Annotated in this window: 42 protein-coding genes and 2 pseudogenes; 38 read left to right on the top strand and 6 right to left on the bottom strand. The window is 42.1% G+C overall.

Annotation, left to right across the window (positions count from 1 at the left end):
• Positions 1 to 356 precede the first annotated feature (356 nt).
• The 7 genes from mecA (at position 357) to sufB (ending at position 8,126) form a co-directional block, all read left to right on the top strand.
• On the top strand, positions 357 to 1,079 hold the full coding sequence (gene mecA, locus ODU55_RS07030) for an adaptor protein MecA (protein WP_002938171.1): 723 nt from the start codon (positions 357 to 359) through the stop codon (positions 1,077 to 1,079).
• Entirely contained in the window at positions 1,076 to 2,248 is a 1,173-nt protein-coding gene (locus tag ODU55_RS07025; RefSeq protein ID WP_398582372.1) for a glycosyltransferase family 4 protein, read from the top strand. The genes mecA and ODU55_RS07025 overlap by 4 nt, the downstream gene beginning before the upstream one ends.
• A 470-nt stretch (positions 2,249 to 2,718) precedes the next feature.
• The gene (gene sufC, locus ODU55_RS07020; protein ID WP_172006950.1) at positions 2,719 to 3,492 is read left to right on the top strand and encodes a Fe-S cluster assembly ATPase SufC; all 774 of its coding nucleotides are present in this window, start codon (positions 2,719 to 2,721) and stop codon (positions 3,490 to 3,492) included.
• A gap of 16 nt (positions 3,493 to 3,508) precedes the next feature.
• Positions 3,509 to 4,771 (top strand): Fe-S cluster assembly protein SufD, encoded by a 1,263-nt coding sequence (gene sufD / locus ODU55_RS07015; protein ID WP_398582371.1) that lies wholly within the window; start codon positions 3,509 to 3,511, stop codon positions 4,769 to 4,771.
• 3 nt (positions 4,772 to 4,774) lie between these two features.
• The gene (locus ODU55_RS07010; protein ID WP_398582370.1) at positions 4,775 to 5,998 is read left to right on the top strand and encodes a cysteine desulfurase; all 1,224 of its coding nucleotides are present in this window, start codon (positions 4,775 to 4,777) and stop codon (positions 5,996 to 5,998) included.
• Entirely contained in the window at positions 5,985 to 6,425 is a 441-nt protein-coding gene (gene sufU / locus ODU55_RS07005; protein ID WP_398582369.1) for a Fe-S cluster assembly sulfur transfer protein SufU, read from the top strand. The genes ODU55_RS07010 and sufU overlap by 14 nt, the downstream gene beginning before the upstream one ends.
• A 285-nt stretch (positions 6,426 to 6,710) precedes the next feature.
• Positions 6,711 to 8,126, top strand: coding sequence for a Fe-S cluster assembly protein SufB (gene sufB / locus ODU55_RS07000; RefSeq protein WP_398582368.1), 1,416 nt, complete (start codon positions 6,711 to 6,713; stop codon positions 8,124 to 8,126).
• A gap of 568 nt (positions 8,127 to 8,694) precedes the next feature.
• On the opposite strand, the gene pbp3 is transcribed toward sufB, so the two are convergent.
• The gene (pbp3, locus tag ODU55_RS06995) at positions 8,695 to 9,936 is read right to left on the bottom strand and encodes a D-alanyl-D-alanine carboxypeptidase PBP3 (RefSeq protein WP_398582367.1); all 1,242 of its coding nucleotides are present in this window, start codon (positions 9,934 to 9,936) and stop codon (positions 8,695 to 8,697) included.
• 211 nt (positions 9,937 to 10,147) lie between these two features.
• Here pbp3 and ODU55_RS06990 point away from each other — a divergent pair, with 211 nt between their 5' ends.
• The 10 genes from ODU55_RS06990 (at position 10,148) to ODU55_RS06945 (ending at position 20,535) form a co-directional block, all read left to right on the top strand.
• Positions 10,148 to 11,938: an oligopeptide ABC transporter substrate-binding protein gene (locus ODU55_RS06990; protein ID WP_099833057.1), complete on the top strand. Its 1,791-nt coding sequence runs from the start codon at positions 10,148 to 10,150 to the stop codon at positions 11,936 to 11,938.
• A gap of 375 nt (positions 11,939 to 12,313) precedes the next feature.
• Positions 12,314 to 13,312: an ABC transporter ATP-binding protein gene (locus tag ODU55_RS06985; RefSeq protein ID WP_099833056.1), complete on the top strand. Its 999-nt coding sequence runs from the start codon at positions 12,314 to 12,316 to the stop codon at positions 13,310 to 13,312.
• A gap of 2 nt (positions 13,313 to 13,314) precedes the next feature.
• Positions 13,315 to 14,256 carry an ATP-binding cassette domain-containing protein gene (locus tag ODU55_RS06980; RefSeq protein WP_029694212.1) on the top strand — a complete coding sequence of 314 codons (942 nt, stop codon included), beginning with the start codon at positions 13,315 to 13,317 and terminating at the stop codon, positions 14,254 to 14,256.
• Position 14,257: 1 nt separating this feature from the next.
• On the top strand, positions 14,258 to 15,214 hold the full coding sequence (gene opp4B / locus ODU55_RS06975; protein ID WP_002942327.1) for an oligopeptide ABC transporter permease: 957 nt from the start codon (positions 14,258 to 14,260) through the stop codon (positions 15,212 to 15,214).
• 13 nt (positions 15,215 to 15,227) lie between these two features.
• A complete protein-coding gene (locus ODU55_RS06970) occupies positions 15,228 to 16,130 on the top strand; it encodes an ABC transporter permease (protein ID WP_002942329.1) in 903 nt (300 codons plus the stop codon).
• A 121-nt stretch (positions 16,131 to 16,251) separates the two neighbouring features.
• Positions 16,252 to 16,617: an Asp23/Gls24 family envelope stress response protein gene (locus tag ODU55_RS06965; protein ID WP_002939192.1), complete on the top strand. Its 366-nt coding sequence runs from the start codon at positions 16,252 to 16,254 to the stop codon at positions 16,615 to 16,617.
• Between the two features lie 2 nt (positions 16,618 to 16,619).
• Positions 16,620 to 18,284, top strand: coding sequence for a DAK2 domain-containing protein (locus ODU55_RS06960; protein WP_024376438.1), 1,665 nt, complete (start codon positions 16,620 to 16,622; stop codon positions 18,282 to 18,284).
• A 100-nt stretch (positions 18,285 to 18,384) separates the two neighbouring features.
• Positions 18,385 to 18,825: a tRNA (adenosine(37)-N6)-threonylcarbamoyltransferase complex ATPase subunit type 1 TsaE gene (tsaE, locus tag ODU55_RS06955; protein WP_024377879.1), complete on the top strand. Its 441-nt coding sequence runs from the start codon at positions 18,385 to 18,387 to the stop codon at positions 18,823 to 18,825.
• Positions 18,818 to 19,345: a GNAT family N-acetyltransferase gene (locus tag ODU55_RS06950; protein ID WP_398582366.1), complete on the top strand. Its 528-nt coding sequence runs from the start codon at positions 18,818 to 18,820 to the stop codon at positions 19,343 to 19,345. Before tsaE ends, ODU55_RS06950 begins: the two co-directional genes overlap by 8 nt.
• The gene (locus tag ODU55_RS06945) at positions 19,342 to 20,535 is read left to right on the top strand and encodes an LCP family protein (RefSeq protein WP_398582365.1); all 1,194 of its coding nucleotides are present in this window, start codon (positions 19,342 to 19,344) and stop codon (positions 20,533 to 20,535) included. The genes ODU55_RS06950 and ODU55_RS06945 overlap by 4 nt, the downstream gene beginning before the upstream one ends.
• 468 nt (positions 20,536 to 21,003) lie before the next feature.
• Here ODU55_RS06945 and ODU55_RS06940 read toward each other — a convergent pair whose 3' ends face one another.
• Together ODU55_RS06940 and ODU55_RS06935 are read right to left on the bottom strand one after the other, a co-directional pair.
• On the bottom strand, positions 21,004 to 21,306 hold the full coding sequence (locus ODU55_RS06940; protein ID WP_398582364.1) for a chemotaxis protein: 303 nt from the start codon (positions 21,304 to 21,306) through the stop codon (positions 21,004 to 21,006).
• Position 21,307: 1 nt separating this feature from the next.
• Positions 21,308 to 21,721 (bottom strand): HIT family protein, encoded by a 414-nt coding sequence (locus ODU55_RS06935; protein ID WP_024386232.1) that lies wholly within the window; start codon positions 21,719 to 21,721, stop codon positions 21,308 to 21,310.
• A 62-nt stretch (positions 21,722 to 21,783) separates the two neighbouring features.
• Here ODU55_RS06935 and ODU55_RS06930 point away from each other — a divergent pair, with 62 nt between their 5' ends.
• Genes ODU55_RS06930 through trmB form a run of 4 tightly spaced genes read left to right on the top strand, consistent with a single transcriptional unit; the run spans position 21,784 to position 25,031 of the window.
• Complete coding sequence (locus ODU55_RS06930; RefSeq protein ID WP_002942356.1) at positions 21,784 to 22,518, top strand: ABC transporter ATP-binding protein; 735 nt, start codon at positions 21,784 to 21,786, stop codon at positions 22,516 to 22,518.
• Entirely contained in the window at positions 22,515 to 23,555 is a 1,041-nt protein-coding gene (locus ODU55_RS06925) for an ABC transporter permease (protein ID WP_398582363.1), read from the top strand. Before ODU55_RS06930 ends, ODU55_RS06925 begins: the two co-directional genes overlap by 4 nt.
• Before the next feature lie 49 nt (positions 23,556 to 23,604).
• Positions 23,605 to 24,399 (top strand): cell cycle regulator CcrZ, encoded by a 795-nt coding sequence (gene ccrZ / locus ODU55_RS06920; RefSeq protein ID WP_398582362.1) that lies wholly within the window; start codon positions 23,605 to 23,607, stop codon positions 24,397 to 24,399.
• Positions 24,396 to 25,031, top strand: coding sequence for a tRNA (guanosine(46)-N7)-methyltransferase TrmB (trmB, locus tag ODU55_RS06915; protein ID WP_002942362.1), 636 nt, complete (start codon positions 24,396 to 24,398; stop codon positions 25,029 to 25,031). The genes ccrZ and trmB overlap by 4 nt, the downstream gene beginning before the upstream one ends.
• Before the next feature lie 34 nt (positions 25,032 to 25,065).
• Here trmB and ODU55_RS06910 read toward each other — a convergent pair whose 3' ends face one another.
• Positions 25,066 to 25,254 carry a hypothetical protein gene (locus ODU55_RS06910; protein ID WP_398582361.1) on the bottom strand — a complete coding sequence of 63 codons (189 nt, stop codon included), beginning with the start codon at positions 25,252 to 25,254 and terminating at the stop codon, positions 25,066 to 25,068.
• Positions 25,255 to 25,471: 217 nt separating this feature from the next.
• Between ODU55_RS06910 and rimP the strand changes: the two genes are divergently transcribed.
• The 9 genes and pseudogenes from rimP to ODU55_RS06865 all read left to right on the top strand — a co-directional run bounded on the left by rimP (position 25,472) and on the right by ODU55_RS06865 (position 33,337).
• The gene (gene rimP, locus ODU55_RS06905; protein WP_105106918.1) at positions 25,472 to 25,942 is read left to right on the top strand and encodes a ribosome maturation factor RimP; all 471 of its coding nucleotides are present in this window, start codon (positions 25,472 to 25,474) and stop codon (positions 25,940 to 25,942) included.
• Between the two features lie 39 nt (positions 25,943 to 25,981).
• Positions 25,982 to 27,124: a transcription termination factor NusA gene (gene nusA, locus ODU55_RS06900; protein WP_398582373.1), complete on the top strand. Its 1,143-nt coding sequence runs from the start codon at positions 25,982 to 25,984 to the stop codon at positions 27,122 to 27,124.
• Positions 27,125 to 27,140: 16 nt separating this feature from the next.
• Positions 27,141 to 27,437, top strand: coding sequence for an RNase P modulator RnpM (rnpM, locus tag ODU55_RS06895; RefSeq protein ID WP_002942375.1), 297 nt, complete (start codon positions 27,141 to 27,143; stop codon positions 27,435 to 27,437).
• The gene (locus tag ODU55_RS06890; protein ID WP_398582360.1) at positions 27,424 to 27,732 is read left to right on the top strand and encodes a YlxQ-related RNA-binding protein; all 309 of its coding nucleotides are present in this window, start codon (positions 27,424 to 27,426) and stop codon (positions 27,730 to 27,732) included. Before rnpM ends, ODU55_RS06890 begins: the two co-directional genes overlap by 14 nt.
• Before the next feature lie 17 nt (positions 27,733 to 27,749).
• A pseudogene (locus tag ODU55_RS06885) lies at positions 27,750 to 27,867 on the top strand (translation initiation factor IF-2 N-terminal domain-containing protein); the annotation flags it as partial.
• Between the two features lie 488 nt (positions 27,868 to 28,355).
• A pseudogene (infB, locus tag ODU55_RS06880) lies at positions 28,356 to 30,557 on the top strand (translation initiation factor IF-2); the annotation flags it as partial.
• Between the two features lie 155 nt (positions 30,558 to 30,712).
• Positions 30,713 to 31,066 (top strand): 30S ribosome-binding factor RbfA, encoded by a 354-nt coding sequence (rbfA, locus tag ODU55_RS06875; RefSeq protein WP_398579987.1) that lies wholly within the window; start codon positions 30,713 to 30,715, stop codon positions 31,064 to 31,066.
• 280 nt (positions 31,067 to 31,346) lie between these two features.
• Positions 31,347 to 32,018 (top strand): colicin lysis protein, encoded by a 672-nt coding sequence (locus ODU55_RS06870; RefSeq protein ID WP_398582359.1) that lies wholly within the window; start codon positions 31,347 to 31,349, stop codon positions 32,016 to 32,018.
• A gap of 164 nt (positions 32,019 to 32,182) precedes the next feature.
• The gene (locus tag ODU55_RS06865; RefSeq protein WP_398582358.1) at positions 32,183 to 33,337 is read left to right on the top strand and encodes a carbohydrate-binding domain-containing protein; all 1,155 of its coding nucleotides are present in this window, start codon (positions 32,183 to 32,185) and stop codon (positions 33,335 to 33,337) included.
• Between the two features lie 35 nt (positions 33,338 to 33,372).
• Here the strand turns inward: ODU55_RS06865 and ODU55_RS06860 are convergent, their stop codons facing one another.
• Positions 33,373 to 34,032, bottom strand: coding sequence for a trimeric intracellular cation channel family protein (locus ODU55_RS06860; protein ID WP_398582357.1), 660 nt, complete (start codon positions 34,030 to 34,032; stop codon positions 33,373 to 33,375).
• A gap of 231 nt (positions 34,033 to 34,263) precedes the next feature.
• On the opposite strand from ODU55_RS06860, the gene ODU55_RS06855 reads away from it, so the two are divergent.
• From ODU55_RS06855 to rpsR, 8 genes are all read left to right on the top strand, one after another.
• Positions 34,264 to 35,232, top strand: coding sequence for a thiamine pyrophosphate-dependent dehydrogenase E1 component subunit alpha (locus ODU55_RS06855; protein WP_024379494.1), 969 nt, complete (start codon positions 34,264 to 34,266; stop codon positions 35,230 to 35,232).
• A gap of 444 nt (positions 35,233 to 35,676) precedes the next feature.
• Positions 35,677 to 36,672 carry an alpha-ketoacid dehydrogenase subunit beta gene (locus ODU55_RS06850; RefSeq protein ID WP_002942393.1) on the top strand — a complete coding sequence of 332 codons (996 nt, stop codon included), beginning with the start codon at positions 35,677 to 35,679 and terminating at the stop codon, positions 36,670 to 36,672.
• A 340-nt stretch (positions 36,673 to 37,012) separates the two neighbouring features.
• A complete protein-coding gene (locus ODU55_RS06845; protein WP_398582356.1) occupies positions 37,013 to 38,398 on the top strand; it encodes a dihydrolipoamide acetyltransferase in 1,386 nt (461 codons plus the stop codon).
• 273 nt (positions 38,399 to 38,671) lie between these two features.
• Positions 38,672 to 40,432 carry a dihydrolipoyl dehydrogenase gene (lpdA, locus tag ODU55_RS06840; protein WP_395382871.1) on the top strand — a complete coding sequence of 587 codons (1,761 nt, stop codon included), beginning with the start codon at positions 38,672 to 38,674 and terminating at the stop codon, positions 40,430 to 40,432.
• A 100-nt stretch (positions 40,433 to 40,532) separates the two neighbouring features.
• Complete coding sequence (locus tag ODU55_RS06835; protein WP_105140666.1) at positions 40,533 to 41,522, top strand: lipoate--protein ligase; 990 nt, start codon at positions 40,533 to 40,535, stop codon at positions 41,520 to 41,522.
• Positions 41,523 to 41,693: 171 nt separating this feature from the next.
• Positions 41,694 to 41,984 (top strand): 30S ribosomal protein S6, encoded by a 291-nt coding sequence (gene rpsF / locus ODU55_RS06830; protein ID WP_002942403.1) that lies wholly within the window; start codon positions 41,694 to 41,696, stop codon positions 41,982 to 41,984.
• 11 nt (positions 41,985 to 41,995) lie between these two features.
• Positions 41,996 to 42,490: a single-stranded DNA-binding protein gene (locus tag ODU55_RS06825; protein WP_002942409.1), complete on the top strand. Its 495-nt coding sequence runs from the start codon at positions 41,996 to 41,998 to the stop codon at positions 42,488 to 42,490.
• A 32-nt stretch (positions 42,491 to 42,522) separates the two neighbouring features.
• Entirely contained in the window at positions 42,523 to 42,762 is a 240-nt protein-coding gene (gene rpsR, locus ODU55_RS06820) for a 30S ribosomal protein S18 (protein WP_002939250.1), read from the top strand.
• Between the two features lie 131 nt (positions 42,763 to 42,893).
• On the opposite strand, the gene ODU55_RS06815 is transcribed toward rpsR, so the two are convergent.
• On the bottom strand, positions 42,894 to 43,180 hold a 287-nt coding region (locus tag ODU55_RS06815), incomplete at its 5' end, for a transposase (RefSeq protein ID WP_398582203.1).

Here is a 43,180-nt window from a genome sequence, read left to right as displayed (position 1 = left end):
ACAATGGTAGAAGTTCTTTTATTTCCAACCTTAATATCTTTGATAATGGCATAATTGATTGTATTTTTAGATACTGATTTTTTAACTCTCATAGATTCGCACCTCACTCTATTATATCACAGTACGAAAAAAGTACGCAATAAATATGTGCAAGAATTTGACAAAAAAATAGCATCACATCAACGTTTGTGGCACTTTTGTGTCATTCAAACTGTCAAATTCCCGTTAAGAGCAGGGAGACCTGCTTTTCTTTTGTCTTTCGAGCTTGGTTTTAGTATAATGGTGGAAGATATGTATGAGTATTGAAAATGATCAATCAATTTTAAGAAATTGATGAATCAATGAATGAGGTAGTTATGAAAGTAAAGCAAATTAGTGATTCAACCTTGAAAATCACTATAAAATTAGATGATTTGGAAGAGAGAGGAATGGAACTTTCGGACTTTCTCATTCCGCAAGAGAAGACAGAGGAGTTCTTCTATACTGTTTTGGATGAATTGGATTTACCAATGACTTTCCGAGAAAGCGGTATGCTGAGTTTTCGTGTGACTCCGAAGCCAGATCGGGTGGACATCTTTGTTACCAAGTCTGATTTGGATCAGAGCTTGAATTTCGATGAATTTACAGATTTGTCGGAACTTGGTGATGTCGCAAGTATGACTCCAGATGAGTTTTTCAAGAGTTTGGAACAAACCGTTCGTGAGAAAAGTGCACCGGATGCAACAGCCGTTCGTCATTTGGAAGAGGTAGAGCAAGAGGAAGAAGCAGATGAAGAGGAGCAAGAGCGCTATATTTACTATATTTTGGAATTTCCAACGATAGAGGATCTGTTTACTTTTGTTGGTACGGTTGATTATCCAGTAGAAGAATCGGAATTATATAAAATGGATGGTCACTACTACTTGACCGTTCTTATCAATGTAGAAAATCGTTCCAAGCAGTATCCAGGCTACATTCTTTCACGAATGTTGGAATTTACCAATGATACTAAGTTGACCAGACCTGCTTTACAAGAACACGGAACTTTGATGCTTCCGCTTGCGGCAATCGAGGAGCTTAGGAAGGTTCCGACAGTATGATTCCTTTTGCTCTAAAATACATAATGGTCATTATTACAACCATGGTCATATCAGCCATTGCGACCCCCTTGGTTCGTTTTATGTCCCTGAGGGTTGGAGCAGTCGATAATCCGAATGCACGGCGGATAAATAAGGTGCCCATGCCTTCAGCGGGAGGTCTGGCCATCTTTGTGGCGTTTACCATTTCTGTCCTATGGTTTTTACCAGGAATTGTTACCCGTGTCAATTACCATGGTACTTACTTGCATTATATCTGGCCCCTGGTCCTAGCATCCAGCATTATCGTTCTTACGGGATTCATTGATGATGTCAAGGAGCTAAAGCCTGCTCCTAAAATGTTTGGTATTCTAGCGGCAGCGACGCTCATTTGGATTTTTACGGAATTTCGTTTTGATAGCTTTAAGATTCCTTTTGGAGGACCTTTCCTTCAATTTCCTGTCTGGCTCTCTTTTCTATTAACGGTCCTTTGGATTGTTTCCATTACGAATGCAGTCAACTTGATTGATGGTCTGGATGGTCTGGTTTCGGGAGTATCGATTATTTCCTTGACAACGATGGGAATTGTGTCTTATTTCTTTTTGCATGATAGCAATATTTTTTTGACCTTAACCATCTTTGTTTTGGTTGCGGCGATTGTAGGTTTTTTGCCTTATAACTATAATCCCGCCATCATTTATCTTGGCGATACAGGAGCCCTCTTCATCGGGTTTATGATTGGAGTCTTGTCGCTTCAAGGACTGAAAAATTCGACAGCTGTTGCAGTGGTTACTCCGATGATTATTCTTGGAGTGCCTATTACGGATACTGTAGTAGCCATCATTCGTCGAAAATTGTCTGGGCAAAAAATCTATGAAGCAGATAAGATGCATCTGCATCATCGCTTGCTCTCTCTGGGACTTACTCATCGTGGCACGGTATTGGTGATTTACGCCATCTCTTTCTTATTCTCCCTGACCTCTCTTTTGCTCAATGTTTCGAGTCGAATAGGGGGGATTCTCCTATTGGTGACCATGGGACTGGGAATTGAGATTCTCTGTGAATTGATTGGCATCTTTGGTATCAATAGAACTCCGTTGCTCAATCTTCTTCGGTTTATTGGTAATAGTAGTTACCGTCAAGAAAAAATCGCAAAGTATAAAAAGTGCTATGAAGAGAAAAAAAGAAAATAAGAATCTTTCTAAACAAGATAAGAGCCGTCAGGCTCTTTTTTTGATATAATATAGTGGATATGGTTAATTAATACTCAATGAAAATCAAAAGTAGCCTAGGAAACGAAGCCGAAGATAGAACTGGAGTTCATCAAGGTAAGTTGACAACGGATAATTTTGATTTTCGAAGAGTATAAAATTGTCAGAAAAGACTATTTTATAGATTAGCACTCTCTGAAAATCATCATTAACAAGAAAAGAGGCTGGGCTCAAGGCCCGCACCGCTTCTCAAAGTTGGCGTCAATATCTCAGCGCAGTAGTGGTTAACAGTCCAGTGGAGTGAAACAACTAGAAATAAAGATTTGTTGACGAACTCTTCTATGAATGGTCGGGTTCTTTCCCACTGCCAAAGTTGAGTCTTGTCGGTGTATCTAGTTAGCTTGGTCAGTTAATGTGGTTTTTGAAGAGGAAAAAATGAAAAGGAGCACAGCATGTCAGTATTAGAAATCAAAGACCTTCATGTGGAAATTGAAGGCAAAGAAATCTTGAAGGGTGTGAATTTGACCCTTAAAACAGGTGAAATTGCAGCCATCATGGGACCAAACGGAACAGGTAAATCTACCCTTTCAGCAGCCATCATGGGTAATCCAAGCTACGAAGTGACCCAAGGGGAAATTCTCTTTGACGGTGTCAATATTTTAGAATTAGAAGTAGATGAACGTGCTCGTATGGGACTCTTCTTGGCTATGCAATACCCGTCAGAAATTCCAGGGATTACCAATGCGGAATTTCTTCGTGCCGCTATGAATGCTGGTAAGGAAGATGAAGACAAGATTTCTGTCCGTGATTTCATTACCAAGTTGGATGAAAAAATGGAACTCCTCAACATGAAAGAGGAAATGGCAGAGCGTTACCTCAACGAAGGTTTCTCAGGTGGTGAGAAAAAGCGCAATGAGATTTTGCAACTGCTCATGTTGGAGCCAACCTTTGCCCTTCTTGATGAGATTGACTCAGGATTGGACATTGATGCCCTTAAAGTCGTGTCAAAAGGAATCAATGCTATACGTGGGGAAGGCTTCGGTGCCATGATTATCACCCACTACCAACGCTTGCTCAACTACATCACACCAGACGTTGTCCATGTCATGATGGAAGGCCGTGTCGTGCTTTCAGGCGGACCAGAATTGGCACAACGCTTGGAAAAAGAAGGTTATGTCCAAGTTGCAGCTGAGCTTGGTATTGACTACAAAGAAGATGACATTTAAGTCTTTGGAGGAAGCTATGACCAAAGAAAAAATTCAAGAATTTTCAGCCTTGCAGGCAGAACCAACTTGGTTGACAGACCTGCGTCTTAAGGCTTTTGACAAAATAGCAGAGCTGGACTTGCCGGTTATCGAGAGGGTCAAGTTTCATCGTTGGAATCTGGGTGACGGAAGCCTAGCCACAAATGATGAAATCGGGGCTGTACCAGATTTTACAGCTATCGGTGACAATCCTATGTTGGTCCAAGTTGGCAGCCAAACAGTTTTAGAGCAGTTGCCAGCTGACCTAGTAGAAAAAGGTGTGGTCTTTACAGACTTTGCCACAGCCATGGACGTCATTCCAGATGTGCTTGAAAAATACATCGGCGTTGCCGTAGCCTACGATGAGCACAAATTAGCAGCTTACAACACAGCCTATTTTAACGCAACAGCGGTCCTCTACGTACCAGATAATGTTGAAATCGACCAGCCAGTTGAGGCCCTTTTCTACCAAGACAGCACCAGTCCAGTTGCCTTTAACAAACGTGTCCTCATCATCGCAGGAAAAAATGCCAAGCTTAATTACCTGGAGCGTTTTGAAAGTCTGGGTGACGGAGCAGTGGCGACTTCAGCTAATATTGTTGTGGAAGTGATCGCCCTTGCAGGTAGCCAAATCAAGTTTGCGGCCATTGACCGCCTAGGTAAGCATTTGGATACCTACCTAAACCGTCGTGGCTATCTCGGAAACGATGCAACGATTGACTGGGCGATTGGTCTGCTCAACGAAGGAAATGTGGTTGCCGATTTGGACAGCGAATTGAAAGGAAACGGCAGTCATGCCAACCTCAAAGTTGTCGGCCTTTCATCTGGTCGTCAGGTACAAGGTGTGGATACGCGCGTGACCAACTATGGTCATAATTCGGTCGGACACATCCTGCAACATGGGGTTATCTTAGAAAGCGGAACCTTGACCTTCAATGGTATCGGACACATTGTTCGTGGTGCTAAAGGTGCAGATGCCCAGCAAGAAAGCCGTGTCCTCATGCTGTCTGACAAGGCTCGCTCCGATGCCAACCCAATTCTCCTCATTGATGAGAACGAGGTCACAGCTGGACACGCAGCCTCAATCGGTCAGGTGGATCCAGAAGACATGTACTACCTCATGAGTCGTGGTCTGGACCGAGCAACTGCTGAACGCTTGGTTGTTCGCGGTTTCCTTGGCGCAGTCATTACCGAAATTCCTGTCAAAGAAGTTCGTGACCAACTGATTGCCGTGATTGAAGAAAAACTAACAAAGAGATAAGATATGGATTTGGAACGCATTCGCAAGGATTTTTCAATCCTAGACCAAGTTGTTAACGATGAGCCGCTGGTCTATTTGGACAATGCGGCGACCACTCAAAAACCGCAGCAGGTACTAGATGTGCTGGCGGATTATTACCAGAAGGATAATGCCAATGTTCACCGTGGCGTTCACACCCTTTCGGAACGGGCAACTGCTCGCTACGAGGCGGCTCGGCAGAAGGTGGCAGATTTTATCCAGGCCAAGTCTAGCAAGGAAATTCTCTTCACCAGAGGAACGACCACCGGTCTCAACTGGGTAGCTCAGTTTGCAAAGGAAATTCTCCAGCCAGACCAGGAAGTGATCATCTCGGTTCAAGAGCACCACTCCAATATCATCCCTTGGCAGCAAGCCTGTCAGCAAACAGGTGCTAAGCTCCGCTATGTGACCCTAAAAGACGGCGAGCTAGACATGGACCACCTGCGGTCGCTACTGTCTTCTAAGACCAAGTTTGTCTCCCTAGCACACGTATCCAATGTCCTAGGCAGCGTGGCTCCTATTGGGGAAATAGCAGAGCTGGTGCATCAAGTCGGTGCCTACTTGGTGGTGGACGGAGCCCAGTCAGTTCCCCACATGGCCGTCAACGTGCAAGAATTAGACGTGGACTTCTATGCCTTTTCAGGTCATAAGATGTTAGGTCCAACAGGAATTGGCATTCTCTACGGCAAGGAAGAATTGCTCAATCGTATGTCGCCTGTTGAATTCGGTGGCGAGATGATTGATTTTGTCTATGAGCAGTCAGCCACTTGGAAAGAATTACCTTGGAAGTTTGAAGCAGGAACGCCCAACATTGCAGGTGCCATTGGTCTGGGAGCAGCTATTGATTACCTAACGGAAATTGGCATGGACGCTATCCAGGCCCACGAGGCAGAGCTGGTTGACTATGTCTTTCCCAAATTACAGGCTATTTCAGGTTTGACCATTTATGGCAGTCAGGACCTGTCCAAGCGGACGGGAGTTATCGCCTTTAACTTGGACGACTTGCATCCACATGACGTGGCAACTGCTCTGGACTATGAAGGTGTTGCTGTGCGGGCTGGCCACCATTGTGCCCAACCGCTTCTCAGATATTTGCAGGTGCCAGCCACCGTGCGAGCAAGTTTTTACATCTACAATACCAAGGCCGACTGTGATAAGTTGGTTGAAGCAATCATCAAGACAAAGGAGTTTTTCAATGGCCCTATCTAGATTAGATTCTCTTTATTTGGCAGTTGTGTCTGAACACTCCAAGTCGCCTCGTCATCGCGGAAGTTTGGATGGAGTGGAAAAGCTAGAACTCCACAACCCAACCTGCGGCGATGTGATTGAATTGTCAGTCAAGATTGAAAATGGTCGGATTGCCGACATCGCTTTTGACGGAGTTGGGTGTACCATTTCAACCGCATCGGCTTCTATGATGACCGAAGCAGTGCTTGGAAAAGAAATCAGTCAGATTCAAGAACTGGCAGAAATCTTCTCACAAATGGTCCAAGGGCAAGAAGACACACGCCAGAAGGAACTGGGAGACGCCTCACTTCTCGCAGGCGTTGCCAAATTCCCCCAACGCATCAAGTGTGCCACACTTCCATGGAATGCCATTAAGAAAGCACTGGAACGAAGTGACAGTGCTAACTGAGCATCAATATAGTCATTTAGTTTTTCTTTTATTACTTCGTTAACTCGCTTTGCCGTACTCCAGTACTGTCTGCAGCTCGTTGCCTAGTACTAAAAGTAAACTAAAAGACTATAAATAAACAAAAAATGAAAATCATACAGAAAGGATTGTTCAGTTTCTGATTGGAAATGAAATTGAACTCGCCCTAAAAGCTTTTGAAAAAAGATAAATCTCTGCGTGTGTTTGCACACGAAGTCGATTTCCTATTTTTCATTTGCTTTCTTAAGGGGCTTAGTATCTTATATTATGTCAGAAGAAAGAATTGAACCAACCCCGATTGACCTTGGGGAATACAAATTCGGTTTCCATGACGAGAACGTGGAACTGGTGGCTTCGACTGGTAAGGGTTTGAGCGAAGAAGTCATTCGTGAAATGTCCCGTATCAAAGACGAGCCTGAATGGATGTTGGAATTCCGTTTGAAATCCTACCAAACCTTCAAGAAAATGCCTATGCAGACTTGGGGAGCCGACTTGTCTGAACTGGATTTTGATGATATTGTTTACTATCAAAAACCGTCGGATAAGCCAGCACGTAGCTGGGATGATGTGCCAGACAAAATCAAGGAAACCTTTGAACGTATCGGTATTCCAGAAGCTGAGCGTGCTTACCTGGCAGGAGCTTCTGCCCAGTACGAATCAGAAGTGGTCTACCACAACATGAAGGAAGAGTACGACAAGCACGGCATTATCTTTACAGATACCGATACGGCACTCAAGGAACACCCCGAGCTCTTCAAAAAATACTTTGGAAAACTCGTTCCGCCGTCAGATAATAAACTCGCTGCCCTCAATTCAGCGGTTTGGTCAGGCGGGACCTTCATCTATGTACCAAAAGGCGTTAAATTGGATATTCCACTCCAAACCTATTTCCGTATCAACAACGAAGGAACAGGTCAGTTTGAACGCACCCTTATCATCGTGGATGAAGGAGCGAGTGTTCACTACGTAGAAGGCTGTACCGCTCCGACTTACTCCACGGCCAGCCTCCACGCTGCCATTGTGGAAATTATTGCCCACGAAGGTGCCTATATGCGTTACACCACTATTCAAAACTGGTCAGATAACGTTTATAACCTAGTAACCAAGCGTGCTCGTGCTGAGAAAAATGCTACAGTTGAGTGGATTGACGGGAACCTTGGTGCTAAGACGACCATGAAATACCCTGCGGTTTATCTGGAAGGCGAAGGAGCTCGTGGAACTATGTTATCCATTGCCTTTGCCAATAAGGGACAAGTTCAGGATACCGGTGCCAAGATGATCCACAATGCACCACGAACCTCATCGTCTATCGTATCCAAATCCATTGCCCGTGGTGGTGGAGAAGTTAACTATCGTGGTCAAGTAACCTTTGCTAAAAACTCAGCCAAGTCAATCAGCCACATTGAATGTGACACCATTATCATGGATGATATTTCCAAATCAGACACCATTCCATTCAATGAAATCCACAATTCACAAGTGGCCCTGGAACACGAAGCTAAAGTATCCAAAATCTCAGAAGAACAGCTCTACTACCTCATGAGCCGTGGCCTATCCGAATCCGAAGCCACAGAGATGATTGTCATGGGCTTTGTCGAACCATTCACCAAAGAACTCCCAATGGAATACGCAGTCGAGCTCAACAGACTGATTGCCTATGAAATGGAGGGCTCGGTTGGTTAGATTTTTGGCAATTTAGCAAACATGAGTTTGCTAAAAGCCCAAAAATCTCCAACCGAGGTGGGAGATGGGGAGCGACGGTAGTCGCTCTTCTCTATAAATAACATAGTCTGGGAGACTATTTTTATCCTACTGACGTCGCTTCCTGTAAGGAAGCGATATGTAATAAGGAGTTCCGAAGGAACTCCCTCCAAGGAAATAGGAGATAGGGAGCGATGGAAATCGCTCTTCTTTGTAATCATAATAACCTTATCACAATTCCGTGCCTTCCACACTCGTCATTTTCTGTAAGAAAATGATATGTAGTGAGGAGTTCCACAGGAACTCTCTCCAAGGAAGGGAAGTAGTAGATGAGGAGCGACGGCAGTCGCTCTTCTTTGTAATCATAATAACCTTATCACAATTCCGTGCCTTCCACGCTCGTCATTTTCTGCAAGAAAATGATATGTAGTAAGGAGTTCCGCAGGAACTCCCTCCAACTCAATCTCCAACCGAGGCTGGAGAATAGGAGTAGCGAATGATAGTCTACAATAAAAATAGTATGTCGAAAATCGTTCGACATACTATTTTTTTATAATTTTTCATTGACATAGCGGACAAATTGATTCCACCAAGAGAAAGGCCAGGACGCTTCTTTCATATCGCTAGGGATAATCATATCGACACTAGCTTGTTCGGAAATATAACCTTTTCCAATGAGATCTTGATCTTTCAGTTGCAGTTTGCCAACCAAGGTCCCCGCTTTGAGGGGAGCATCAATTTCTTTTATATCCGTTGTGAAAGTTGCGGTGGGGACATTATCAGTTTGATTTCGTTGAACAACAGTTAAATCTGCTGCCGCAACAACAGGACTTGTTTCTTTCTCACCATTGAAAACCTTTATCTTACTACCTTCAAAAGCTTCCCCTTTTTTTACTAGCGTAACAAGCGAAAAGTTAGAATAAACATAGTTCATCAAATCATTTGTCGCGACAAAGCGATTTTCTGGAGAGGTCAGCCCATCAGTGGCATTCAATACTACTGTGATAATGCGCATACCAGCTTGTTGAGTTGTTGCAAGAAAACTTGAACCTGCTGAGTTTGAGGTACCTGTTTTTAAGCCGTCAACCCCTCCACGAGCGTGAGTACCATCGCTTAGCATTTGGTTGGTGCTATAGTAAGTGTAGCCACCAAAATCGTAGGCGTTTAGTGAGGTAATGTCGAGTACCTGAGGATAGTCGAGTATTAATCGTCTTGCAATGGTAGCAACATCTAAGGCTGAAAACATATTTACATCTTCAGGACTGGAGCCTGGATAAATATTTTCACCCAAGTCGGTATTGTCTAGTCCGGATACATTGACAATCTTTGCGTCAGTAATTCCCCATTCTTGGACTTTTGCTTTCATTCGATCCACGAATGCAGCTTCGCTACCGGCTATTTTTTCTGCCAGAGCAATAATAGCACTATTGGATGATGTTATTAAAGAAGCGTTTAATAGGTCTCTTACTGAATAGGAACGTTCATCTAGGTTGACATTGCTTAATTCTGTATTAGAAGTGAGGCTATAGGGATAATCAGAAATATCTACCATAGTATCTAAAGTAATCTCACCCTTTACCAGTGCTTCGTAGACCAGGTAAATGCTCAATATCTTACTGATAGAAGCAATGCTTGCTTTGGTTTCGGCATCTTGCTCATACAAGATTTTGCCGCTACTTACTTCAACTGCGATAGCATGCTTGGCTGCAACAGAAAAATCTTCTGCAATAATCGGTGTGGAAGTCAAAAAAAATGCAATAATCGTAGTGAGTGTTATTAGAAGTTTACGCATAATCGTTCCTTTATCTGTTATTTGTTTCTATTATATCACAAGAAATGTGAGAAAAACTTGGGAAAAACATGTAAAAAATGAGAAAATGCTGAAAAATTATGTTTTTACAAAATTTTCTGACAAAAAGGCTTTATTTAAGAAAATTTTATGATATAATGATTTTTATAAGACATGTAATAAGTGTCAAACAAAAAGAAAACAGAGGTGTTTTATGAAAAAGACAACGAAACTTTTTGCACTTGCAGGTGTGACTCTCCTTTCAGCATCTGTTCTTGCAGCATGTGGTTCTAAACAATCAGGTGCAGCAAAACAAGAATTGTCATTCCCATCTGAAGTAAAACAAGATGGAACAGCAGTCGCAGATGCTCAATTGAAATATGCATTTGTTTCAGCTACAACTTCATCAGGTCTCTTGATTGACGAGTTGACTGAAAACACAACTGACTCAACATTTGGTGGAATGGTTGATATTTCAATGTTTGGTTACGATGGAGATCGTAAGTTAGATGATTCTGGTCTTGCTAAAGCTGAATTTGATGTAAAAGGTAAGAAAATCACTGTTAGTTTGACAGGTAAAGATTACAAGTGGTCAGATGGTGAGCCATTTACAATCAATGACTACATCTTTACTATCAAGTCAATGGCAAGCAAAGACTATACAGGTGTTCGTTTTGATGATAAATTCTTGAACATTGTGGGTATGGATGAATTTGTTGCTGGAACTGCTTCAGATATCTCAGGTCTTAAGAAAATTGATGACTACACAGTAGAATTGACTGTAAAAGAAATGTCACCTTCTATGATGTATGCCGGTGGTGATGTCCCAGCTTATATCCAACCAGAACATATCTATAAAGATATCCCTGTTGCAGACTGGGAAAAGAGCGAGTACTCACGTACATCTAAACTTGTTGGTATGGGACCTTGGAAAATCAAGGAAATCGTAAACGGTGAGTCTATCACTTACGTACCAAACGAATACTTCTTCAAAGGTACAACGCCAAAAACAAGCTCATTGAAGATTGACATCGTATCTCCAGATACTATTGTTTCTGAAATGAAAGCTGGTAACTATGACATCGCAGATATGCCTGTTGACCAGTTGGATTCATACAAGGATGCTTCTAACTTGAATATCGTTGGTTCTTTGGACTCAGCTTATGAATACATTTCATTTAATTTTGGTAAATATGACGAGTCTGCTAAGAAAAACGTCATGGATGAAAATGCTAAGATGAATGATGTGAAACTTCGTCAAGCAATTGCCTATGCGATTGATACTAAGACAGCTGGTGACTCATTGTACAATGGTCTTTACCACCCTGCAAACTCATTGATTATCTCATTCTTCGGCGATATTCATGATTCAGAGTTGGAAGGCTATTCATACGATCCTGAAAAAGCGAAAAAACTCTTGGAAGAAGCTGGCTACAAAGACGTAGATGGCGATGGTATCCGTGAAGGCAAAGACGGTAAGGAATTCAAGATTACCTTTGCTGCTCGTAAACGTACAGAAGCGAACGAAGCACTCGTACAACAATACATTGCTTGGTGGAAAGAAGTTGGCTTGAATGTCGAACTTTACACAGGACGTACAGTTGAAGGTAAGTCGTTCTATAACTCAGTTCAGGCTAATGATGCTGCTATTGATATGTATGCTGGTGGATGGTCAACAGGTTACGATCCAAACCCAACAGGACTTTGGGGTCCAATCGCAGCCTTCAACATGTCACGTTTCGTGTCTGATGAAAATACTAAGTTGTTGAATGCAATCAGCTCAACAGAATCATTTGACGATAAGAAAAATGTTGAGAACTATAAGGCTTGGCAAAAATATGCTCACGAGCAAGCATTTGCTATTCCAACATTTGAATCTGAGTCAATCACAGCCCTTAACAAACGTGTGAAAAACTATGATTCTAACTATGGTTCAGCTTCAGAAAAAGGTATCGCTCTTGAAAATATCGAACTTACAGCTGATAAAGGTGTAGTAGCAGAATAGTCTGCAAGAAGACAATAGAATTTGAAAAAGCCAACTTGCTTGGCTTTTTTCAGATTGCTATTGGAATTTTCTGATAATTATGGTATAGTAGACTCAGTACACAAAAAATGAGTCACTACTAACAAAAACTCAAGATGGATCACATTAACCTACTCAATTTCTAATTGAGACAGTAATAGGGATGGTATTGATTTATGATTGGATATAGTACATTTTTTACTTCTGGGTAACCGCTATCAAACGATAATTGATAGAAATATGTTATTCTAGAGTAGTTATATAAAGTCAGTTAATCAAACATTATATGAACTTGATAATCGTAAGGCTATTGAATTGATTGAGCTTGATTAGCTGGCACATAAAGGAGGAAAAAGCGTGGCTACCGAAAAACCGCTTTTAGACATTAAAGATTTACACGTCGGTTTCCGTATTGGAGATGATTATTTTGATGCTGTTGACGGTGTTGACATCTCATTGCAAAAAAATGAAATTTTGGCAATTGTAGGGGAATCTGGTTGTGGTAAGTCAACTTTGGCAACGACCATTATGGGCTTGCATAACCCTTTGAATACCAAAATCACAGGAAGCATCCAGTACAATGATATAGAATTGATTGGTATGGATGAAGCTAAGTACAATACGGTACGTGGTAATGATATTGGTATGATTTTCCAAGATCCCTTGGCTTCTCTGAATCCATTGATGACGATTGGTGCACAGATTGATGAGGCGCTGTTTTATCACACTGATTTGGATGCCAATGCCCGTACAGAGCGAGTTTTGGAACTCTTGGCTCAGGTAGGTATTCCAAATCCTAAGCGGACATTTAAACAGTATCCACATGAGCTTTCAGGTGGTATGCGTCAGCGTATCATTATTGCGATGGCCTTGTCTTGTAAACCGCCAATTATTATTGCGGACGAACCGACAACAGCCTTGGATGTTACAATTCAAGCACAAATCTTGGATCTCTTAAATGATATTCAAGCGGAGACAGGTTCTGGTATTATTTTGATTACCCATGACTTGGGAGTAGTTGCAGAAACTGCTGATCGTGTGGCTGTCATGTACGGTGGTCAGTTTGTCGAAGTAGCGCCAGTAGAAGAACTCTTTACCAATCCAAAACATCCATATACACGTTCGCTCTTGAAGTCAAATCCTCAATCAGGTAGCGAAGGAGGCGATCTTCATGTTATTGAAGGTATTGTGCCGCCGATTACCAAAATGGTTCGTAAGGGGTGTCGCTTTGCTCCACGTATTCCGTGGATTGGAGCAGAGGCTCATGAAGAGAATCCGAGCATGCACGAGGTAGGTCCAAATCACTTTGTTCGCTGTACCTGCCATGAGACATTCTATTTTGAAGGGGAGGCCTAATAGTGGGATTTATTGAAGTAAAAGATTTAAAAGTCCATTATCCAATTCGTAGTGGCTTCTTTAACCGTGTGACGGATCATGTCTATGCTGTCGATGGCGTTAATATTGAGTTTGAAGAAGGAAAAACCTATGGTTTGGTAGGTGAGTCAGGTTCTGGGAAATCGACCATTGGTAAGGCAATTATCGGTTTAGAGCGTGCCACTTCAGGACAAATTATTTATGAAGGACAAAATGTAACCAACAAATCGCGTGGAAAAAAAGGCAACTTTAATCGTGATGTACAGATGATTTTCCAAGATTCACTTTCAAGTTTCAACCCGAAAAAACGTATTTTGGACATCATTGCAGAGCCTATTCGTAACTTTGACCGTCTGTCTCCAGATGAGGAAAAGAAAAAAGTTCTTCAATTATTGGACACGATTGGTCTAAATGAAGAAGCCTTAATTAAATATCCGCATGAGTTTTCTGGTGGTCAGCGTCAACGTATCGGCGTGGCACGTGCCTTGGCTAGTAACCCTCGTTTGATTATTGCTGACGAGCCGGTTTCTGCCTTGGATTTGTCTGTTCAGGCACAGGTCTTGAACTATATGAAACGTATCCAAGATGAGTTCAAGCTTAGCTATCTCTTTATTTCCCATGACCTCGGTGTTGTACAACACATGTGTGATGAGTTGTTCATCATGTATCGTGGTCGTTTCGTAGAAACTGGAAATAAAAATGATATTTATAACAATCCACAGCATATCTACACCAAACGTCTCTTGTCAGCGATTCCATCAATTGATCCAGTAAATCGTTTGAAAAATAAGGAAAAACGTTTGGCTGCAGAGAAGGAGTACCAAGAAAAACAAGGTCAGTACTATGATGAAAACGGTCGTGTGTACGATTTGAAAGCTTTTTCAGCAACTCATCAAGTAGCCCTTCCAGAAGGAGGTAAGAACTAAGATGTGGAAAACAGTATTACGACGTTTGCTCATGATGATTCCTCAGATTATCATTCTGAGTGTCATTGCATTCTTTGTTGCGAAGATGATGCCGGGGGATCCCTTTACAGGATTGATTGACCCCAATATTGATCCAGCAATCATTGAACAAAAACGGATTGCGGCAGGTTACTATGACCCAATCCCTGTTCAGTATTTCCGCTGGGTAGGCAATCTTTTGCAAGGAGATTTTGGTCAGAGTGTTATTTTTAAACAACCAGTTGTTGATGTCATCATGCAACGTTTAAACAACACTATTTGGTTGTCTTTATTGACGATGGTGTTGACTTATTTGATTGCCCTTCCTTTAGGTATGATTGCAGGTCGTTACCAAAACTCGCTTGCAGATAAAATCATTGGCGTGTATAACTTCTTGACATTTTCAACTCCAACTTTCGTTTTTGCCATCCTTATGCTTTGGATGTTTGGCTTTAGTTTGGGTTGGTTCCCAACGCGTGGGTCGATTGACGGTGGTGTAGAAGGATTTGCAGCTATTCTCAGTCGCTTACACCATATGATTCTTCCAGCGATTACAATGGCAATTTTGTCAACAACAGTCACTATTCAATATCTTCGTACGGGGATTATCGATGCGAAGAGCCAGGACTATGTTCGTACAGCTCGTGCCAAAGGTGTTCCTGAGAGAGTTGTTTATAACCGTCATATCTTCCGGAATTCTATCTTGCCAATTGCATCTTTCTTGGGCTATGAATTGACAGGATTGATTGGTGGTTCTATCTTCATTGAAAATATTTTCACTTATCCAGGTATCGGTCAGTTATTCTATAACTCTATTTCTAGTCGTGACTATAGTGTCATCTTGGCTTTGTTATTGATATTTGGTATGGGTACCTTGTTGGGGACATTGATTTCAGATATTATCATGAGTATCGTGGATCCACGTATCCGTGTGAAATAGAAGGAGGAGTAAGGTGAGTAAAGAAAATAAAAAACAAGTACAATCTGCTTCAACTCCTCCAGGTGGCTTCCGTGTCATCGCGCGAGAGTTTATGAAGGATCGACTTGCATTGACCTCATTAATTATCTTAGTGACGGTTCTCTTGGCAGTCTTTATCGGAGCGCTTCTGTTGGATCAAGAACAAGTTATGAAAGTCAACCTTTTGGGACGTTACTTGGAACCAGGTGTTAACGGCTATATCTTGGGGACAGATGAAGGTGGTAAAGATATCTTTGGTCAGCTGATTATCGGTGCTCGTAACTCGATCATTATCGGTTTTACCATTACGATTATTACTAGTATTGTTGGTATCTCTATCGGTCTGATTTCTGGTTATTACGGTGGTCGTTTGGATGGATTCTTGATGCGTATTGTCGATTTCATCATGATTTTGCCGGTGACTATGTTGATCATTGTGTTCGTGACAGTTATCAAGAACTATACGATCTATCACTTCATTCTCATCATGAGTGCCTTTTATTGGACGGCCAAGGCTCGTCTATTCCGTACAAGGACTTTGTCAGAGGCAAGTTTAGATTATGTCAATGCATCAAAAACATTGGGAACAAGCGACTTCATGATTATGTTCCGTGAAATTTTACCAAACTTAAGTTCATTGATTATCGTTAACTTGACCTTGAACTTTGCGGGAAATATCGGTATTGAGACTTCGCTGACTTATCTTGGTTTCGGTCTACCATCAACAGTACCAAGTTTGGGTACCTTGATTGCCAATGCCCGCAATGCAGATATTTTGGAAAACAAGACATGGATTTGGTTGCCAGCAGCCATCTTCATCCTTGTGATGATGCTCTGTATCAACTATGTCGGACAAGCTTTCCAACGTGCAGCAGATGCTAAACAGCGTTTAGGTTAATTGTGAAAAGGGTTCCTTTGGGAACTCTTTTTTTGTAAAATCCGATGTAACAAGCTTGTTTTTTACAGAAAGCAGAAAATGTGGTAAAATGGAGTGATAAAACTATTTGAGGTAACGAATTATGACTGTTAAAATCAATACTAAAGACGGCCAAATCGAATTGACTGATGACGTGATTGCCACAGTTGTTGGCGGTGCTACGACTGAGATTTTCGGTGTTGTTGGGATGGCTAGTAAGTCTGCGATCAAGGATAATTTTCAAGCACTTTTGAGAAAAGAAAATTATTCTAAAGGTGTTGTGATTAAGACCTTGGAAGATGGTCGCATTGCAGTCGATGTTTATACTGTGATGAGCTACGGTGTAAAAATCAGTGAAGTATCTCGCAACATCCAAGAACGCGTTAAGTTCAACTTGGAAAATCAACTAGGTATCTCTGTAGATGCCGTCAATGTCTTTATCCAAAATATCAAAGTCGTAGGAGAATAATTGTGTCTAAAATTACAACTAGTTTATTTCAAGAAATGGTGCAGGCAGCATCAACTCGTCTGAATAAACAAGCCGAATATGTGAACTCACTCAATGTTTTCCCTGTTCCAGATGGGGATACTGGTACCAACATGGGGATGACTATTACCAATGGTGCTAAAGAAGTAGCAGATAAGTCTGCTTCTACTGTTGGAGAAGTTGCGCAAATTCTTTCTAAAGGCTTGTTGATGGGAGCTCGTGGAAACTCAGGTGTTATTACGTCGCAATTGTTCCGTGGTTTTGGTCAATCTGTTAAAGGCAAGGTTGAATTGGACGGTAAGGATTTGGCGCAAGCCTTTCAACATGGTGTAGAAGTGGCTTATAAAGCCGTTATGAAGCCAGTTGAAGGTACAATTCTTACTGTTTCGCGTGGGGCAGCCACTGCAGCTTTGAAAAAGGCAGAAGAGACTGATGATGCGGTTGAGGTCATGCGTGCCACTCTTGACGGTGCTAATCGTGCTCTTAAGAAAACGCCAGAGATGCTTCCAGTCTTGAAGGAAGTTGGCGTTGTCGATTCAGGTGGACAAGGTCTCGTTTACATTTATGAAGGCTTCTTGTCAGCTTTGACGGGTGAGTATATTGCTTCGGAAGATTTTGAGGCGACACCTGCTGTTATGTCTGAAATGATTAATGCTGAGCACCACAAGTCAGTTGCAGGTCATGTAGCGACTGAAGATATTACCTTTGGTTACTGTACAGAAATCATGGTAGCTCTACGCCAGGGTCCTACTTATGTCAAGGACTTTGATTATGAAGAATTCCGTGACTACCTTAACGACCTTGGGGATTCTCTCCTTGTGGTCAACGATGATGAAATCGTTAAAGTCCATGTCCATACAGAAGATCCAGGTTTGGTCATGCAAGCGGGTCTTCAATATGGTAGCTTGGTCAAGGTAAAAGTGGACAATATGCGTGAGCAACATGAAGCTCAGGTTGAGAAAGAAGAAAGTTTCCAAAAACCGGCTGAACAAAAAGAGTATGCCATTATTGCGGTAGCTGCTGGGGAAGGTTTGACAGAAATCTTCAAATCACAAGGTGTTGACTATGTGATTTCAGGTGGTCAGACCATGAACCCATCAACAGAAGATTTTGTCAATGCTATTGAATTGGTCAATGCCCGCAATGTCATCTTGTTGCCAAACAACAAAAATATCTTGATGGCTGCTCAGACGGCTGCTGAGGTTGCAGAAGTTGCGGTTAAGGTTGTGGAAACTAAGACCCTACCACAAGGTTTTACTAGCTTGCTTGCTTTTGATCCAAGTCGTGATTTGGAAAGCAACTTTGAAGCGATGACAGCATCTCTCGCAGAGGTGAAAAGTGGTAGCGTGACAACTGCGGTCCGCGATACAACCATTGACGGTCTTGAAATCCATGAGAATGACAACCTTGGTATGGTTGATGGCAAGATTGTGGTTTCTAATCCAGATATGATGGAAACACTTGTCGCTACATTTGAGAAAATGCTCGATGAAGATAGTGAAATCGTAACGATCTATATCGGTGAAGATGGTAATGAGGAACTCGCTCAAACTCTTGCTGAGCAGCTAGAAGAACAATTTGAAGATGTTGAGGTTGAAATCCATCAAGGAAATCAGCCAGTCTACCCATATCTTTTCAGCGTAGAATAAACAAAATCGCAGGCTCTGGCTTGCGATTTTTTCTGTCGACTTGTCTACAATTTTCAGTAGACCTATGACAAACTACTGGGGCTATGGTATAATTAAAGACATGTATAGTCAGAATGAAAATGAATTGATTGCCATTGGTGAGAGAATTGGAAAAGCCTGTAAGCCAAATCAAGTTCTAGTATTATCAGGGGATTTGGGTGCTGGGAAAACAACTCTGACCAAGGGTTTGGCCAAGGGTTTAAAAATTGAACAGATGATTAAGAGTCCTACTTATACGATTGTGCGAGAGTATGAGGGGACCATGCCACTCTATCACTTAGATGTTTATCGAATTGGAGATGACCCTGACTCGATTGATTTGGATGATTTTCTCTATGGAGGAGGTCTAACGGTTATCGAGTGGGGAGAATTACTGGATGTCAGTCTATTTGATGACTATTTGCTCATTCGTATAGAGAAAGAGGGAGATGGTCGACGATTGACAGTCGAATCTCATGGGGCTCAAAGTAGCGATTTAGTGAAGGAGTTCCAAAATGTCTGAAAAAGAAGTGTATTTTAGTGAAGCTGAACCAGCTGATGCAGCAGCTTTTATTGATTTTATGAATCAAGTTGCTAGAGAAACGGATTATCTGGTCATGGATGAGACTGGTTTTCGATTTAGTGTTGATGAAATGGAGACCATCTTCGAAGCAGGAATCGAAAATCCTCGTGAATTGTGCCTGTTGGCTAAGGTTGGTTCGGAAGTCGTCGGCGCAATTTCTGTTAAGTCCTCTAAGCAGTTTCGCATCAGCCATATTGGAAATATTTTCATTGCGGTAAAAAAAGCTTATTGGGGGCATGGTCTAGGGACGATTTTACTGGAGGAAGTATTGCATTGGGCAGAGGAAATGGATGTATTGAAACGTTTGGAATTAACGGTTCAGGTTCGCAATCAGGCGGCAGTACATTTATACCAAAAACTAGGATTCAACATTGAAGGAACCCAGATACGTGGGGCTAGAACAGATGAAGGAGAATGGCTTGATCTTTATTATATGGGCAAGTTAGTTGGTGAAGTATGACAATTGGAAAAAAAATATTCTTAATGTCTTTGGCTATTGTTGGTTTAACACTAGGTGCCGGCTTAATATATGGTGCCAGCTTGTTAAATTTTTCTACAGGTGCTATTTCAAAAACATATAAGCAGCTAGATGGAGAAAATGAAATTACTCCTATTGATGCGACAGAGCCCCTAACCATCCTACTGATGGGGGTGGATATGGACCAAGCGACCCGCGGGGGAGATTGGGAGGGTGGCCGTAGTGATTCGATGATTTTGGTAACTGTTAATCCCAAGACTAAGGAAACCAATATGATGAGCTTGACTCGTGATATTATGGTTGAGATTGCAGAAGCGAACGGGGAGTCTTCAGGAACGGTTGAAAAACTAAATCATTCTTATAGCTACGGACAGGCACCGATGGCCATTGCCACGATCGAAAAGATGATGGATATTAACATTGACCATTATATCGAAATAAATATGGATGGTCTGGTTGAGCTTGTTGATGCGGTTGGAGGTATTGAGATAAACAATACTCTTGGCTTCCCTATATCCATTTCAGAACATGAGCCTGCCTACACCTCTATTGTCCAGCCGGGGCAACAGTTGGTAAATGGGGATCAGGCGCTGGTTTATGCTCGGATGCGCTATGATGATCCTGAGGGGGATATCGGACGTCAGAGACGCCAACGAGAAGTTATCACGGCTATTATAAAAAAACTCCTCCAGTTAGATGGTTTGACCCAGTATAAGAAAATTCTGACCGCCATCTCCAATAATATGCGAACCAACATTGAGATTAGTCCTGCGACAATTCCAAGCCTCCTAGGTTATAAAGACTCGGTCTCTAAATTGAATTCCTATCAGTTGCGCGGTGTGGACCAAATGGTTGATGCAATCTATTATCAATTACCAACCAGCGAACATCTATTGGAAATGCAAAATATTTTGAAAAAATCTATCGGCTTAGAAGAAAAGACCGACTTAGTCACAAACGTGAAGGTCTACGAAGGACAGATGGGATTGCCAAGTCCAATCAACGTTTATGATGTATATACAAATCTTTTGTTGCTAGAAGCAAGTCCGTGGGCGGAACGCTTGGATCCAGAAATAGGGAATCCATCGGCTACTACGACTGTAACAACAGAAGAGCTGGTAACCGATTTTTCAACAGAGCCAGTACTTGGTGATGAAAGCGGGTCACAATAATGTAGTCATCTAGTTCTTCTTTTATTACTTTGACGAGCGAGTACAAAAAGCCTATAAAAATAGAGGTCGTTTGCAACCTCTCAGATTGAAGAAAAAGTCCATTTTGGACAATTTTCTTCAATCTTTTTTCTTTATGTTGAAAATAAAAAACTCTCAGAAACGCCGAAATATCAATGTTTCTAAGAGTTTAATGACTTGCTATTTTTCGCAAACTTCTTCAACTTTTTATATTTTTATAGGCTTTTAGTTTACTTTTAGTACTCGCTCCAACTATCTGGGAGATAGTTGGAGACTGGGGATAAAGTGAACGATGTTCACATCAAAAGCCGCAGGCATAACTGAAGTTAGGCAAGGCGAGTTCAAACAATCCAGTGGAGTGTTTGAAGTTGGAAATAAGGAAACAGAGTTTCCTCTTACGTCGAAGTAATAAAAGAAAAACTAAATGACGATATTTGGAAATTCCCTATGTTAGGGAGTGCTGTTCTCATTCTGGTATTTTTTGAGAATCTGTTGGATTTCTTCCAAGTTTCCTGCAATGCTTTGCTGATAGACTCGAGTCTTATATTGTAAGTCAGAAGCCATTTCCTGCAAGGGTTCTTGAAAACTTTGGATAATGGCAAGTTGTTCCTGAATATTGTCCTTGCTCAATTGAATATCTGATAGAAGTTGTTTGGTTTCCTGTACTTCTCTAGCAATTTTATCCCGATGCGTGACTGCAAGGAAGCTGGCGGTAGCGGCGCTTACGGCTAAAATGATATTACGAAGTTTCATATTATTCTCCTAGATAGAGCTCTTGTGCCAGTTGAGCCAGGGCTGGGAAGTCAGGGTCGTTGGCTTTAAATTGAATGCTCAATCCATCTTGATTGTTAAAGCGTGGTAAGAGATGGATGTGTGTATGAAAGACGGTTTGTCCAGCGGCCTCCTCGTTGTTATTAACGATGTTTAGACCACTAGCTCCAAGTTTTTCTTTTAACTGACGAGCGATGGTTGGCACAACAGAAAAGAGTGTGGCTGCAGCTTCTTCATCCATGTCAAGCACGTTTCGGTAGTGTTTTTTAGGGACGACTAATGTGTGTCCTTTTGTGACCTGAGTGATGTCTAAAAAGGCTAATACTTGGTCATCTTCGTAGACTTTTGAAGCTGGTATTTCTCCAGAGATAATTTTGCAAAAAATACAATCCGACATAATGGCAACCTCTTTCTGGGATTTTTGTTATAATAATTATATCAAATTGTAGGAAGAAATGTATGTTAGAAGTAAAAAATGTAACTGGAGGGTATGTCAATATCCCGGTTTTGAAAGATGTATCTTTTACGGTTGAGGATGGTCAATTAGTTGGTCTAATTGGTTTAAATGGTGCAGGGAAATCAACGACTATTAAGGAAATTATCGGTCTTTTGACACCTTATCAAGGACAGATTGCAATTGACGGCCTAACTTTGCTACAAGGGGCTGAAAACTACCGGAAGAAGATTGGGTTTATCCCTGAAACACCAAGTTTGTATGAAGAACTAACCCTCAAAGAGCACTTGGAAGTGGTAGCAATGGCCTATGATTTATCCTGGGAGCAAGCTTGGGGACGTGTTGAGCACTTGTTAAAACTGTTTCGCTTGGATGAAAAATTGGACTGGTTTCCTGTCAACTTTTCAAAGGGAATGAAGCAGAAGGTCATGATTATTTGTGCTTTTATGGTGGAGCCGAGTCTGCTGATTGTTGATGAGCCTTTTCTGGGATTAGACCCTGTGGCTATCTCTGACTTGATCGCTCTTTTGGAGGAAGAAAAATCTAAGGGCACTTCCATTCTCATGTCCACTCACGTTCTTGACTCAGCTGAGAAAATGTGCGACTCTTTTGTGATTTTACATCAGGGACAGGTCCGTGCAACTGGAAATTTGGAGGAGCTACAAAGCGCATTTGGTATGGATGGTGCAAGTCTGAACGAAATTTATCTGGCCTTGACGCAAGAAGGAGTGGCTGGATGAAAGAATTGTTTCAACAACGTCGACTAGATTTTTTAAATCGTTGTTCCAAGTATCTGCGCTATGTTCTGAATGACCATTTTGTTTTGGTTCTCATGGTTTTATTAGGCTTTTTGAGTTTGCAATACCGTCAATTATTGTTGTCATTCCCTGAGAATCCGTTGCCGATTGTTTTGGTGGTTATTGCAATCAGTCTACTGGTGCTATTGTCCGGAAGAATTGCGACTTATTTAGAAGAAGCTGATCAAATCTTCCTATTGACCAAGGAAAAAGACATTCTGCAAGGACTCGAGGTTGCGGCCAGACGCACGGTCTTGTTTTGGTCCTCTATACAGGTGGTGGTTCAGCTTGTTTTGTTACCAATCTATTTGAAACTGGGTTTACCGGTGTGGATGATTGTAGCTGGTCTTCTTACTTTGTTGGTTTTAAAATGTCTTCTTGTCAAGTGCCAATTAGCGGCTTATCAGTCACAGGGAGTATTGGACTGGTCTAAGGCTATTCAAGATGAACAAAAAAGGAAACAGTCTATTTTACGTTTCTTTGCCTTGTTTACGACGGTTAAAGGCATCAGCACGACAGTTAGACCGAGAAGCTATCTCAATGGAATCTTGCGTCTTGTCAAGTCGAGACAGACTTGGTTTTATCTCTACTTACGGGCTTTCTTGCGTTCAGGAGACTACTTGGGCTTGACGATACGTCTACTGTTGTTGGCGATTTTGTCCCTATTTGCCATCGAAGAATCGTGGTTATCCATCGGCCTAGTTTTAGTCTTTCATTATTTGCTTGTCTTCCAGTTGTTGGGGCTTTACAAGCACTATGATTATCAATATGTAACACAACTGTATCCTTTGGAGAAAGATTCCAAGAAAATCGGTCTTCAGAATTTGCTTAGAGTGATTTTATACAGTCTATTACTGGTGGAATTAGGCTTTGCTCTGCTATTTTCTAAAGAGAATACGATGGTAGTCGTCTTACTTCTTGTGGGGATTTTCTTGCATGAAATATATTTGCCTCTAAAATTAAAAAAATTGATTGACTAAATAGACGAAAATTAGTAAAATAGTAAGGAATTTTTAAAGGAGGAAAGGCATGCAGTTTGATACCAGTGGGCTACAATTACAGTCTATTGCAGGAAATAGTGGCAAAGCGTTTAAAGGCCTACGGTCAGACGGAACGCCAGTCTTTGTGAAGTATGAGATGCCTCCGATAGTGTCTGCTCTTGCGCGTGAGCAAATTACACCACCCGTTTTGTCAGCAAATCGTGAAGTAGGAATGGGGCATCGTGTAGAGCAGGAGTGGTTGAATGGTCGTACCTTGGAGCGTCAAGATATGACTAGTAAACAGATTCGTCAAATACTGGTGAGAATGCACTATTCTCGCATTTTGCTCAATCAGGCTTTGCAGATGAATTATACCTATATGGAACCTCAGGATTTGGTTTATCGTTGGCAAAAAGAGGCGCCAACTAGATTGGGACAGAATTCTTATCTGCAATCTATCTGCCAAGATTTATTGAATAATCTACCAAGATTCCGTCAAGAGGTGGCAACATTTGTTCATGGTGATCTACATCATAGCAACTGGGTAGAAACAACTTCTGGTTTTATTTATTTGACAGATTGGGAGACCGCTTGTGTAACGGATCGGATGTTGGATGTTGCCTATGTTTTGACGCATTATATTCCTCGTCAGTCCTGGGAAGAGTGGCTTCGGGCTTATGGCTACAAATATAACAGCACAGTATTAAATAAGGTTTATTGGTATGGCCAGCTTGGCTATCTAAACCAAATTGCTAAGCATGTAGAAAGCTACAATGTTTTGGCTGCAAATAAAGAAATTTACGCTCTACGGCAATTCCGTCAGAGCTTCTATAAGGAAGTATGAGAGTTAGAAATCGTAAGGGAGCGAGTGAGCTTCTAGCAAACAATCCCCAGTATGTTATCTCCAATCCAGAGGAATGTAAGGGGAAATGGGCAGAGATTTTTGGAAACAATAATCCTATCCACATAGAAGTTGGTTCTGGTAAAGGTCGCTTTGTCACTGGTATGGCTGCGCAAAATCCAGATATTAACTATATTGGTATTGATATTCAGATGACCGTGTTAAGCTATGCCTTGGACCGTGTGCTTGAAGCTGGCTTGCCAAATATAAAATTATTGCAGGTGGATGGTTCGAGTTTGACCAACTATTTTGCACCTGCGGAGATTGATCAACTCTATCTGAATTTTTCTGATCCATGGCCTAAGAAACGCCATGAAAAACGTAGATTGACCTACAAGTCCTTCTTGGATACCTATAAGGAAATTCTACCTGAGAAGGGAGAAATCCACTTCAAAACAGATAATCGTGGTCTGTTTGAGTATAGCCTGGCTAGTTTTTCTCAATATGGCATGGTCTTGAAGCAGGTTTGGTTGGATTTACATGCAGATGGTTTAGAAGGTAACGTTATGACAGAGTATGAGGAGAAATTCTCAAACAAGGGTCAGGTTATCTATCGTGTGGAAGCTCGATTTTAATAAGATAAGCAAATAAGGAATCCCAATGGACTCCTTATTTTTGTTTAGTAAAATGGATTAGATAGACAATGCAAGTGGCAATAGCTGAGCCGATGAGCAAGTAGGCTATTGGTCTAAGGCTTTCTAAGCCATACAATAAATGGCTGTCAACAAAGAGAAAGATGGCCAGAGTAATGATGAGAAGCACTAGGCAAAGGGTGAATACTATACTTTCTTTTTTCATGATAGACCTCCAATGATAGTATAGCAAAGTAATCTTAGTGATGCAACTGTAAAAATGGATAACGTTTACCAATAGTTGCCCTTATCGTTTTTCTTTACAGTTCTAGGGAATTGTGGTAAAATACAGGATAGAAATAAAGAGAAAAGGGGGTTGACGTCAGTCAACCCTTTCCCTGTATGCAAATTGTAGCAGGTTAGAATTGTAAAAGGAGGTGCCTATGTCATCAATTATTGATTTAGTCACGGCTACCATTGAACCAGCGATCCAAGCTCCTTATGAGTTGGTAGATGTGGAATATGGCAAAATGGGTGGTGACTACGTCTTATCGATTTTTATTGATAAGGAAGGAGGGATTTCCCTTCAGGATACGGCAGATTTATCCGAAATCATTAGTCCGCTTTTGGATACGATTCAGCCAGATCCCTTCCCAGAGCAGTATATGCTTGAAGTGACCAGTCCAGGTTTGGAACGTCCCTTGAAGACAGCAGAAGCAGTTGCCCAGGCTGTTGGGAAATACATTCATGTCAAGCTCTATCAAGCTATTGACAAGGTGAAGATTTTTGAAGGAACTCTCCTGTCCTTTGATGGAACAGATTTGGTCATGGAATACATGGACAAGACCCGTAAAAAAGAAGTGACCATTCCATATTCGACTGTAGCCAAGGCACGTTTAGCCGTTAAAATTTAAGTATAAGAAAGGACCTTTTGCTATCAAAAGGAAATGAAGATGAGTAGAGAAATGCTAGAAGCCTTCCGCATTTTAGAGGAAGACATGGGTATCAACAAGGCGGATATTATTGATGCAGTGACGGAATCACTCCGCTCTGCCTATAAACGCCGTTATGGACAAGCAGAGTCAGCAGTCATCGAGTTTGATGAGAAGAAGGCTGACTTCCATGTATATACTGTCCGTGAAGTAGTGGATGAGGTCTTTGATAGCCGGTTGGAAATCAGCCTCAAGGATGCCTTGGCCATCTCAACTGCGTATGAAATGGGAGATAAAATCAAATTCCAAGAAGATCCTGCAGAATTTGGTCGCGTAGCTGCTCAATCAGCCAAGCAGACCATTATGGAAAAAATGCGCAAGCAAAAGCGTGCCATTACCTTCAATACCTACAAGCAACATGAGAATGAAATCATGTCTGGTACCGTTGAACGGTTTGATAATCGCTTTATCTATGTCAACCTTGGTACGATTGAAGCTCAATTGTCAAAACAGGATCAAATTCCTGGCGAAGTTTTCCAGTCACATGACCGTATTGAAGTCTATGTCTACAAGGTAGAAGACAACGGTCGTGGGGTTAACGTATTTGTAAGCCGTAGCCATCCAGAAATGATCAAACGCCTCATGGAGCAGGAAATTCCTGAAGTTTATGATGGGACTGTTGAGATCATGAGTGTTGCTCGTGAAGCGGGTGACCGTACGAAAGTCGCTGTTCGTAGCCACAATCCAAACGTGGATGCTATTGGTACGATCGTTGGTCGTGGTGGTTCAAATATTAAGAAAATCACGAGCAAATTCCACCCAGCTCGTTACGATGCTAAGAATGACCGTATGATTCCTACTGAGGAAAATATTGACGTTATCGAGTGGGTAGCTGACGAAGCGGAATTTATCTACAATGCACTTGCACCTGCAGAAGTTGACCAAGTATTGTTTGATACAGAAGATGGCAAACATGCTACAGTCGTTGTGCCAGATGATAAATTGTCACTAGCAATCGGTCGTCGTGGACAAAACGTTCGTTTGGCAGCCCATTTGACAGGATTCCGCATCGACATCAAGTCAGCATCAGAATACGAAGCCTTTGAAGCTGAACAGTATGCGACAGAAGAGCTAGTAGAAGAAGTCGCAGAAGAACAAGAATAAGGCAAAAGGAGCAACCATGGCAAAAGCTAGAAAAATACCCTTGCGCAAGTCTGTGGTGTCCGGTGAAATCATCGACAAACGGGATTTGCTCCGTATTGTAAAAAATAAAGAAGGTCAAGTATTTATCGATCCAACAGGCAAGGCAAATGGTCGAGGAGCTTACATCAAGCTTGATAATGATGAGGCAAGCCAAGCTAAGAAACGTCGTGTCTTCGATCGTTCCTTTAGTATGGAAGTGGCCGAAGAATTTTACGATGAATTAATTGCCTATGTTGATCATAAGATCAAGAGGAGAGAACTTGGACTCGAATAAGAGACAGAAAATCTTAAATTTATTAGGTTTGGCCCAGCGAGCTGGTCGCCTGGTTTCGGGTGAGGACCTGGTTGTTGAAGCTATTCAAAAAAGGCAGGCAAAATTGGTGTTTTTAGCCGAAGATGCTGCTGGAAATTTAAGTAAAAAAGTAACAGATAAAAGTCATACCTATCAAGTAGAAGTTGTAACAGTGTTTTCAACACTGGAATTGAGTGCAGCTGTCGGCAAGGCTAGAAAAGTTCTTGCAGTGACAGACGCTGGATTTACAAAGAAGATGAGGTCTATTATGGAATAGAACAGGAGGACAAGGCATTGTCTAAGAAGAGATTGAATGAAATAGCCCGTGAATTAGGCGTAAGCAGTAAGGAAGTTGTTGCTAAGGCTCAAGAATTGGGTTTTGAAGTCAAAAGTCATGCTTCAAGCGTAGATGAAGCAAGTGCTAAACGCCTTGCAGAAAGCTTTGGTGGACAAAAATCAGAGGCAACTAAAGTTGCGGCAAAAGTTAGCAAGCCTGAGAAGGTTGATGAAACTCCAAAAGTGGAAACAGCTAAGGTAGAAAAAGCTAAGGAAGCACAGCCAGTAGTAAAAGAAGAAGTTGCGACAGCTGCAGTACAATCAGCTCCACACCGTCCACAGAGCCGTAACTTTAAGGCAGAACGGGAAGCACGTGCCAAGGAGCAAGCAGCTAAACGAGCACAAGGTAAAGGTGGCCAAGGTAAACAAAATCAAGACCGTCGTGATAACCGTCAACAAGGTCAAAACCGTCCAAATAATGACCGTAATGACCGACGCGATAATAGACGTGAGCAAGGTTCAGATAAACGCAAGGACAATCGTTTTGGTGACCGTCGCGACAATCGTCGCCAGGATAACCGTTCAGGTCAGTCAGCTCGCTTTGAGCAAAGAGAGGCTGCAAAACCTGCGGCACCTAAAATTGACTTCAAAGCGCGTGCTGCAGCCCTAAAAGCTGAGCAGAATGCAGAATATGCTCGCACTAGCGAAGAGCGATTCCGTCAGGCACAAGAAGCGAAGAAGCAACCGAAAAAACCAAAGGAAATCAAGTTTGAAGAACCGGTGATTGAAAGCAAGCCATTTGTTAAACCAACACCAGTCGCAGCGGTACCTGAGAAAGTTGCTGACAGTGCTGTAGATACCCGTCGTAAGAAACAAGCTCGACCAGATAAAAAGCGTGACTTTAATAGTGACGAAGAAGATGGTCCACGGAAACAACAAAGAAATCGAAATAGTCAAAATCAAGTGAGAAATCAAAGAAATAGTAACTGGAATAACAACAAGAAAAATAAACGTGGCAAGAACAATCAACCTGCCAAGCCTGTCACAGAACGCAAGTTCCACGAATTGCCAACTGAATTTGAATATACTGCTGGCATGACCGTCGCAGAAATTGCAAAACGAATCAAACGTGAACCTGCTGAAATTGTGAAAAAACTCTTCCTTATGGGAGTTATGGCGACTCAAAACCAATCTTTGGATGGAGATACTATCGAACTCCTCATGGTTGATTATGGTATTGAAGCGAAAGAAAAGGTAGAGGTCGATAACGCAGATATTGAGCGTTTCTTCGTAGAAGAGGGCTACCTCAATGAAGAAGAGATGACAGAACGCCCACCTGTTGTGACTATCATGGGACACGTTGACCATGGTAAGACGACACTTTTGGATACACTTCGTAATTCTCGTGTTGCTACTGGGGAAGCTGGAGGTATCACACAGCATATCGGTGCCTACCAAATTGAGGAAGCTGGTAAGAAAATTACTTTCTTGGATACTCCAGGACACGCGGCCTTTACTTCTATGCGTGCACGTGGTGCATCTGTTACCGACTTGACCATCCTAGTCGTTGCAGCAGATGATGGTGTCATGCCACAAACGATTGAGGCTATCAACCACTCAAAAGCAGCTAATGTACCAATCATTGTAGCTATCAACAAGATTGACAAGCCAGGTGCAAACCCAGAGCGTGTCATCGGTGAATTGGCTGAGCACGGTGTTATCTCAACCGCTTGGGGTGGAGAATCTGAATTTGTAGAAATCTCAGCTAAGTTTAACCAAAACATTGATGAATTGTTGGAAACTGTTCTTTTGGTCGCTGAAATCCAAGAACTCAAGGCAGACCCAACTGTTCGTGCGATTGGTACAGTTATCGAAGCGCATTTGGATAAAGGGAAAGGTGCGGTTGCAACCCTCCTCGTTCAACAAGGGACACTTAATGTTCAAGACCCAATCGTTGTCGGAAATACCTTTGGTCGCGTTCGTGCTATGACAAATGACCTTGGTCGTCGTGTTAAGGTTGCTGGTCCATCAACGCCAATTTCGATCACAGGTTTGAACGAAACTCCAATGGCAGGTGACCATTTTGCAGTCTACGAAGATGAAAAATCTGCGCGTGCAGCTGGTGAAGAACGTGCTAAACGTGCCCTTCTTAAACAGCGTCAAGCAACGCAACGAGTTAGCCTTGAAAACCTCTTTGACACTCTTAAAGCAGGTGAAGTTAAGTCAGTTAATGTGATCATCAAGGCTGACGTACAAGGCTCTGTTGAAGCACTTGCTTCATCCCTTCAAAAAATCGAAGTGGAAGGCGTGCGTGTTAATATCGTTCACTCAGCAGTTGGTGCCATTAACGAGTCAGACATCACACTTGCAGAAGCATCCAACGCACTCGTTATCGGTTTCAACGTTCGTCCAACTGCCGAAGCTCGCAACCAAGCCGAAGCAGACGAAGTAGAAGTACGTCTCCACAGTATCATCTACAAGGTGATTGAAGAGATGGAAGATGCTATGAAAGGGATGTTGGATCCTGAGTACGAAGAAAAAATCATCGGTGAAGCAATCATCCGTGAAACCTTCAAGGTATCCAAAGTTGGAACGATCGGTGGTTTCATGGTTGTACGTGGTAAGGTTACCCGTGATTCAAGCGTCCGTGTCATCCGTGATGGCGTTGTTATCTTCGACGGTAAATTGGCGAGCTTGAAGCGTTACAAGGACGATGTGAAAGAAGTCGGTAATGCCCAAGAAGGTGGTTTGATGATTGAAAACTACAACGACATTCGTGTAGATGATACCATCGAAGCATATATCATGGAAGAAATCAAAAAATAATATTTTCTCACTGTCAAAATCATAGACAAGTGATTTTGTCGAGGGAGTGATAATTTAATAGATTTTAGTAGATTTTAAAGCAATAGTTTTTAATCTACTTGGATTATTCAAGCTGGGGAAACTCAGCTTTTCTATCATCTAAGAAAGGAAAGAATATGGCGAATCATTTTCGTACAGACCGTGTCGGGATGGAAATCAAGCGCGAAGTCAATGAGATTTTGCAAAAGAAAGTTCGTGATCCACGTGTGCAGGGAGTGACCATTACAGATGTTCAGATGGTCGGCGATTTGTCAATGGCCAAGGTTTACTACACAATCATGAGTAATTTGGCATCCGATAATCAAAAAGCACAAACGGGTCTTGAAAAAGCGACGGGAACCATTAAGAGAGAACTTGGTCGTAAGTTAACTCTTTATAAAATTCCAGATTTGGTCTTTGAAAAAGACCGATCAATTGAGTACGGTAATAAAATTGATCAAATGTTGCGTGCTCTTGATCAGAAAGATTAACAACAAAAGTCGGATGGAAACATTCGGCTTTTTCTGACTCGGATGCTTTGTCCATATATGGTGGCGTTTACAAGCCCTCGGAAAGATGTTATACTAATACTCAAGGAAAATCAAAAGTAGCCTAGGAAACGAAGTCGAAGATAGAACTCTGTTACTATCTTATTTCAAGGTAACAGGCTGAAAACCTTCACTGGAGCTTTTCGCTCATCAAGGCTCTTGACAACGGATAATTTTGGTTTTCGAAGAGTATAAGACCAAAGATAGAGCACAGGAGGAAGTTATGAAAACATTTATTAGTAAACTGATGTTAGTGTCCACAGTTGTACTATTAGCTGCTTGTCAGTCTAATCAGGTAAAAGGTGGTGAGAGTTCTAGCTCTAGTGCTTCAAGCCAAGTTTCAGATAGTTCTAGTTTGCAGCAAGCGTCAACAATAGCATCTAGCTCCGAGACGCAAGCATCCTCAGTGACCACTCCTGAGCTAAGTGAGGTATACCAATCAGTTATTGATCGTTATCAAGCGAATATGGGGCAGCCTGCTGAGGCAATCAATCAGGATGAGGTCAGTAGCTATCTGAGCTTATTAACTAGTCAGGGGCAAGAATATAGTGGAATATTTTATAGTTTGTATGATGTCAACCATGATGGTATAGAGGAGCTGCTTCTAGCTTTGGACAAGTCGGGAGAATATGTCTTAATTGACCTCTATACTCAGCTTGCCGATGAGAGTCTACGTTTGGTGGATAATTTCCGCAATCTTGGATTTGAAATTGGACCCGACGCCCTACTTCGTCCTTTACAGGATGGAACATACTTATTTGAAGGAGATGGTGTTTTTCGCATTTATCAATACAATGCGATGATTCCAGGTTTAAAACGCATTTCTGAATCAGATACCAATCCTGAAACTTCTCCCTTGCTTGAGTTGAAAAGCTTGCATTGGGTTAAGCTATAGATTTTATCAATGATTATTCCTAGGCTGGGTTTCCCGGCCTTTTGTAGTTCCTAAGAACTTTAAGTTTTCTTTTGGCAATCTTTAATCTTTCTTTTAGGAAGGAAAGGTAAACTGGGAGCATATCAGGAAGGGATACGACTTCCTAAAGAAAAGGAATCTTTATTATGAAAACAAATCGTAAAAAATTACTTTACTCTGGTGTTACTCTTATGAGTCTTGGTGTCTTAGCAGCGTGTTCATCTACTTCAAGTTCAACGACGACTTCAAGCTCAGCAGCAACTAGTCAGACAAGTGTAGCGACAACTTCAAATAATAGCACTTCATCAGATTCGAGCTCGTCATCTATTGACTGGTCAGCCCTTCCAACGACAGAAGTGACGCTTTCAAACGATGGCTTGAAAATTACTGAGGGTGGAACCTATATTTTGACTGGTTCAACAACAGCTGGTGTAACGGTTGAAACAGATGCCAATGTTCGCATCATTCTAGCAGGTGCTGAAATTTCAAGTTCAGATACAGCAGCTATCAATGTTATTAGCGCAGACAACGTTGAATTGGAAATCAAGGATGGTACAAGCAATACTGTGAAAGATACAAGTAGTCACTCAGATACCAATATCGAAGGGGCTATCCATGTTGAAGCAGATTTGACCATCACTGGTAATGGTAGCTTGACAGTTGAGGGCAACTTCCAAGATGGTATTGTATTGACGGACGACCTTGTCGTGAATTCAGGAAACATTACCGTTACTGCAGTGGATGATGGTATCCGTGGTAAGGATTCATTGACAATCAATGGTGGTACAATCAATGTAACAGCAGGTGGTGATGGTATCAAGTCAACCAATGATACAGATACTACCAAAGGTTATACAACTATCACAGGTGGTGAAATTACTGTAACAGCAGGTGATGATGGTATTAAAGCGGAGACGGCTTTGACAATTGACGGAAGTACCATTACAGTATCAGAATCTGCTGAGGCACTTGAAGGTACTAACATCACGATTAATGGTGGTACATTAGATGTTTACGGTTCAGATGATGCTATTAATGCGGCAAGTACAACGTCATCAGATATCTTTATCAAGGTAACTGGCGGTGACTTGAAAGTGGCTGTAGGTAGTGGAGATACGGATGCCTTTGATGCTAATGGAGACATTTATATCTCCGGTGGTACAATCGATGTAACAGCTCAATCTGCTTTTGACTTCGATGGAACTGCTGAATTGACAGGAGGTACTGTGACAGTTAACGGTGAGCAGATTACTCAAATCACCGCAACAGGACCAGGTGCAGGTGGTCACGGTGGCTGGTAATCAATAATAATACAAAAAGGTCTGAGTTGACGAACTCAGACCTTTCGTTTGCTTTCCATATTGGGAAGATTGATTTTGTATTTAATTACCAATAATCGAATGACTAAAGAAATGGTAAAAATGGTGATGAAGGTTGGAATTTGTGGTAATTTCCAATTTACAACGCAAAGATGATAGAGGACTCCTGAGAAAAATGCAAGGACAGCATAGACATCTTCTTTAAGAACAATAGGTGTTTCATTGACGAGTAAATCACGGGCGATTCCGCCTCCGACACCTGTCAAAGCTGCCAGAATACCACTGGTTAGAGCGTTTAGCTGGAGAGAGATGCCAGTACTGGCTCCAATGAGGGCAAAGATGGCTAGACCGATTGCATCAAAGATAAGGTTTGTCTGGGAAAGGAAATGAATCATCTTCTTATCAAGTGGTTTGTCCTGCTTTAGATTGATAACAATCAAGTACATGCTAATCGCTACTCCGAGAGATAAATAGATGGCTTTTGGATCGGTAAGTGCAGCAGGAATGCGATTGGCCATTGTATCTCGAATAATTCCCCCACCAACGGCGGTAATGATACCGAGCAAGCTAATTCCAAAAATATCTAACTTTTTCTTAAATCCTTTTACGGCCCCCGAAACAGCAAATGCAATAGTGCCTATGTAGTTACAAATCATAAGAAATAAATCGAATTCCATAAGAACCTCCGTACCTATATTAACAGAAAGAAAGACGGCGTGCAAGCTTATTTAAAGTTTGTGAAAAAAGTTTCAAACAAGTAAAGTGAATCTTTTGAGGATTTGTGAAAAAACGCACTAAATCAAGGTTTTCACGAAAATTTCTGTAAAAAGAAAACGGTTCAATTACTTGCCATTTGTGAAATATTGGTCTATCATAGTACAGAAAGAGAAAAACCTTTGGAGGAAATTATGGTATCTATCTCAAAAGAACAACATTTGGATATGTTCCTAAAAATGCAACAAATCCGTGATGTTGATATGAAATTAAACAAATTAGTGCGTCGCGGTTTCGTACAAGGTATGACTCACTTCTCAGTCGGTGAAGAAGCTGCGGCTGTTGGACCTATTGCTGGATTGACAGATGAGGACATCATCTTCTCACACCACCGTGGTCACGGTCACGTTATTGCAAAAGGTATTGATATCAACGGTATGATGGCTGAGCTTGCTGGTAAGGCAACAGGTACATCTAAAGGCCGTGGTGGTTCGATGCACTTGGCAAACGTGGAAAAAGGAAACTTTGGTTCAAACGGTATCGTAGGTGGTGGTTATGCCCTTGCGGTGGGTGCGGCCCTTACGCAACAATACCTCGGTACAGATAACATTGTTATTGCCTTCTCAGGTGATTCAGCGACAAACGAAGGTTCCTTCCACGAATCAATGAACTTGGCAGCTGTTTGGAACTTACCAGTTATCTTCTTTATCACTAACAACCGTTACGGTATTTCAACTGACATTTCTTATTCTACTAAGATTCCTCACCTCTACCAACGTGCAGCAGCATACGGTATTCCAGGTCATTATGTTGAGGATGGTAACGACGTTATTGCCGTTTATGAAAAAATGCAAGAAGTCATCGAGTACGTTCGTGCAGGAAATGGTCCTGCCATGGTCGAAGTTGAATCATACCGCTGGTTTGGACACTCAACTGCCGATGCAGGTGTTTACCGTACTAAAGAAGAAGTCAATGAGTGGAAAGCAAAAGACCCACTTAAGAAATACCGCAAATACTTGACAGAGAACAAGATTGCGACAGACGAAGAATTGGATGCTATTGAAGCACAAGTGGCAGAACAAGTAGAAGCATCTGTGAAATTCGCACAAGAAAGCCCAGATCCAGACATCTCAGTAGCTTATGAGGATGTGTTTGTAGACTAGGGTGTGAGGACGTTAAAGAGGCACAGAAAAATTAGAGAGTCAGCTAGTGATGTGGACATCACTAATGGCTCATCTATTTTTCCAAGCCTCTAGTCTGAACCCAACTACTAACGTAAGAAGTTTGACTAAGCTCTAAAGAGCAAGTCAAACTACGGTAACCACTATGGTGGACTACCTACTTACGGGAGGAGAACAAAGTTCTCCCTATTGGGAGACCTCCAAACATTTCCCAAATGTTTGAAGCTAACTTCGTCTATTCAGCAATATCGGCTGAATAGTCTCCGTGTCGTAAGTGACGTGATTAGTTTGACTACGTTCTAAATAGCAAGTCAAACTAGGGTAGTTCGAGTAGCTATGACGCTTGATTACAATGAAGTAATTGATTAGTTTTCTATATTTTACTTGTTACAGTAAAGATAAATTGATATAAATTAGGAGTAAAAAATGGCTGAAACAAAAGTAATGGCCTTGCGTGAAGCGATTAACTTGGCTCAAAGCGAAGAAATGCGTAAGGATGAAAAAGTATTCTTGATGGGTGAAGACGTCGGTATCTACGGCGGTGACTTCGGTACATCTGTTGGTATGTTGGACGAATTTGGTCCAAAACGCGTTCGCGACACGCCTATCTCTGAGGCGGCAATCGCTGGTTCTGCGGTTGGTGCGGCTCAAACAGGTCTTCGTCCAATCGTTGACTTGACTTTCATGGACTTCATCACAATTGCCCTTGATGCGATTGTTAACCAAGCTGCCAAAACTAACTACATGTTTGGTGGTGGCTTGAAAACCCCTGTAACCTTCCGTGTGGCATCTGGTTCAGGTATCGGTTCAGCGGCACAGCACTCACAATCTCTTGAGGCATGGTTGACCCACATTCCAGGTATCAAGGTAGTTGCACCAGGTACAGCTAACGATGCAAAAGGTCTTTTGAAATCATCTATCCTTGACAACAACCCAGTTATCTTCTTGGAACCAAAAGCTCTTTACGGTAAAAAAGAAGAAGTCAACTTGGACCCAGATTTCTACATTCCACTTGGTAAGGGTGAAATCAAACGTGAAGGTACAGATGTAACCATCATTTCATACGGTCGTATGTTGGAACGTGCCTTGAAAGCGGCTGAAGAAGTGGCTGCTGAAGGTATCAGCGTAGAAGTGGTTGACCCACGTACCCTTATCCCATTGGACAAAGAATTGATCATCGAATCTGTGAAGAAAACTGGTAAGGTTATCTTGGTCAATGATGCTTACAAAACAGGTGGTTTCATCGGTGAAATCGCATCAATCATCACAGAAAGCGAAGCCTTTGACTACTTGGATGCACCAATCATCCGTATCGCTTCAGACGATGTACCAGTTCCTTACGCAAACATTCTTGAAAACGCAGTATTGCCAAACGTAGAGAAAATCAAAGCGGCAATCTACAAGCAAGTAAACAAGGGCTAATATTATCGTCATCCGCTTATCTTTTCTGACTGTGTTGATTTGGCTTGCCTAAGGTCAGTTATGCCTGCACCAAATCGCCATGGCAGAAATGCAATCGGAAAGACGCTAACTCTGCTATGCTAGAAATAAAATGTTCTAGCGTGACTAAGAATGCTTGGAAAAGAATTAAGCCGCTTCGCTTATCGAAGTCTGGTTTGGTTCTTGACAAGGTAAGAAACTGAAAGAAAGGATTAGAACACGAACTAAATGCTCGGAATTTAGATAGTCCGCCTTGGATGTGAAGCATCCTGCGTTGGACTCCTAAAATCCGTCGCATTTGGACGTTCTTTGTATCATAATTATGGCTATTGAAATCATTATGCCTAAGCTCGGTGTGGACATGCAAGAAGGTGAAATCATCGAGTGGAAAAAACAAGAGGGCGATTTCGTCAATGAAGGCGATGTCATCTTGGAAATGATGTCTGACAAGACCAGCATGGAGCTGGAAGCAGAAGAGTCAGGCGTCCTATTGAAAATTGTTCACGGAAACGGTGCTACTGTTCCCGTAACAGAAGTTATTGCTTACTTGGGTGCTGAAGGTGAGACAGTTGAAGCAGGAGCTTCATCTGCTCCAGTTGCTCCTGCAGCAGCAATCGAAGAAGTGCCTGCAGGTCGTACACCTGTAATCGTTGCTCCTGCAGCGGCTGCCAAACCTCAAGGTGGCGGTAAGGTGCGTGCGACTCCTGCAGCACGTAAATTGGCGCGTGAGCTTGGAATTGACTTGGGTCTTGTTCCAGGAACAGGTGCTAACGGCCGTGTCCACAAGGTTGACGTTGAAGACTTCAAGGGAGCAGCTCCAAAAGCAACTCCGCTTGCAGCCCGTATCGCAGCAGACCAAGGTGTTGACTTGTCAACCCTTACAGGTTCAGGTGTCAATGGTAAGATTGTCAAGGACGACGTTCTTGCAGTACTTGCTCCTGCAGCTGTAGAAGCTGTTGCACCAGCACCAAAAGCTGAAGAGAAACCAGCTAAAGAATTACCAGAAGGTGTTGAAATCATCAAGATGAGCCCAATGCGTAAGGCAATTTCAAAAGGTATGGTCAACTCTTACTTGACTGCTCCGACATTTACACTTAACTACGATATTGACATGACCAACCTCATGGCATTGCGTAAGCAAGTCCTTGAGCCAATCATGAACAAGACTGGTTTGAAAGTAACCTTTACAGACTTGATTGGTCTTGCGGTTGTTCGTACTTTGATGAAAGAAGAACACCGTTACATGAACGCATCTTTGATTAACGATGCCCAAGAAATCGAATTACACAAGTTCGTTAACCTTGGTATCGCAGTAGGTCTAGATGATGGCTTGGTGGTGCCAGTTGTTCACGGTGCAGATAAGATGAGCTTGTCTAACTTCGTGGTGGCTTCAAAAGATGTCATCAAGAAGGCTCAATCTGGTAAGTTGAAGGGTGCTGAAATGTCAGGATCAACCTTCTCTATCACCAACTTGGGTATGTTTGGTACTAAAACCTTTAACCCAATCATCAACCAACCAAACTCAGCAATCCTTGGTGTTGCAGCAACTGTTCAAACACCAGTTGTCATCGACGGCGAAATCAAGATCCGTCCAATCATGGCACTCTGCTTGACCATTGACCACCGTATCGTTGACGGTATGAATGGTGCTAAGTTCATGGTTGACTTGAAGAACTTGCTGGAAAACCCATTAGAATTGTTGATCTGAGATAAGATGCAAAAGGCGTTAAGAAAACCGTATGAAAATAGGAAATCAACGATGTGCCTTGAGGCACGAGGCGATTTATCTTTTTCAATAGGTTTTTAGCCTGTGCTCAATTTGGTAAAGAGAAAAAATAAAGAAAGGGAATAAGAGCGAGAGAGTTTTAGCAATTGAACCCGAGCGGAAAGCTCGGAAAAAAGACAAATCGTTTAGAAAATCAGGATTTTCTACGATTTCCTATTTTTCAGTCGCTTTCTCTTCGCTCTTGGTATCTTAAACATGGCAATTGAAATTATTATGCCGAAACTTGGTGTAGATATGCAAGAAGGCGAAATCATCGAGTGGAAAAAACAAGAGGGTGATTTTGTCAACGAAGGTGATGTTATCTTGGAGATGATGTCAGATAAGACAAGCATGGAATTGGAAGCGGAAGAATCGGGTGTTCTTTTGAAAATCGTTCATGGTAACGGTGCAACAGTTCCTGTAACTGAAGTCATTGCTTACCTTGGTGCAGAAGGTGAAACTGTTGAAGTGGGTGCTTCACCTGCTCCAGCTGAAGTTGCTCAAGCAACTGCTGACTTGAAAGCAGCTGGTTTGGAAGTACCTGCAGCTCCTGCAGCAGCTCCACAAGCTCCTAAGGCCGAATTGGCGGCTGACGAGTACGACATGGTTGTTGTCGGTGGTGGTCCTGCTGGTTACTACGCTGCTATTCGTGGTGCTCAATTAGGTGGTAAAATCGCTATCGTTGAGAAATCAGAATTTGGTGGTACTTGCTTGAACAAGGGTTGTATCCCAACTAAGACCTACCTTAAGAACGCTGAAATCCTTGACGGCTTGAAGATCGCAGCTGAGCGTGGTATCAACCTTGCTTCAACAAACTACACCGTTGATATGGACAAGACAGTTGACTTCAAGAACAAGGTTGTCAAGACATTGACTGGTGGCGTTCAAGGTCTCTTGAAAGCTAACAAGGTAACCATCTTCAATGGTCTTGGTCAAGTAAACCCTGATAAGACGGTTGTTATTGGCGACAAGGTTATCAAAGGTCGTAGCATCATTCTTGCAACAGGTTCTAAAGTATCACGCATCAACATCCCAGGTATTGATTCTAAGTTGGTATTGACTTCTGATGATATTCTTGATTTGCGTGAAATTCCTAAGTCACTCACTGTTATGGGTGGTGGCGTAGTCGGTGTGGAACTTGGTCTGGTTTACGCATCATACGGAACAGAAGTAACCGTTGTTGAAATGGCTGACCGTATCATTCCAGGTATGGACCGTGAAGTGTCTGTTGAATTGCAAAAAGTCCTTTCTAAGAAAGGTATGAAATTCTTGACATCTGTTGGTGTATCTGAAATCGTTGAAGCTAACAACCAATTGACAATCAAATTGAACGACGGTTCAGAAATCGTTTCTGAAAAAGCCCTTCTTTCAATCGGACGTGTACCACAATTGGCTGGTCTTGAAAATCTTAACCTTGAATTGGACCGCGGTCGTATCAAGGTCAACGAATACCAAGAAACATCTATCCCTGGTATCTACGCACCAGGTGATGTCAACGGTACTAAGATGTTGGCACACGCTGCTTACCGTATGGGTGAAGTGGCAGCTGAAAACGCAATCCATGGCAACCACCACAAAGCTAAATTGGACTTCACACCAGCAGCGGTTTACACACACCCAGAAATCGCTATGGTTGGTTTGACAGAAGACCAAGCTATCGAGAAATACGGTAAAGAAAACATCCTTATCGGTCGCAACAGCTTCACTGGTAACGGTCGTGCCATTGCTTCTAACGAAGCACATGGTTTCGTAAAAGTTATCGCTGAGAAGAAATACCATGAAATCCTTGGTGTTCACATCATCGGTCCAGTTGCAGCTGAAATGATCAACGAAGCAGCAACCATCATGGAATCTGAGTTGACAGTTGACGACGTGGCAGCATCAATCCACGGTCACCCAACCTTCTCAGAAGTAATGTACGAAGCCTTCCTTGATGTTCTTGGTGTTGCGATTCACAACCCACCAAAACGGAAATAATAAGAGCTTCTAAAATACAGTAGAGAGACAAGTCTTTGGACTTGTCTTTTGTTATCGTTTCCACTATAATAAAAATTAGTTAACAATAAAGGAGTTTTGCATGAAATACATCGTAAACAACAGCAATGACCCAGCCTATAACATTGCCCTCGAAGCCTATGCCTTCAAGGAATTAACAGATATTGACGAAATTTTTATTCTCTGGATCAATGAGCCTGCCATCATTATCGGTAAGCACCAGAATGCTATTGAAGAAATCAACAAGGAATTCACAGACGAAAAGGGCATCCATGTTGTTCGCCGTTTGTCAGGTGGTGGCGCAGTTTATCACGACCTCAACAACCTCAACTATACTATTATTTCAAATAAGGCAGACGAAGGAGCTTTTGACTTCAAAACCTTCTCCAAGCCTGTGATTGATACCCTTGCGACACTGGGTGTTGAGGCGAATTTCACCGGTCGTAATGACCTTGAAATCGACGGCAAGAAAATCTGTGGTAATGCCCAAGCCTACGCCAAAGGCCGTATGATGCACCACGGTTGCTTGCTCTTTGATGTGGATATGTCAGTCCTCGCAAGTGCCCTCAAGGTCAGCAAGGATAAGATTGAGTCCAAGGGTGTTAAGTCAGTCCGTGCCCGCGTAACTAATATCAATAACGAATTGCCAGAGAAGATGACCGTTTTAGAGTTCAAGGACGCCATCCTCAACCAGATGAAGCAAGAATATCCAGACATGGACGAGTATGTCTTGTCAGAAGATGACTTGGCCCGTATCCAAGAAATCCGTGATACCCAGTTTGCGACATGGGATTGGACTTACGGTCAAACACCAGAATATACCGTTGAGCGTAGTGTTCGTTATCCAGCAGGCAAAATCACAACCTACATCAAGGCTGAAAAATCTGTTATCGAATCCATCAAGATTTACGGAGACTTCTTCGGTATCGGTGATGTATCGGACATTGAAGACTTGCTGGTCGGCACTCGCTATGAGTACGTAGATGTCCTAGCGAAACTCCAAGAAATCGATACAACACACTACTTCTCACGCATGACGACAGAAGAAGTAGCCAAAGCGATTGTGGCTTAATCTATCAGACTGTCCATGAACTTGGATAGTCTTTTCTTTCATGAAATTGTTTTCAGTAAGCTCTTTTCACTTGCACATTTTCTATATTATGGTATAATTACTTTCTGTGAGTATCCCTCACTTACTCGTGGCTAGACCATGAGTCATTAGACCAAAAGGAGGAACATATCAATGGCTAAATACGAAATTCTTTATATTATTCGTCCAAACATTGAAGAAGAAGCTAAAAACGCTTTGGTAGCACGCTTTGACTCTATCTTGACTGACAACGGTGCAACTATCGTTGAATCAAAAGCATGGGAAAAACGTCGCCTTGCATACGAAATCAAAGATTTCCGCGAAGGTTTGTACCACATCGTTAACGTTGAAGCTAACAACGATGAAGCTCTTAAAGAGTTTGACCGTTTGTCAAAAATCAACGGCGACATTCTTCGTCACATGATTGTCAAACTTGACGCGTAAGAAGGTGTTGTATGATTAATAATGTAGTATTGGTTGGTCGTATGACCCGTGATGCAGAACTTCGTTATACTCCGTCTAATCAAGCTGTTGCGACTTTTACTTTGGCGGTTAACCGCAATTTTAAAAATCAAAACGGTGAGCGTGAAGCGGACTTTATCAACGTAGTCATTTGGCGTCAACAAGCTGAGAATTTGGCGAATTGGGCTAAGAAAGGTGCTCTGATTGGTGTTACTGGTCGTATCCAGACTCGTAGCTATGACAATCAGCAAGGGCAACGTGTCTACGTTACTGAGGTAGTTGCAGAAAGTTTCCAACTCTTGGAAAGCCGTACTGCCCGTGAAGGTCAAGGTGGAGGCTATTCAGCTGGCAACTCGTTTGCTGGAGGAAATGACTATAACTCACCTTATCAAGCACCTGCACAATCTACACCAAACTTCGCTCGAGAAGAAAGTCCATTTGGAGCAAGCAATCCAATGGATATATCAGACGATGACCTACCATTCTAGGTCTGAAAATAATAATATAAAGGAGAACACACATGGCTCAACAACGTCGTGGCGGTTTCAAACGCCGTAAAAAAGTTGACTATATCGCAGCTAACAAAATTGAATATGTTGATTACAAAGATACTGAGCTTCTTAGCCGTTTCATTTCTGAACGTGGAAAAATCCTTCCACGTCGTGTAACTGGAACTTCAGCTAAAAACCAACGTAAAGTAACAACAGCTATCAAACGTGCTCGCGTAATGGCATTGCTACCATTCGTAAACGAAGATTAGTAAAAAGACCCGTCAGGGTCTTTTTAGCTTGCACTACAGAAATATGAAAAGTGCAATGGTCCAGTGGACCATTTTTTCTTGCGCTCTAGAAATGCGAAAAGCGCAATAACAGTATGGACTGCTTTTTATAGTCATTTAGTTTTAAAATAGTATTCCAAAGAATACTCAACCGATTGAAATCTCCTCAATAACTCAGCCACTTTTCTTTTCAAGCCAGCCCAGAATCGTTCAATTGGGTTAAGTTCAGGGGAATAAGGTGGAAGCGGAAGAAAATAGTGTCCCTTAGCCACTGCAAGCTCATCTAGTTGTTTCTTGGGATGAAAAGCTGCATTATCCATAATGATGACATGGGGTTCTGTCAAGGATGGCAATAGCTGCTCCTGATACCACTTGATAAATAATTCCGCTGTCATCGTTC

Source organism: Streptococcus sp. 2022WUSS037, from assembly GCF_044427225.1.
In the GTDB taxonomy this organism is placed as follows: domain Bacteria; phylum Bacillota; class Bacilli; order Lactobacillales; family Streptococcaceae; genus Streptococcus.
Note: the sequence above shows the minus strand (reverse complement) of the source record. Positions and strands in the feature narration are given on the sequence as shown.

Coding starts and splice junctions, on each gene's coding strand:
- ODU55_RS06935 (WP_024386232.1), bottom strand. CDS start 21,721: ATGTCGGATTGTATTTTTTGCAAAATTATCTCTGGAGAAATACCAGCT.
- ODU55_RS06940 (WP_398582364.1), bottom strand. CDS start 21,306: ATGAAACTTCGTAATATCATTTTAGCCGTAAGCGCCGCTACCGCCAGC.
- ODU55_RS06965 (WP_002939192.1), top strand. CDS start 16,252: ATGACTGTTAAAATCAATACTAAAGACGGCCAAATCGAATTGACTGAT.
- ODU55_RS06860 (WP_398582357.1), bottom strand. CDS start 34,032: ATGGAATTCGATTTATTTCTTATGATTTGTAACTACATAGGCACTATT.
- ODU55_RS06910 (WP_398582361.1), bottom strand. CDS start 25,254: ATGAAAAAAGAAAGTATAGTATTCACCCTTTGCCTAGTGCTTCTCATC.
- mecA (WP_002938171.1), top strand. CDS start 357: ATGAAAGTAAAGCAAATTAGTGATTCAACCTTGAAAATCACTATAAAA.
- ccrZ (WP_398582362.1), top strand. CDS start 23,605: ATGCAGTTTGATACCAGTGGGCTACAATTACAGTCTATTGCAGGAAAT.
- tsaE (WP_024377879.1), top strand. CDS start 18,385: ATGTATAGTCAGAATGAAAATGAATTGATTGCCATTGGTGAGAGAATT.
- ODU55_RS06925 (WP_398582363.1), top strand. CDS start 22,515: ATGAAAGAATTGTTTCAACAACGTCGACTAGATTTTTTAAATCGTTGT.
- ODU55_RS07010 (WP_398582370.1), top strand. CDS start 4,775: ATGGATTTGGAACGCATTCGCAAGGATTTTTCAATCCTAGACCAAGTT.
- lpdA (WP_395382871.1), top strand. CDS start 38,672: ATGGCAATTGAAATTATTATGCCGAAACTTGGTGTAGATATGCAAGAA.
- ODU55_RS06845 (WP_398582356.1), top strand. CDS start 37,013: ATGGCTATTGAAATCATTATGCCTAAGCTCGGTGTGGACATGCAAGAA.
- sufC (WP_172006950.1), top strand. CDS start 2,719: ATGTCAGTATTAGAAATCAAAGACCTTCATGTGGAAATTGAAGGCAAA.
- ODU55_RS06835 (WP_105140666.1), top strand. CDS start 40,533: ATGAAATACATCGTAAACAACAGCAATGACCCAGCCTATAACATTGCC.
- sufB (WP_398582368.1), top strand. CDS start 6,711: ATGTCAGAAGAAAGAATTGAACCAACCCCGATTGACCTTGGGGAATAC.
- ODU55_RS06945 (WP_398582365.1), top strand. CDS start 19,342: ATGACAATTGGAAAAAAAATATTCTTAATGTCTTTGGCTATTGTTGGT.
- ODU55_RS06990 (WP_099833057.1), top strand. CDS start 10,148: ATGAAAAAGACAACGAAACTTTTTGCACTTGCAGGTGTGACTCTCCTT.
- opp4B (WP_002942327.1), top strand. CDS start 14,258: ATGTGGAAAACAGTATTACGACGTTTGCTCATGATGATTCCTCAGATT.
- sufU (WP_398582369.1), top strand. CDS start 5,985: ATGGCCCTATCTAGATTAGATTCTCTTTATTTGGCAGTTGTGTCTGAA.
- pbp3 (WP_398582367.1), bottom strand. CDS start 9,936: ATGCGTAAACTTCTAATAACACTCACTACGATTATTGCATTTTTTTTG.
- ODU55_RS06950 (WP_398582366.1), top strand. CDS start 18,818: ATGTCTGAAAAAGAAGTGTATTTTAGTGAAGCTGAACCAGCTGATGCA.
- trmB (WP_002942362.1), top strand. CDS start 24,396: ATGAGAGTTAGAAATCGTAAGGGAGCGAGTGAGCTTCTAGCAAACAAT.
- ODU55_RS06930 (WP_002942356.1), top strand. CDS start 21,784: ATGTTAGAAGTAAAAAATGTAACTGGAGGGTATGTCAATATCCCGGTT.
- ODU55_RS06825 (WP_002942409.1), top strand. CDS start 41,996: ATGATTAATAATGTAGTATTGGTTGGTCGTATGACCCGTGATGCAGAA.
- rnpM (WP_002942375.1), top strand. CDS start 27,141: ATGGCAAAAGCTAGAAAAATACCCTTGCGCAAGTCTGTGGTGTCCGGT.
- rpsR (WP_002939250.1), top strand. CDS start 42,523: ATGGCTCAACAACGTCGTGGCGGTTTCAAACGCCGTAAAAAAGTTGAC.
- ODU55_RS07025 (WP_398582372.1), top strand. CDS start 1,076: ATGATTCCTTTTGCTCTAAAATACATAATGGTCATTATTACAACCATG.
- rpsF (WP_002942403.1), top strand. CDS start 41,694: ATGGCTAAATACGAAATTCTTTATATTATTCGTCCAAACATTGAAGAA.
- ODU55_RS06870 (WP_398582359.1), top strand. CDS start 31,347: ATGAAAACATTTATTAGTAAACTGATGTTAGTGTCCACAGTTGTACTA.
- ODU55_RS06850 (WP_002942393.1), top strand. CDS start 35,677: ATGGCTGAAACAAAAGTAATGGCCTTGCGTGAAGCGATTAACTTGGCT.
- rbfA (WP_398579987.1), top strand. CDS start 30,713: ATGGCGAATCATTTTCGTACAGACCGTGTCGGGATGGAAATCAAGCGC.
- ODU55_RS06855 (WP_024379494.1), top strand. CDS start 34,264: ATGGTATCTATCTCAAAAGAACAACATTTGGATATGTTCCTAAAAATG.
- nusA (WP_398582373.1), top strand. CDS start 25,982: ATGAGTAGAGAAATGCTAGAAGCCTTCCGCATTTTAGAGGAAGACATG.
- rimP (WP_105106918.1), top strand. CDS start 25,472: ATGTCATCAATTATTGATTTAGTCACGGCTACCATTGAACCAGCGATC.
- ODU55_RS06865 (WP_398582358.1), top strand. CDS start 32,183: ATGAAAACAAATCGTAAAAAATTACTTTACTCTGGTGTTACTCTTATG.
- sufD (WP_398582371.1), top strand. CDS start 3,509: ATGACCAAAGAAAAAATTCAAGAATTTTCAGCCTTGCAGGCAGAACCA.